Raw genomic sequence first — 45,533 nt, forward strand, 5'->3', positions numbered from 1 at the left:
GTTGCCGTACAAGCGGATCAAACATTAAGGGAAACTGATTTTTTGCTGGAATTAGGTAATGAAAACGATTTTATAAAAGGAGTTGTTGGCTGGGCAGACTTGCGAGCGGAAAATATTGATGAAGTCTTGCAAAAATACGGTCAACAAGAAAAATTAAAAGGTTTTAGGCACATCGTTCAAGGAGAGGCAGATCCTAATTTTTTATTGAGACCTGACTTTTTAAATGGAATTTCCAAATTGAAGAAACATAATTTTACATACGATATTTTGATATATCCGCATCAATTAGGAACGGTTTTAGAGTTTGTAAAGAAGTTCCCCAATCAAAAATTTGTGATTGACCATATTGCAAAACCTTATATAAAAGATGGTTTTTATGGTGGTTGGGCAGTTTTAATGACAGCGATTTCAAAACAAGAAAACGTATATTGCAAATTATCTGGAATGGTAACCGAAGCAGATTATGAGCAATGGACACCAAACCAAATCAAACCCTATATGGAGTTGGTATTAAATGCATTTGGAAGTGAGAGAATTCTGTTTGGTTCTGATTGGCCGGTGTGTTTGGTCGCTGGAAATTATCAGAAAACAAAAGCATTGGTAATAGATTTTATCTCAACTTTATCTAAAGCCGAACAAGAAGCTATCATGGGTAAAAACGCAGTACAATTTTATAATTTGTAAATAATCAAACAATATGGATTTAAACTTAAAGGATAAAATAGTCGTAATTAGCGGAGCAGCGGGTATTGAAGGTAGTATCGGTGAAACAATTTTGCAAAAACTGGCTGATGAAGGAGCCATCCCTGCGATCATTGACCGAAACGACAGAGGGTTTGTCTATGCTGAAAAATTACAAAAGCGTGGTATTGATGCCTTGTTTTGTAAAACCGATGTTACCCAGCCCGACCAGATAGTAAAATCCTTTAAAACGATTACTGAAAAATACAACAGGATTGATGTAGTTATAAATAATGTAGGTGTTAACGACGGTATTGGGTTAGATGCCTCTTATGAAGAATTTATGAATTCCTTAAAGCTGAATATGGTCAGCTATTTTTTGACGGTAAAACATGCGTTACCATATTTAAAAAAATCTAAAGGAAATATTTTAAATATAGGCTCTAAAGTTGGGTTGACGGGTCAAGGAGGAACTTCAGGTTATGCAGCTTCAAAAGGTGGTGTATTAGGCTTAACACGCGAATGGGCAGTTGATTTAATAAAATTTAATGTCCGTTCCAATGCTATAATTATTGCTGAAAGTTGGACACCCGCTTATGATACTTGGATAAAGTCCTTGGAAAATGGTGAGGAGAAATTAAAATCTATTGTTAAAAAAATACCGTTGGAAAACAGGATGACCACCCCTGAAGAAATTGCCAATACGTGTTTGTTTACCATTTCGGAAAAATCATCGCATACCACCGGCCAGTTTATTTTTGTGGATGGAGGTTACGTACATTTGGATAGGTCCTTATTAACAGAATAAGATTCAACCCATAAAAATCAACTCATGAATAAGCTCAAACAAATACCTGTAGTCTCTAAGGAATTATTGTTCCCTTTTATCATTATCACTTCGTTATTTGCGTTGTGGGGTATTGCCAATGATTTGACAAATCCGATGGTGTCTGCCTTTAAAAAGGTAATGCCTGAGTTGAGTAACGTGCAAGCCTCCTTGGTGCAATTTGCATTTTATTTCGGATATTTTTTTATGGCTTTGCCCGGGGCTCTTTTTATTAGAAAATATTCGTATAAATCAGGAATTATTTTAGGGTTAAGTTTATACGCTATTGGTGCGTTTTTATTCTACCCAGCTGCGGTCAATGAAGAGTTCAATTATTTTTTAATTTCGTTATGGGTAATTACATGCGGTTTGGCCTTCTTAGAAACGACTTCAAACCCGCTTATTTTAATGTTGGGAGATAAAAGAACAGCTACACAGCGTTTGAATTTAGCACAAGCATTTAACCCCATTGGTTCGTTAACCGGAATGATAATTGCCCAAGTTTTTGTAATTGGGGCCTTGCGTTCGGACGATTATACCAAAGAAGCCTATAATGCACTTTCTTCAGATGAATTAGCCGTTATCAGGGAAAATGATTTAGGTATTATAAGTGTGCCTTATATTGCCTTAGGGGTTTTGGTATTAATCATCATGGCTATCATTATTTTTACGAAAATGCCAGTGACCGCAGAAAATGACAAAATCTCATTGTCCGAGTCATTTCGCAAATTATTTTCTAATAAAAATTATTTACACGGCGTTTTAACTCAGGCATTCTACGTAGGTGCTCAAATAATGTGTTGGACCTATATCTTTCAGTATGTTGACAATCTAAACGAAAGCGACGGGACCGAATATACCGCTACTTACTTTAACATTGTGGCAATGATTTCGTTTTTAGTGGGAAGATGGATTGGTACGGCTTTAATGAAAAAAGTAAATCCTTCTAAGTTGTTAATGTACTTTGGTATCGGTGGTGTAATGTGTTGTGCTGGAGCAATATTATTACCTGGAATTATTGGTTTAATATCCTTGGTCGCCATTTCGGTCTTTATGTCCATTATGTTTCCAACAATTTATGGTATCGCCTTAAAAGATATGGGTGATGAAGCCAAAATCGGTTCTGCAGGATTGGTTATGGCAATTGTTGGTGGGGCACTGATGCCGGTATTACAAGGCAGTATTTTAGATTGGGGCGGTGACGGATTTGCAGATGTACAACTGTTGGGGTTTATACCCGAAGTTAAATTTTCGTTTATTTTGCCTCTTATTTGTTTAGCTATGGTCGCTTTTTATGGTTACAGGACCCAAAAATCTTCGGAATTAATAAAATAGGTATTATGAAAACTAAAAGATACTGCTTTTCTTGCGATTTACAAGATGACCCGAAATTGATCGCTGAATATAAAGAATATCACGCTGAAGGGAACGCTTGGCCCGAAATTACAAAGAGCATTAAAGATGCCGGTATTGTGGATATGCAAATTTACCTTACAGGAAATCGTATGTTTATGATTATGGAAGTGGACGAAACTTTTGACCCTGCCAAAAAAGCCAAAATGGATGCCAACAATCCAAAAGTAAAAGAATGGGAAGAGCTAATGTGGAATTTTCAACAAGCGTTGCCATGGGCAAAAGATGGAGAAAAATGGATTGAAATGGAACAGGTTTTTCAACTGGAGAAATAAACCTCAGATTTCACTTCCCAAGACTTTTCACCTATTTTTATTCTTAGCCTTATATTTATTTGGAGGTCTATAATTGTAATCACTTTCATCTTTTAATTCATAAATAATTTTACTCACTGTAAGTCCGAATTAACTGAATTGATTGGTACTATGAATAACGCAGATTCGAAAAAATTTTAAGACACTATCCTAAATACTGAAAGTAAATAAACTTAACAAGTTGTATTTATTTTCGTGAAAACAAAAGGAGTAATCAATTTAATTGATTACTCCTTTTTATACAATTTTATAAATCTCAACTTACCTACTTCTGAACGATTATTTTTTTAGTTGTACTGTTGTTTTCAATATCTATTACGTTAAGTAAATAGACACCATTGTTAAGGCTTGAAAAGTCTAGCGAATTAGAATTGAAGTTACTGAAATTTTTTAATCGTTGACCTGTTAAATTGTATATTTCTATTTTTGAAATAGCTGTAGGGCCATTAAAAAACAATTTATCATTAACAGGATTAGGATATAATGAAAAATCGGCAAGTCCGTTTCTCTCAACAGATAGCACTGTATTATTAAACACAATCGAGTTAATTTCAACTGTTCCATTATCGGCAGCTTTGCCATCAGTTGTAGATCCAATCCCTATCGTGAAAGTTTGGTCTCCAGTCCAACCAGCATCACCGGACAGATCAAATCCATACATTTTTTCAGCAGTATCACTAACCGAAATTTCTTGGGTTTTTGCACCGTCAACAGTAACCAATCGTAGCTGATTGTTCATAGCGGAATTATTTTTTAAAGTAACACGCACAATTTTACTATTATCAGCATTAATATGATGTAGTGATTGCTCTAATTTAGCAAATTTAGCTGGTGTGGGTTCGAATGTTAGGATTCCACCAGCTGGTCCTGTAATAGTACCATTTGTTGCAGTGAAGCCTTCAGTATCATCATCAGTATCAAAAGCATAGGTTTCTTTAAGTGTTGTTGGTAAAGCTGCCACAAATTCAATTTTATCAATATCTATTGAAATATTGTCAGGGTTGTTTGGTAAAATGTAATCACTATTGCCTGCGGATTTGAAGTGCAGTTTAAAATCATCTATAGTACCTACCCAATTTGTTGTATGAGTTAGATCAAACCAATAGGTTACGAATCCAGTATCTCCAGTTGTAATGTCAAGATTTACATAAAATCTGCCACTAGCAGGTTTGGGATAAGAAACTCTTAAATAATCTGGGCCAGTAGCATTATTGTTTTTAAGTGTTATACCTACAAAAGAAACGTTAGCAGTATTTACACCTGCTGTTGTAATACCTAAAGTTGGATTTTTTTTAGTACCATCACCATCAACAGTGGTTAGTGTCATAAATGTTGCACCGTTGGTAGCGGTAACGCCTCCTAATTCAGTCCAACCATCGTCAGTATTGGTAAAATCAAAAGTTTGTGCAAAGCCAAAAAATGGCGACACAAATAATAAAAGCAGTAAAGTAATTTTTTTCATAATAGTTTAATTTAAGGGAGTTGTAGTTTGTACTTAGTTTTTGACTATAATTTTTTCAGTTAAAAAGTTACCGTTCTCAAAATTTACTTTTAGTATATAAATACCTCTACTAAAATGAGATAGGTTTATAAAATTGTCCATAAATATAATATTTTTTTCCGAACCTTTACTGTCATATAATTTTAAAGAGCTAATTTTCTTTTCAGATGTTATAAAGATTTGGTTTTCGGCAGGATTTGGATAAACAATAAGTTCATTTTTTAAACCCTCTAAACTAGATATACTTAAGGTTTTGCCCAATAAAGCATTTTTAACGTCAGTTACCCAAGTTCTATCTGTAACTTTGTAAATGGTTTTGTTTGATTTATCACCAGCATCCCAAGCGGTAAACGCAAAACCCAAATCAATTGCTTTTTGAGATAAGTAACCATAATAGGCAACTCTTGATGCTTTTTCGGGACCACCATTTGTGCCATATGTTTTTTTATGATAATTATAACCACCTTCGTTATCAGCTCCAAACTCGCCGAACAAAATAGGTATATTGTTTTGGGTTGACCAAGTTTTAACCATGTTAAAGTTATTATCAATAATAGCTTTGTCTGCTTCGGTCCCCCAATTATAATCATTATTATCCGCATCAGAAGACGATGTAAAAGCCCTTGGTTTATAATAATGAAAAGTAGCAATTAAGTTATTATCATTGTCAAGTACACTTTTACCTATTTGTAATGGTGCTTCATGTGCATTTTTACTTCCACCGGTTATTATAATATTTCTGTTGGTGTTGTTTGCTCCTGAATTTCGGATGATACTGATAATGTCGTTATTCAATACGTCCATTTCGGTATTGGTCATAAAAAAATAGGGCTCATTAATAATTTCAAAAACCAGATTGTGCGAGTACGATTTAAAACGATTTGCAATTGCGGCCCAAATAGCTCTAAATTTTTCGTTATCCGCCTTTCTTTTAGCGGATGTAGGGTCGGTGTAATAAGCAGACCATTTAGATTTTGGGCTGAAAGTATATAAAAATTCATCTTTAAGAGTATTTCCATGAAAATCTAAAATAGTTATTAAATTTTCATCTAAGGACCAAGATATTACTTGTTCAATTCTATCTAAATAATCAGAACTTACTATATAATCGTTAGCACTTCCGTTATAGGAGGAAGAAGTATTTGCACTTTTAGAGTAACCTGTGGTATTACCACTTGTACGATTGCCAAAAAAATCGATTGGGATTCTAACTGTAGTAAAACCAGCGTCAGCTACATCTTTAAAATAACTTTTCTTTACAGCTGGTTGCCAGTTGCCTTCAATTGGTGCACTAAGCGTATTTCCTAAATTGATGCCTCGCCCCATTTTTTTAACCATTTCATCAGGGCTAAACTGAGCGTTGCTTTCAGGGCATATGATAATACAATAAATAATAAAAGTAATTATTTTTTTCATTGGCAAATTTATTTGTTTTTACTGTTTTTCTTTGCTTTTTTTTGTTCGTTGGTCAATACCTCTTTGTTTATTATTTTTATATATTTTCTATTGATTTGTTTTATTTGGGCCTTTCTTTTTTCCGTATCGATCACTTCATTTTTTATCTTTTCTATTTTAACGAATTGCTCTGCATAAATTACCTTTAACGTTTCTTTTTGCTTATCGGTTAGAGCAGCTTCTTTGTTAACTTTTACGATAGATTCATCGAGCGACTCTATTTTTTTAATAACCTTTTTTTGGATTTTTTTCGATTGCGAAAAACCTGTAGCCATTAGGCCGAGCAATAGTACTGTAAATATGATGATTGTCTTTTTCATTTTAATTTTAGGTATTAATTATGTTGTGGTTTATTTGTCGTTTTCTAATATGGTAAAAATCCGAAATCTATTTTAATTTTCAGTTTAATAGTTGTCAAATAAGGTTTAATAATTGTTGGTGCTTGGAAGTGCTCAGAATACGTTTAAACAGAACAAAAAATAACTAATGCCATAATAGAAATGTATGGCAGATAATGGCAATGCTAAATAGTAATGCACATTTTTTATTAGAAAAACAAGTAGATTATTTAAGAAATGAAAAAGAAAAAAAATATTAGTACACTTAATTATTACCCTCTTTTTCTTTGGCCTCTTTACGGGCTTTTTTATGAGCTTTTTTTATAGCCCTAATTTGTTCTCTTTTCTGCTTTCTAGTAAGGGGAACTTTTGTCTCTTTACGAATAACTTGGCCGTCAGATTTGTTTAAAGGGCTTTTTTTAGCGTTGTTTTCGTTGGCCTGAAGTTGTTTTTTTGCCTTCATTTTAGCCTTTTTTTGTTCGGGCGTTAAAACGGCTTCAACCTTTTTATAATATTTTTTAAAGACCACTTTACCAGATGCTTTATCCCCTCCATGATCCATAACTATTTTATATTCTCTTATTTTATCTATTTGAAGTTGATAAATTTTCTGCCGTTGCTCATTGGTCAGTGCTAAAGTAGTATCTACGGATACAATTAGATCATTCAGTTCTTTTACTTTATCATTTGCTTTTTCTTCTATTTTTTTCTGTTGAGTGAAAACTAATGTTACCATCCCAAAGAAAAGTAGAATAGTTAAATATACCTTTTTCATAATTTAGATTTTGCTTATATAATCGGTTATTACTAATGCTTAAATGGTTATAAACCATAAAATTAAGCATTTCAAAATTAAGTAAAAATTATTGTGATTGCTAAAATATGGTATCTTTTTTCTTGGATTACCTAATTTTTTGGAAAAAGTTTTTGCAAACCTCTAAAATTTTCTTGTAAAATAAGTTCTGGATCTCCGCCTTTTACATGCCCTAAAATGCCAAAAGGCCCTTTGTAGCCTAAATCCAATAATTGTTGAATCATGTCTTTTTCAAGATTTCCCTGGCCAATAGTTATTATTTTGGGACCATCTTTTTTCATACCATTAAGATTGACACACCAAAAATAGGGCAAGAGCATTTTAATGTTTTTAGAATAATCATCTAAATTTTCATGAGCGTGATGAAAATTATAAATAACGCCCAATTCTTGGTTTGGCAAACTTTTAATGATTTTAAGTTGATTTTCTGGGTTTCCGAACCAACCGCCATGATTGTAAAGAGCAATTTTACACCCTAGTTTTTTGGCTCTTTCAGAGAGGTAAGAAATCATTTCAACGGATTGTTTTAAAGATTCTTCTTCTGTTAAATTTTCAAAATAAGTAGGTTCAAAACCAACCCAAATTTGAGTTTTTAAACCTACTTCCTCTAAATTTTTAAAAACAGCTTCGCTTTCAGGTTTTAACTGATCAACCTTGTCCTTATTTAGATTTATGTACAACCAAACGGCTTTTATAGAAATTCCTTTTTCTTTTGCCAATTCCCACTCATATTTCATGGTTGGGATATGTTTAGGTCTATTGCCGTAAGCATATTGTTTATAGCCCAATCGCTCTAACATTTCCAACCGTTGTTTTGGGGTTCGTTCTTTAACATCAAAACCTACGATAGACCATGGAATGAGATTGTCTTTTTCAAAAAGCCTAGATTTTTGAGCCGTTTGTGTTTTAATACTGCCACATCCAGTTTCTAGCAGAAGTAGTAAGATAAAAGTTGAAATTAAAGTTACTTTCTTTATCATTTTTTATAATCTGGATTGGGTTTTGGTAATTCATAACCCGTTGTTTCTTTCCAACGTTCTAATCTATTTTTTAATTGGGTTATTAGTTGTGGATTTTCTGTTGAAATCTCTTTCGTCTCGTAAGGATCTTCATTCAAATTATATAGATAATATTTATCACTTTCTATAACTTCCGTCATTTTAAAACCATTCATTTGAATAACATTTACCCACTCACTGGCAAAAGTTTTTGACTTTTCATTGTATCGAGCATAGTTAGTATATTCCCAAATTAAGGCATCACGTTTGGTTTTCGAAGCATTTCCAAATAAAATTGGTGATATATCTTCACCGTCTAAAACATAATTTTTTGGCGTAGAAGTATTTGTCAACCCTAAAAGCGTTGGATAAATATCAACATGAATTATTGGTTCTTTAGAGGTTGAACCTGCTTTGATTTTATTTTTCCATTTAAAAATATACGGAACTCTAATTCCACCCTCCAAGGTCTGACCTTTCACACCCCTGTAAGGCTGATTAAAAATGTTGCTTTCAGTTTTGTAATGTCCGTTATCACTTGTAAAAACTATGATGGTGTCATCTTCTAAACCTAAATCGTTTAGAGCTTTTAGCAATTCGCCAACGCTATCATCTAAACTTTTTATCATGGCTAAAACCTTAATTTCATCCTTACCAACATCAGAATTGCCTTTTAATTTATTTTTGAAATGTGCTAGATATTCAGGTTTTGGTTCTAAAGGTTTATGCACTAAATAATAAGGAACATAAGCGAAAAAAGGTCTGTTTGACGCCTTTGCTTTTTTGATGAATTCTATGGTTTTTTCGGTAATTATATCTGCGGAATAGATGCTGTTATCTAAATCGGTTTGCTTTGGCGATGTATTAAAATTATAATGCCCGGTAATTTCAAAACCTTCATCAAAACCCTGATTTTGTATTTGTAATTCGTTTTTTCCTAGATGCCATTTTCCAAAAGCCGCTGTGGTATAATCATTATTTTTTAAGGCTTCTGCAATTGTGATTTTTTCTAAATCCAACCCAGCCCCTGAGCCTTTTACTTTATTAATTGGTGGGGGCAAAAATTTCATGGCCTCCAACGTTTTTTTATCTTTTTTATAACGGTCTGCAACTCGGTAAACCTTATGTCTTGGAACATATTGACCAGATAAAATAGATGCTCGTGAGGGTGCACAGGTGGGGTCGTTGGAATAGCCATTGGTAAAGTGCATGCCTTCGTTGTACAACCTATCAATATTTGGCGATTCCACCAGGGTATTTCCATAACAGTTCAGTGCATTGATTCCTAAATCGTCTGCTAAAATAAAAACGATGTTGGGTTGGTTTTGTGCGGTTCTAGAATTATTATTTTGTGCTTTACAATTTTGAAAAGCGAAGAATAAGATCAATAATATGGCCGTTTTTTTCATCCTAATTCTTTTTGTTTTTTAACCAAAATAGACCTTTCCAGATTTTTGGCCCTTTATTTTCCAATGGTTCGCCTTCTGTACTTCTGCCGTTTAAAATAATTTCATTTAAAGCTAAAGTTAATTCTTCTTTTTTTTCCGCGTAAGAATCATCGTAAAATAAATTCATTGTTTCTGAAGGATCATCAGCTATGTTGAATAAATAACTACTTCCTTTTTTAGGATTTAGATCCATTTTCCAACCGTCTTTTTTAATGGAAAAGCGTCCTGCAAAATTGCTGTAAACAGAAGCTTTTCTGCTGTAATTTTCCTTACCTTTTAAGAGTGACAATATACTGTAACTATCTACGCCTTGGTTATTATCGGTTTTTACTTTCAATAAATCGGCACATGTAGCATACAAATCACCTAGAGAAATGGTGGTATTGTTTTTTGAGTTGGGCTTAATTACGTTTTTCCATTGCACAATAAATGGCACCGTATGCCCACCTTGATGCAATGATGCTTTTCTTCCTTTTAAATGGGCACTCGGTTTGTGATTGTACTTCTCTTCAAATTCTTCAGGAAAAGAGGCTTTAGAGGCTCCGTTATCTGCTGTAAAAATGATAATGGTATTTTCTTCAAATCCCTTTTTCTTTAATGCGGAAACAATTTGACCGACTGTCCAGTCTAATTCCTGAATAAAATCGCCATAAATACCCGCTTTACTTTTTCCTAAAAATTCGTCTCTTGGATACACAGGAGTGTGAGGAGCAGTTAAAGGAATGTACAAAAAGAATGGTTTTTTTTCTTTGTAATTACTAATGTAATCAACTGATTTATTGGTTAAATCGAGCATTACTTGTTCAGCTCTAAACCCTGGAGCCTTGTCTCCTTTACGCTTTAATTTTTGTCCTCCAACCAAATCATTCTTCCTTCCTCCAGGAAAATCTTTATCCTTACCATCTGGCTTCATCGTTTCGGTCGGGATAGTAACCAATTTATTATTTTCAGAATACACATACGGAGGAAAATCTAGAGACGCATTTAATCCGAAGAAATAATCGAAACCATTATCTGTTGGTCCTCCTTTAAATGGTTTGCTGTAATCTACTTTTTTACTGATATCCTCATTAAATTGATACGGATTTTTAGGATTCATTTCAAGGTTTTCTTCATCTTCAATAACCCAATTCCAACCCAAATGCCACTTGCCGATCATGGCGGTTTCGTAACCATTGCGTTGCAATAATTTGGGTGCTGTATCTTTTGTTTCCTCAATCATTGTTTTGGAGTAACCATCTAAAACTCGGGATTTCAATTTTGTTCTCCAGGCATATTCACCAGTCATAATACTATATCGTGAAGGCGTACAAACGGAAGATGTTGTGTGTGCATCTGTAAAAGTTATTCCGTTATTGATTAAGTTGTCAATGTTTGGAGTGCTGACTTTTGCATCGGGATTTAACCCAGAAACATCGCCAATACCTAAATCGTCCGCTAAAATGTAAACGATGTTTGGATGTTTTTTAGCAACTTTTGACAATGTATTTTGTGCTTTGCAAGCGTTGAAGGCCAAAAGTAATAAGAGTGCTATAGTTGTCTTATTCATAAGCGTTAAATGCGGTAATCTGTATTGCTTTTGTATTTTTTAATATTTTTAAACGAACCCCATAAATAGAATTTCCGTTCAATTTAATTCGCAAACCTTCGCCAATGGTTTTACCTTGATAACAGGTTTCCCAATTGCCAGTTGCATCTTTTGTTTCAATGGTAAAATTACGTACACAATGCGAACGCATATTTTCACTTAATAAAATGGTTTTTACTTTTTTAGGTGATTTAAAGTCCAAGGTTAAACTTGGGTTTATATCATCTTTAGCAGGTTCCCACCACGATTTTAAATGAATCCCTTCACTAAAAACATTTCCCTTTGTGTTGTAAATCACTTGAGGTTTGTTTTTTGCTTTTATAAACGTAGATGCACTTACATCAAACTCCTTTTTAGAGATAGGTTCTGCTTTCCAAGTTTCAATACGCTCAAAGTTTTCAGGATTTTCAGCCAACGTTAATTCTACAATATTGTCAATATTTTTATCAAATTCGACATTATCAAAAAGAAGCATTAGTTTATCGCCTTTGACTTCGTACTTTTTAAAACCATCCGTAATTCCCTTTGCAGAAACAATTTCAGTTGGTAGTTTTGGTAATTCAATAATCGCTTCAGTATTATTTGCCCGTTTTTGTAACACGTGAATATACAATTTGTTTCCTACTTGTGTAGAAGCACCATAATCACCACCAACGTAAATTCCACGTCGTGTGTTTTTAATTGTGTTGCCGTATTTTTTAATCCAATCTCCAACTTTTTCAGCTTCTTCGACTTCTTTTTCAACGAATTCTCCTTTGCCGTTTGGCCCTAAATTCAACAATAAATTCCCACCATTTCCTGCCACTTGAATTAACATGCTCAAAACTGTTTCGTAAGGTTTAATGGGGCCTTTTGGACTATAAAGCCATTTGTCTGTCATGGTTAAACAGGCTTCCCAATAGCGATGATGATTTACAGGGCCTAAGCTCTGCTCTGGCGTATCGTAATCGCCTCTGTCTTCTAATGGCCAACCAAAGCCAACACGGGCGTTGGTTATAATTCCCGGTTGCCATTTTTTCATGTCCTTTAGCACGTGATAGCTGTCCCATTGCCAGTATTTAGTAGCTAAATGATCCCAAAATACGCCATCTATTTTCCCGTATTCTGTAAATAATTGCTTGACATGTTCTTTCATATAAGGCAAATAATTTTCGTAATGTTTTTCACGAAGATTGTCGGGGTGCGTCCAGTCAGGTTGGGAATAATACCAAAATAATTTTACATTTGCTTTATGAGCTGCATCAGATAATTGTTTGCAAATATCTTTTCCGTAAGGCGTATTCATAATATCATATTCGGTATTTTTTGCATCAAAAAAGCAAATCCGTCATGATGTTTGGCGGTAAACACGATGTATTCTGCACCCCAATCTTTTACCTGTTGCATCCATTTGTCCGCATCAAAATTTTTGGGGTTGAATTGTTTATATAAATTGTCATACACTTCTGGGTCAACACCCTTTGTTGCTGGTTTTCCCGCTCCTGGACGTTCGCCATTGCGTCCCCAACTCAATACATTTGTTTTTAATAGGGCAGGACCCCAATGTACGAAGATGCCCAATTTGGCATCTTTGAACCATTTCATTTCCGCCTGGGTAGCATACAACTCTTTTTGTTGTTCGGCAGTTACATAAAATGAGGAATCTTTAGCAGGAAATTGCCATTGGTCTTTATAATTTTTATTTTGAGCTTGTGAGCAAAAAACTAGTAGTAAGGCTACTGCTAAAAACCCTAATTTCAACTTATTTAGTTCCTTCAATATTTGATTTATAATCATTATGTAATGTGTTTTTTAATTGCAATATGGTTTCGGCATACTCTTTATGATCGACTACATTTACATTCTCGGATTTGTCAATTCTGTGGTCGTACAACATTGATGTTATAGTCGAATTATCTTCCGGTCTAATAAACTCCGTATAACTAAAATTAGGTGTTTTTAAAGTAAATCCGTTTCCTTTTTTTATTAAAATATGCTCTTTTCCATTTGCTTCAGGATTATTTAATAGGGAAACAAAACTTTTGCCATCTAGTTGGTCCTTTGGAATTTTCAATCCACACGTTTCTGCCAAAGTAGGATATACATCTATCAATTCTATCAAAGCACCACTCTCTCCCTTTGCTAAGGAAAAGGGGTTATAAACAATCATTGGAACTTGCATTGATGTATTATAATTGGTAAACTTTGCCCATTGTGTGTGCTCTTGCAAATTGTAACCGTGGTCGGAAACTAAAATTACAATCGTATTCTTAGCTAAATTCTGTGTTTTTAGTTCCACTAAAATCTTACCGACAAGTGCATCGACATAGCTGACGGTTGCATAATAACCATGAATTAAATCAATCGCTAAACTATCGGAAACTTGACCTTCTTTTGGAATGTTTGAATAGGCTCGCATTTCCGGCCAATTGCTGATGCTCATTTTTGGAGCGTCTTTGGGAATGTAGTTGTAATTTTTGGGCTGCTTGATGTTATTTCTATCGTACAAATCCCAATACTTTTTTGGAGCGTTAAAAGGTAAATGCGGTGCAATAAAACCAGCTGTTAAAAAGAAAGGTTTGTCAGAACTTTTTAGTTTTTTAATGTCTCTGACAACTTTTTCGGTCAGCAATCCATCAATGTAAATAGAATCGTTAATGTCTGCCATTTCGTAAGCAGGACCTGTATTTGTGGTTTTATATTCGGCCCTATTTTCTGGATTTTGATAATCTTTCCAAAGGGATTGCCAATAATCGGTCGGTGCCAAGCCTTGGTCGTTTTTGTCAAAGGCATAGGGTCTCCAGATTTCGTTCCAATCGGTCTCTCTATCGTCTAAATGATGGTATATTTTCCCGTTGGAAATGGTGGTATAACCATTATTTTTAAATAATTGTGGAAGCGTAATCGCATTAGGGGTTTCTTTTTCTACAAAGGTGTCATAATTTAAAAAGCGGTTTTTTGTGGGCAACATTCCCGTAAGCATACTTGCTCTAGAAGCACCACAAACAGGTACATTACAATAGGCATTTGTGAATTTTACGCCTCTATCTGCCAAAGCATCAATATTCGGCGATATAATCTGCGAAGCTCCAAAACTTGCCAATTCGGGACGTAAATCGTCCATGTAGAGCAGTAAAACATTTGGTTTTTGCGGTGTTTTGGTATCTTTTGATTCGCAGGCACACAACACTCCAAAAGCGAAAACGATACACCAAAATTTAGACACCTTTAACATTCTATTCTATTTTTTGACTTGTAATTTTACTTTCTTTAAACCCTATGCGTTGTGCTATGGTGTAAATCGTTTTACCTTTTTCTAAAGAAATGGGTTTAGCATACAACTGCCATCTGCTTTCCAAATTTAACTTTTCATCAGGTTTACCTGAGACATAATAGGCAATTGAAGCTCCTTTAGTTTCTGATTTTAATGAAACCTTTTTATCGCTTATATTGACTTTAACCGGTTCGGTAACTGGTTGTTCAAAATTAGGCCACATTTGTTCGATCATTTCCGCCTCAGGTGTTAATCCGTAATCGGCTCTATCTTTCAAATGGGATTTTAATGTTGTTCTCATTTCGGTTAAAACCGAAGCATATTTTGGGTCTTCCGCTAAATTATTGATGTTGTGCGGATCGGTTTTACAATCGTACAATTCCTCCTTAGTTTTGGTTTGAAACCAAATCTGTTGTACCTCGTTTAGTTTATTTTCTGCTTTCAATTCAAGAAAGGGTGGCATCATCGGTACATTTTTTCTGTACTCCACATCTTTGTATTTGGGTAACTCGGGGAAATCATTTCTTAAGTATAAATATTGGTTGTTTCTAACTGCCCTAATTCTGTCGGTAAACTCGTCAAACCGATCAGAACTCCCAAATATATAATCACGTTTTTCTGAGTCAAATTCGCCCAAAAATGCTTTTCCCTCTAGATATTTTGGTGGTTCAACCCCTGCTAAACTTAACATTGTGGGTGCCAAATCAACAAACGAAATCATACGGTCTGTTCTTCCTTTTTCGGCTAAACCTTTAACCATAAATGGTACTTTTAAACCAGAATCGTAAATCTCTCGTTTTTGACGGGGCAATGGCCCGCCATGGTCGCTGTAAAAGAAAATGATAGTATTATCGTACAAACCATCATCCTTTAACTGTTTTATAAAAGCACCTACTTCGGCATCCATAAGTTCAATATTGCTATAATGCCTGGCAATGGTATTTCTGGAGGCTTCGTTATCTGGAAAATATGGTGGTACTTTTACGTCCTTTGGTTTTATGGTCAAGGGCAGATCGCCTTTTTTCCAAAGTTGACTTTCGTGTGTTGTACCAATATTGAATACCGAAAAGAAAGGTTTGTTTTTTGGCCTGTTCCGCCAATGTGCTTTATTGCTGTTCTCATCCCAAGCTGTTACAGGAGCTGCGAATTGGTAATCGGTCTTTTGATTGTTGGTGCAGTAATAACCTGCCGCTCTCAAATATTCGGTATAGCACTTTACGTACTCAGGAATTACTGCAGAATATTGTATAATGGAATCTCCTTTTATATCGACTCTATCTACTTTTTCGTAAGTTCTTCTACCCAAACCCATCACATCTTGACCGGTACGCATGTGCATCGTGCCTATGCTTGTAGGATACATTCCGGTAATTATAGAGGAACGAGTTGGTGCACAAACACCAACTACAGCAAACGCATTATCGTAAATCAAGCTCTCTTTTGATAGTTGATCTAGATGAGGTGTTTTTGCCGTGCTATCGCCATAAAAGGATAGGGCAGGACTGATGTCTTCCGTAACAATCCAAACAATATTGGGTTGTGGGTTTTCAGTTTCTTTTTTATCGGAATTTTTTGATTGCGAATTACAAGAAGTTAGAATAAATACTGATAATAGATATGCTAAATGTTTCATTACAATTCAATTTTAATGATGTCTTTTTGTTTGGGGTTTAACTGAAAAGTACCCGATATAACTTTACCATTTTCTTTAAATGTATATTCATAATCACCATAAAAACCACGTCCGGAAACCAATCCTTCTTCTGAAGTTTTAACGCTTAAATTTGTTTTCCACGCATCATGAACCAAGGAGAAATAAGCCTTGCCCATGATACCGATTTTATTGTTATTATCGAAAATATCCGATTTTCCACGACCATCTTCGGTATTTCCCCAAAACATAAATTCCGATACGTTGGGGTGGCTAAAGGTTGCAATCATAAAATCGCGTGTATATTGTTCACGTAGTTGTGGATCTTGAATATCCATTGTAAATTCTGAAATACTTATTTTTTTTCCTAAAGAGGCATAGTAAGCTAAAATTTCCAATACGCGTTCAGGTGGTGTAAGGTCACTGCCCATATGACTTTGTATGCCAATGCCCTGAACCAATCCACCAGTATTTTCGTCTATTCGTTTGATAAAATTGTAGTACCATTCTTGTTTTTGCCTGTCAATTCCTCCTTTACTGATAATGCCATACTCGTTAGTAAAACGCTTCACTTGTGGCTGTTTTTTGGCAAGGGTTCTAAATCCGTTGTATAAAATTTCTTCGGAACCCGTAATTTGTTGTAAATCCCTGTTGGTATAAGCCTCGTTGACCACATCCCAACGGTTAATTTTTCCGGCTGTGGTATTTAAAATATGGTTAACGTGGTTTTCAATAATTTCGGTTACCTTTTCGGGATTATTTTTATACTGCTTCACTTCTGGCGTTAAATAATTAAATCCAGGCCAAATAAGCACATGTCCTTTCACGGAATAGCCGTCTCTTTTTAAAATGTCTAATGCCTTAATAGTGGTTGCCATTTTTTTTGGTTTAACCCAATGTTTTATTTTTAGATCGTTTCCTAAAACAACGGTATTCAATGCTTTTTTAAAGTTTTTGTAATCGTCCGCATCGTTAACAATGTCTTCTGCGGCCATTCTTGCACCAAATGGGAAAGCATGGTTCTTCAATTTAATAGTTAACGATTTATCGGCAACAGGCTTACCATCTTTTAACAACTGTATTTTAAAGTCACCTTTTCTTATAACTTCTATACGTTTATTGGCTTCTGAACGCCAGTTGGCGTCGGCTTCCATTCCTGCGTATTTAATTTCAGTTTTTGGTAAACTTTCCATTGTAGTACCTGAGGGGAACACTTCAAATTTTATATCTTTTATTAAGAACGATTGCGGTCTGTAGCCATACTGCATCACAATACCTAAATCTTGTTTTTTAATATATCTGTCCGCTTCAAAGGGAAGATGATAGGTTTGCCATTCAGAAGAGAAACTTTGAGTATAATCAATGTTCCCTTTGTAGTCTTTAGTCTGTTTAAAGATAAAAAGAACTTTGGCCTCACCGGTTTCCAGACTCGATTTTTTAGTTTTTGCTTGAAAAGACAACAGAAATACCGTTCCTTTTTTATAGCCCTTTTTAAGTATGGGAAAATTGGTAGCAGCGTTGTAAATGAATTTAGGCTCTTCTGTTGTTTCTATTAAAAATTGTAGTTCGCCATTTTTGTCTTTCAACTTTTCGATGTTCGAGAAATTGCCTTTTGTACTTAAGTATTTAATTTTCTCGTGGTCTATTAAGTCTTTGCCTTTTGGGTTATGTTGTGCACAAGCAAAAGTTGTAACAAATAATAGAAATATGTATAAACCTGTCTTCATTTTAAAAATTTGATTTCCAATCATTTAGTTCTTTTAAAAATGCTTCGGTAAACGCAATCTTTTCTTTTGAAAGATCAATAGATTCTGAAGGGTCTTTTGCAATATTGTACAGTTCCGTTCTACCTTCTTTATACCAATTAATGAGTTTATAATCCCCTTTTCTGATGGCGGATGATTTGGTATCGCCCGTATTAACAGGTCTTGCTTTTGAGGAATGCCAAAATACGGTTCTGTCATTCCACGTTTCTTTGTTTTCAAGTACGGGAAGAAAACTTTTACCATCCGTATTTAGTGATTTATTGGCCGTAATATCTAGTAGCGTTGGAAAAACATCCATCAGCATCACCAAAGATGTATCCTCAGTTTTGGGTTTAAATTTACCGTTCCACTTCACAAACAATGGGATTTTAATGCCACCATCATATAGCCAGCCCTTTCCTGCTCTAAGTGGATAATTTGAAGTTGCCAGATCACGTTGTTTTGTTCCGTCGTTTGAGAGTCCGCCATGGTCTGATGAAAAAATGACAATAGTATTATCTTCAATATCCAATTCTTTAAGCAGTTGCATTAATTTTCCCACATTTTCATCCATGGTTTCTACCATTGCAGCATATTTGGGATGGTCTTGACGCATTTTAGTACGCCCAGTACCTTCTTTGATGTATTCTGGTTGATTACCAAAATCAAAATTCTTGATTTCCTCTTTATTACGTTTAATGTCTTTTTCCTTTGCTTCCAACGGTTGGTGTACGGCATAAAATGAAAACATTGCCATAAAAGGTTTACTTTTATCTGCATTTTTAATGTATTTGGCAACATTTTCGGTCATTACATCCATCAGATAATCACCCTCTTTACTTACATTGTCAATATCTGGAATTGGCGATTTGTTAGATTTTCCCTTGCCTTTTTTCTCATTAAAAGGATACAAAAAACTAATGGGCGAACCTGCGTGACCCGCAGCAAAACTGAAATCGTAACCAAAATCTTTTAAACTGTTTTTATTGCCTAAATGCCATTTTCCGAAATAAGCCGTTTGGTAACCCGTTTCTTTGATGTTTTTCACAAAATTTTTGCTATCTGCCACACCTGTCATTTTAAATCCATCATCTGGTACATCGCCATTTTGGATTGGATAATTGCCGGTCATCATGGCATAACGGGAAGGCACACAACGTGGATAATTGGCATATGCGTTATTAAAAACCACCGATTGTTTTGACAAAGCATCAATATTTGGCGTTTGATATATTTTTGAACCGTTGATGCTTAAATCGTGAAAACCTAAATCATCCACATGAATAATGAGGATGTTCGGTTTTTCTGTGGCAATTGATGTGCTTTCAACGTTGGCCACGGTATTGACCGTTTTTGTTTTGCAGCTTAAAACGGTTGTAACTATTATTAAGAAATATATGGTTTTTGACATGTTTATTTTATAAAAAGACCTCACAGGTTTTTCGTTGTCCTCCGAAGCTTTAGCGTAGGAGGGAAACCTTTGAGGTCTAGCCCCCTTATTTAACTTAATTTTTATTCTTTTTTTTGCCTTTCTTTTTGCCCTTTTTCTTGTCCTTATTTTTTTTCATGTCCTTTCCTCGCTTTAAAACATCTAAACGTTCGGGAACCAAAACTTCCTTTTTCCAATTGTTCAACAAGGCCAGCATTTGTGCGGTTTTTTCAGGTTCTTTTGTGGAAAGGTCATTATTTTCTCCCACATCTTTCTTTAGGTTGTAAAGTTCAACCTTGTCGGTTCCCAAAAATTGAATTAATTTATAATCCCCTGAGCGAACCACGGCAGCTTTGCTATCACCGGTGCTATGTGGTCTTGCTTTTCTCGATATCCAGTAAACATTCCTATTGCCCCAAGTTTCGTTTCCTTTTAATACTCCGGCGTAGCTTTTTCCGTCAATACCCTCAACTTTTTTATCAATGGCTAAATCTAATAAGGTGGGAAAAACATCCATGCCCAATACGATAGATTGCTCGTCAACATGCGGTTTTAATTGGTTGGCCCATTTTATGAATAATGGCACTCTTATTCCACCTTCATATAAATGCCCTTTTCCCGCTTTTAAGGGCAGGTTGGTTGTTGCCAACTCGCGTTCGCCTTTGTTTCCGTCGTTGGATAGTCCACCATGATCTGAAGAAAAAACAATAATCGTATTTTTATCTATGCCCAACTCTTTTAAGGTTTGCAATAGTTTTCCCACGTTTTCATCTACGTTTTCTACCATTCCGGCATAATCTGCATTGTCTTGACGCATTTTTCGTCTTCCATCACCTTCCTTTATATATTCCGGAGTATCTCCAAAATCAATACCTTTTAACTGTTTTTCGTTTCGGATTTTATCTTGTTCTTTAGCTTCCAACGGTGTATGCACCGAATAATAGGCCAATACCGCTAAAAAAGGTTGATCTTTAGGATTGTCTTTGATAAAATTAATAGTGGCAGATGTCATCATATCTGAAATATAATCACCTTCTTTACCGTCCTCCTTTAAATTTGGAACATCATATTTTGCAGGTTTCCCATTGGCCTGTGTATTAAAAGGATAATGTCTTGAACCCACCCCACCAGCTTCTCCGGCTGCATAAATATGCGAAAATCCGAATTTATCGGGATTGCTCTGTCCTTTTCCTAAATGCCATTTGCCCACGTAGGAAGTATTGTAACCTGCATTATTGAATTGTTTTATAAAGTTTTTTTCTTCGGGAATACCTCCTAAAAAACCTTTATTTTCATTTACGGGGTACATACCCGTCATTATACCATAACGAGACGGTGTACAACGCGGATAACTACTATACGCATTGGTAAACGCAACGGATTCTTTTGATAATTGGTCAATATTCGGTGTATTGTACAATTCTGAACCCGTAATGCTTAAATCATGATAGCCTAAATCATCCGTATGGATAATCAGGATGTTGGGTTTGTCCTGTCCAAAAGTTGTGAGCGACAGACAGAAAATTAGGATTAGTGTAATTTTTTTCATTTTGTTTTTATTGTCATTCCTGAGAACGCGGAACCTATTTAATTTTTTCTTTAATTACCAACGTACTTTTTTTTCAGTACACTTCTTATTGGTTTAATTCAGAAACTGTGCCAAAAAAAAGCGACAACCCAAAGAGGTTATCGCCTTTACATTGGGTTACTTTGTTAAGTGCATTTTGAGTTTGGTCTTCAAATCATTTACCTCACTTGTGTATTTTGGGTCATCTACCCAATTTTTTGTTTCCAATGGGTCGTCTTTATAATCATAGAATTCTCTCGCTATAATGTTTTTTTCTTTATAGGTATAGTAACTTCTATACTCATTATCATGCCATTCCGTATAGCGATAACGGTCTGTCCTAATTGAATATCCCATTCTTTTATTTCTTCGGTATTGATGATAGGCATAATCCATATCAACTGTTGTTGAAGGATCGTCATCTAATAAAGACACCAAAGATTTTCCATCGGTCTGCGTACTTTGCTTCACATTTGCCAATTCAAAAACGGTAGGAAACAAATCCACCAAATTTACAGGGTGATGACTTTTTTGATGCTTAGCAACACCAGGGCCGGTAAACATAAAAGGAATACGCGTAGCTTGTTCAAAATTGGAATGCTTGCACCACTCTGTATGATCGCCCAAATGCCAGCCGTGATCTCCCCAAAGTACAATTATAGTATCTTCAATAATATTGCGTTTTTCCAGTTCATCCAATAATTTTCCAATTTGTGCATCTATATAGGAAATACAAGCCATATAGCCGTGAATCAACTCACGTTGTTTGGCTTCCGGTAGTTTGTCGCCAATATTTAGTTTGTCGTCGATATCGCTAAAAGCTCTTAATTCGCCAAAAGAATGGTATGCAAATTTTGGAGTGCCTTCTGCCAATTGTTGAAATTTTGCCAACTCTATTTTATCCCTATCGTATAAGTCCCAATATTTTTTTGGAGCTACAAAAGGTAAATGAGGTTTTTGATAGCCTACGCCTAAAAACCATGGTTTTCCTGACTTTTCTAGATCGTCCAATTGTTTTAAGGCAGTTTGCGTGTATAGACCATCTTGATAAGCTTCATCAGAAACATCTGCGTTTTCGGTTGAAGGCTTTAGTCTTTTAAAAACATAGCTACGGATTTTTCCACTTTTTGTGATACCTTTTGCTTTGGCTTCTGCTTCAAGCTCCGCCATTCGCTTTTTCGTTTCGGGATTTTGATAGTATGAAAAAGCAGCTTCACCAGCAGCAGGATCATAATTATCTGGTAATTGGTGTGGCATACTCCAACTTTTGCCATCATGACCAGGTGATGAAGATCCTTTGTGATAAATTTTACCAACCGCGGTAGTTTCGTAACCCTGAGAAATTAAATATTCTGGCATTGAAATTAAACTTGGTGCAGATTCTCGGAAATCAGTATGTAAATCCCATACTTTGGTTTTATCGGGATTAGCACCCGTCATTACACTGGCACGAGAAGGTCCACAAACGGCATATTGTACGTGAGCGTTGGTAAATGTCATTCCCATTTCGGCCAATCGGTCAAAATTTGGAGTGTGCATTTGCGACTCGCCATAATTGGACAATAATGGTTTTAAATCGTCAATAGAAAGAAAAAGAATATTCTTTTTTACATTGTTAGAAGTTGTAACTACTTCTTTTGAAGGAATTGTTGATACGGGTTTCGTTGCTTTCTGTATATTGCAACCCAAAAATACTACAACTCCTATTATAGAGACTATTGAAAGTGATTTTATCATTTGTTATTTTTTTTGAATAACGATTACTGTTGCCGTAATCGTTAAATAGTTTAAGAACAAAAATTTACTAAATGGCCACCTGCCTGCCGCAGGCAGGTTATGGGCTAATTTGTTAAAACATCTTTTACGGATGTTTCATCATCTTTTTTATCAACAATAGACCCAAAATCTTTATCGGTTATTACTCTAAATTCCGCCAAGGATTTATCGTTTTCGTATTTTTTCATTAATCCTTTTAATTCAACCTTTAAATCGGAAATTATATCTGAATATTGTGGATCATTGATAATATTGTTCATTTGTTGCGGGTCTTTTTCTAAATCGTACAATTCCCAAACATCAATATTGTAATAAAAATGTGCTAAGGTATATTTTTGAGTCCTAATGCCGTAATGTGGCTGTACATGATGCCAATATGGAAACTCATAATAGTGGTAATACATAGCTTGTTGCCAATCTTCTGGCGTATTTCCTGCTAGAAGAGGCTTAAAACTTTCACCTTGCATTTTTTGATCCGTTTTAACATTAGCCAGATCCAATAAGGTTGGAGCAAAATCTATGTTGGTAACAATATCTTCGTTAACCGTTTTTGGTTTTACTAATTTAGGATATTTTACAATAAAAGGCATTCGTAAAGATTCTTCGTAAATAAAACGTTTGTCAAAAAAACCGTGATCCCCCAAATAAAACCCTTGGTCTGAAGTTAAAACGATAATCGTATTTTCTGCTAACCCATTTTTGTCTAAATAATCTAAGACCCTTCCAATGTTATCATCAACTGATTTTACACAAGCCAAATAGTCTTTAATATAGGTTTGGTAACGCCATTTTTTTCCCTCTTCTCTGCTCATGCCATCTAGTTGCACAATTTCCCCTTTTTTAGCACCATAAAATGCCCAAGCAATTTTTTCTTTGCCTTTTAAGTTTTCAGGTTCTTTGTATTTCATGTCTCTGCGAGAAAAGTAATCCATTGTCATTTCTGTATCTCCAGCGGTTTTTTCTCTCCCTTTATAATCATCATCAAAAGTAGCGGGATAGGGCATTTCAATATCTTCCCATAATTGTTTGTACTTGGTATCTGGTTGCCAAGGCCTGTGTGGTGCTTTATATTGTAAAACCATCATAAAAGGAGCATCTTGTTTTCTGCCCTTTTCTAACCAATTCATGGCAAAATCCGTACTTAAATTGGTAGCATATCCTTTTTCTTTTACATCTTCTCCATTTTCGTTGTACATAGGATCCCAATAATGACCTTGTTGCCCAGCAGAATTATGATATTTGAATTCATCAAAACCTTGAGGTTCTGTTCCTAAATGCCATTTACCGAAAAGTGAAGTTTGATACCCGTTTTTCTGGAATTCTTGTGGAAATGTCCATTGAGTTTCATCAAATTTACCACCACTTTCGTTTTTGTAATAGCCATTTTTATTACTGTAATTTCCAGTTAAAATAGCAGCACGGCTAGGTCCACAAATTGCATTGGTACACAACGCATCTTTAAACAACATGCCTTCATCTGCAAGTCTATCAATATTAGGGGTAGGGGCAATGTCTTTGTAAATTCCCCCATACGCACTAATGGCTTGTGTGGTTAAATCATCTGCCATAATGTAGATGATATTGGGCTGAATGGTATCAGTAACTTTTGTGTCGTTTGAGGTTTGACCTTTGCTTGTTTCCTTACAAGAAGTCATCATCAATAATCCAACAACCACTAGTTTTATAGTATTTAACATATTATTTGTTTTTTTCTATTACAATGGCTTCTGCGACCATAATTTTTGTTTTCTTTAAATCTTTATCGGAAGAAGAGTTACCTGTCATGATTATAAATTCTCCAGCTTCAACCACAAAGTTGTAATCCTTGTCGTACATGGCTAAGCTTTCCACATTAATGGGAATACTTACCTTTTGTGTTTCACCCGCTTTAACTAATACCCTTTTGTAACCTTTAAGTTCCTTCACAGGTCGTGTAAATGAACTTCTATTGTCTCTAATGTATAATTGCACAACTTCTTCGCCATCTACTTTACTTGTGTTTTTTACGGTAACTTCAACATTAATTGTATCGTCAATTCCTGTAAAATCAGTTTTTGAAACTTTAGGTTCGGACAACTCAAATTTTGAATAGCTCAATCCGAATCCGAAAGGATGCAACGGCACTTTCTTTTCGGTATTATATTTATGAATATAAGCCGTTGGTTTGTGGTTGTAAACCATTTGTAATTGACCAACACTACGTGGAATTGTCAACGGTAATTTACCCGAAGGATTTACTTTTCCGAAAAGAATCTCAGCGGTTGCTTGACCAGCAAATGCACCACTTTCCCAAGTGTTTACAACAGCCGCGGCACGTTGTTCTAACCAAGGCTCCGCTATTGGGCTTCCGCTGACGTACACCACAATTACAGGTTTGCCTAAATCTAAAATTTTATTGGCTAGTTTCATTTGATTGCCCGACAAAGCCAGTGTTGCTCTGTCCACATTTTCGCCAGTAGTTTTTCTGCCCCAATCGTGCCTAAAAGAATTTTCGCCCAACACCAACACGGTAATATCCGCTTGTTTGGCTTGTTGTGCCGCTTTATCAATATTGGCATCCGTAATTTCTTTAGAACGATCACCAGAATCAAAGTAATTAACTTTATAACCATTTGCTTCTCCAATAGCCATTATACCTTCAACCATTGTAACTATATTTTCTTCTGGTTGTGGAGAAACCCAATCGCCCAACGTGGTTTGATTGTTGGCATTTGGTCCGGTAATGAATATGGTTTTGCCTTTACCGTTTTCGTCCAATGGCAAAAAGTTTTGTTTATTTTTTTGAAGTACAATGGATTTTCGAGCTTGCTCTAAAGCGTTTTGTTGATGAGTCTTAGAAAAATTTACTTCTTTAGCTTTTTCAACATCTACAAAAGGATTTTCGAACAAACCCATTTTAAATTTTGCTTCTAAAATTTTACGACAAGCATAATTTACACGAGCTTCATCCACTTTACCTTCATTGACCAATTCAATTAAGAGTTTGTCGAAAATGGGACCGTGCATGTTCATATCCATACCTGCGTTTACAGAAAACTCAATAGCTTGTTTAAAATCTTTGGCTACATGGTGCCAGATATCAATTCTAGAAACATCGTTCCAATCACTAACATAAAACCCTTCAAAACCCCATCGATCACGCATCAGATCGTTCATCATAAATTTGTCCATGTGACCGGGCATACCCGCCACTTCGTTATGGGCTGCCATTATTGAATATACATTCGCTTCTTTTACCGCCCTGCGATACGGAGGTAAGAAAATTTCAAACAACGTACGTTTTGAAACGTCGGTTGGTGAAGCATTCAATCCGTTAATAGAAGAACTTCCAGCAATTAAGTGTTTTGCACAAGCAATAACATCTTCTGTACCTGAAAAATCATCTGATTGCAACCCTGTAATAGTCGCTATACCCATATTTCCTACCAAATAAGGATCTTCACCATAGGTTTCACCTGTACGTCCCCAACGTGGATCACGCAATACATCTATATTTGGTGTAAACGACCAGTGCATGCCATTCGCTCTCATTTCAAGTGCCGTTTGACGACTTCCTTCCTTAATCAAAGCATCATCAAAAGTTGCTGCTTGACTAATAGGAGAGGGGTAAATAGTAGAACCACTTACCAATCCGTTACCATGAATAGCATCAATACCTATCAACAAAGGGATTTTTAATGGCGATTGCTGTGCCAATTTTTGTAGCTCGTTCGCTTCTTCTGGTGTTACAACATGTAAAAAAGAACCTATTTTTCCAGCAGCAGCAAGTCTGCCAACACTATCGCTTAACATTCCTGGATAAAAACCTAAAGCATCGTTTTTCTCAAGTTCTTCTGGAGAAATTTTTGCTTCTGCATGTCTCATATGTTCCAACCCTACGTATTGACACATTTGATATACCTTATCCTCCAAGGTCATCCGTGACATTAGGTCAGAAACTCTTTCATCTACTGGAGCTGATGCGTCTAAATATTTTGGATTGTTAGTATCAGATTTTTGGTTTTGTGAACACATCACAAGATTAAATGATAATAAAAAAACAAATAAAAATATTGAGACACTTTTTTTGCTTGGCCAGTTTTTAATCTTTGTCATTTATTAAATGCTATTCGTTAATTAAATTATTTCCTGATATTTCTGCCAAAGGAATGGGAAATTTAATTTCAGTTTCAATATTTTCAAAAATAAAATCTCTGTTCCCTTCTGATTTATAAAATTCAACAGCATTGTTATGATGGGCTATTTGTTCTTGAAAACGTCCCAAGCCACGTCTTCTCATATCAAACCATTCATGACCTTCGCCATTTAACTCGTACTCACGTTCTTTCATGATACGTTCTCTAAATGTATCTTTATCTGGAACATTTGTAGCATCCCAATCAGCAGGTTGTGCGTTAACACCAGTACTGGTTGTCCTTGCTCTGAGCAAGACTCGGTTAACAAAAGGGTAAGCTGTTTCTGGACCATTTATCTCATTTTCTACTTCAGCTCTTAGCAATAATATATCTGCATATCTAAGTAGTATAAAATTATTTGTTGTCGTGGTACCGTCATACGTTTGGTCCTTGTATTTTTTTAAATGTGCGTAAGCGTTGTTTCCTTTATTTTGCAAAGGAAATAACTTTACTGTATTTCCATTATTGGTTCTTTCATAAGAATTAAAAATAAAGGTTTCGTTAATTCTAGGGTCAGCAACAGCTTCGTCTAAAACAATCTCGTCAGATCCCTTTCCGGCAGAAATAAAATCAACTCCCGTATAATCTGCACCAGAATATTGAATAACATGGTCGCTAAACATTTCTTTGTTTGGTCTTATTCTACCAAAGGAAGTAGTTCCGTTAGCAATAATAGGGTGATTTGAAGGGACCACATCTCTCATTATGTCATTAGTTCTTACCGCACCGGTATGACCATATTGCAGTTCAAAAATTGACTCGGAAGTATTTCTGCTATTTTCTTTAAAAAGATCTGCAAATGTATTGGTTAAAGAATATCCGCCGTTATTAATAACATAATCCAATTCTGTTTTTGCTTCTTCCCAAAAATCTGTAATAGTAGCTGTCGTTATTTCAGATTCTGTTACCGGATTGAAACCCGGAAAATTGCTTGTTGCACTATTGCGACCAGCTAAGGTTATATACACTTTTGCTAAATAGGCATTAGCAGCATATTTTAAAGGTCTTCCGCTAATGTACTCACCTCTGTCCGGTAATAGGTTTGCAGCTTTCTTTAAATCTTCTATTATAAGATTGAATAGTTGTTCTTTAGTACTTTTTGCTATGTGGATATCATCTTTTGTTGTAGGTGCTAATCTTATGGGTACTTCTTCGAACATACGGACCAAATCAAAATAAACAACCCCTCTTAAAAAGTGAGCCTGACCCAAACTGGTAGATTCATTAGCCAATCCACTACCTTCTACATTTACAATAACCGTATTTATTTGATTGATGGTTTGCCACATACCACGCCATAATTTATCTAAATTTACATTGGTATTTGTTACATCTAAGCGGTTAGCATCATTATTTGCACCCTGTTTTGATTGGTATTTTCCAGAATGCGGCCATAATAACAAACGCATTCTTGCTCCATAATAATCGTAACCTTGTAATTGCGAGTACATACCGTTTACCGCGGTTTCTACACCATCTTCGGTAGAGAATACTTGAATTTCAGAAAATTTATTTTGGGGTATATCAATTAATTGTTCATCACAACCGGTAAAAAACACTGTTACCAATACCAGTAATCCTATTATTTTATTTCTATTTTTCATTGTATATTTTTTAAAATGTAACATTTAAACCAACCGTGAAAGATTTTTGATTAGGAAAAGAACCCCAATCGATTCCAGTACGAGTTGGATCGTAAGCAAAACTATTTACTTCTGGATCGAAGCCAGAATAATCCGTCAATAACCATAAATTTTGTCCTGATACGGATAGCTTAACACTATCAAAAAAATTGGTACCCTTTACAGGTATATCATATCCTAAAGTAACATAACTCAATCTTAAAAAACTACCATCTTCAACGGCTCTATCATTAAATTCTGTTGTATAATTGGTGCCATATCCTCCAACGCCAACATTTGGATAGTTACCATCAGGATTACTTGTAGCATTGAAAGCATCTTCATACGCTATGGCTCTAATATTTTTTTGAGTGTTGTTGGCATAGCCAGTCTCAAATATATTGCCATTGGCGATGTCATTACCATAAACTCCATTGAACATAAGGCTTAATGATAAATTTCCATAATCAAAAGACGAACCAAAACCAAAAGTAAAATCTGGGTTAGGGTTTCCGATTATTGTTTTGTCGGCATCAGTTATGTCACCATCACCATTTTGATCGACAAAGAACACATCTCCAACGCTTAAATCAGTTCCTTTATATTTTAACGGATCACCTGAAGGTGTACTTGTCAATTGCCCGTCATTTCTTATAATACCATTCGTTTCCAAACCATAAAACAATCCTGCTTCCCTACCTTTAATAAAGATGTTAGCAGGTTGTTTAAAAAATGTTCCTCCTGATACCTGAGTACCGGTAAAAGCGGTTTGTTGGCCTAACGCACCAAATTCGGCCGGTAGCACATCACCCAAGTCGCGAATATTATTTCTATTGAAAGATACGTTACCGAACACGTTCCAACGTACCTTTTCTTTGCTTATGATATCACCGTTCAAAGAAAATTCCAAACCTTTGTTTTCTATATCCCCTTGATTGGCTGTGATAAAATCAAAACCAGCTGTAGGGCCTAGTGCTACATTTAAAAGTAAATCAGAACTCGTTTTATAATATGCATCTACAGTTCCTGTTAATCTACTGTTGAAAAAGCCAAAATCGATACCACCATTGTATTGTATTGATGTTTCCCATTTTAAATCAGGATTGGCTAAATTTAATGGAACTACTGCAATTAAGTTACCACCGCTGGCATCTGCCAAAGCGGCTTCTGTTGCACCAAACGGTGTTAAATAACTGTAAGGAGGTATATTTTGATTACCAACCTCACCATATCCTAATCTTATTTTTAAATCAGAAATGGTTTTACTATCGCGTAAAAAAGATTCTTCCTTCACTTTCCATGCAAATGAGAATGCAGGAAAATACCCCCATTGGTTTCCTTTAGAAAACTTACTACTGCCATCAGCTCTAAACGTGCCTGTAAATAAATACCTGTTATATAGTGTGTAATTCATACGGGCAATAAACGATACAATTGTTGGAAATTCACTGTCAATAACCAATGGTGTGTTTATAGCTCCAAAAGAGATTCCATCAGCTCTTAATGACTTGTCTGCAAAATCTGCTGCTGAATATCTAGTTGTTTTAATACTTGTTTTGTCATATAATGCACCTATCGTAGCATTGATTCTACTGTTTTTATTAAATCTTTTTTTGAACATTAAAGTGTTGTCAATATTATAGCGGAATCTATTTAATGTACCTAAACCTGCAAGTCCGTTAGGGTTTTTACCTTTTAACAAGGCGTTTCCGTACCAAAAGCTCCTCTCTTTTTTCCTATAATCACCACCAAAACGCAACCTATAAGTAAAGGCTTTAGAAATTTTATAGTCCATATTTAAAGAACCTAATAGACGGATTTCTTGAGCGTCATCGTCGTAATCACTTGTCCAAGCTCTTGGACCATCTATACTTTCATCAACATCATCAGCATCTTGATTGTTCTCTGCAAAATTTACTATAGGTGCTGCTAGTATTACTTGACGCACCATACTATTATTTGCACCTCCATTTTCATCGGTTCCTTTTGACGAGTTAAGTTCCGTATATGTCGCCGCAATTTTAGTACTTATATTAACCCTATCGGTTAAATCTTGATTCACTTTTAAATTAAAATCAACCGATTTTGCCAAAGCATTGGGGAAAGTTCCCTGATTGCTTACCGTACCACCGGAAATATAATAATTGCCATTTTCTCCGCCACCAGAAACCGATAATCTGTTTTTTTGTATGATTGAGTTTCTATATGTATCATCTGCCCAATTAATTCCGGTAATTTCAACAGGGTCATCTCCAGTAGTAAAAATAGTACCGTTACTATTAATGTTGTAGGCTAAATCTTGCCCTAAAGCTGAACGCATATCATTTTGATAATTTGCATATCCCTCAGTATCTAGCACTTCTATATTTCTCGTTACGCTTCCAGTACTTAATGAAGTAGTAAAATTAAATTTAGCTTTACCTTTTATCCCTCTTTTAGTTGTTACGATAATAACACCGTTTGCGGCTCTAGAACCATATATGGCAGTGGCTGAAGCATCTTTTAAAATTTCAATACTTTCAATATCAGAAGGGCTAATGCCAGATATTCCTCCGCCTTGTGGTGGTGTGTAGCCTGATAACGGGTTGGTAGTATCTTCGGTTGCCGAATCCATTATAATCCCATCAACAACATATAACGGCTCAGAATTAGAAGTAAGACTGCTTAATCCCCTAATTTTAATAGATGCAGATGCACCGGGTTCAGCACCGTTGCTACTTACTTGCACACCAGCAGACCTTCCTTTTATTACATCTTCAATTCCTCTTGATTGTTCTACAGCTTCTTCAGTTGGTTTAATAGATGTTACAGCACCAGTTAAATCTTTCTTATTAACCGTGCCATATCCAATAACTACCACCTCATTTAGCTGTTGTGCATCTTCAGATAAGCTTACATTAATTGTTGTTTTATCGCCTACAGCAATTTCTTGCGAATCGTATCCGATAAAACTGAAAATAAGTGTTGATTGTTCTCCTTTTAAGGTAATGGAATAATTTCCATCAAAATCTGTAACCACACCATTTGTAGTACCTTTTTCAACAACAGATGCTCCTGGCAAAGCCATACCGTCTTTGTCGGTTACTACTCCTGTTATTGATTGTTGGGCCATTACCATGGCAGGAAATAATAAAATAACCAGTAGTTTAAATAAATTTTTTTTCATCTCTTTATATAATTTGAGTTTGGTTCAAAACTATGAACTAAATATAATTTTAAGGTTCTATTTAAATCTAATAGGGTATATTTATTGTCAAAGTACCGTAAATGTTATATTCTTTTGAATTAGATCAGGTTATTGTAAACTTTCTAAAAAACTACTCGGCGTAGTTCCATAAAACTTTTTAAAGGAAGTGCTAAAGTATTTTGGGTTTGAAAAACCTGCATGGTATGCCACTTCTTTAATATTTGCATTTCCTTTTATTAACAATTCTTTAGAATATTTAAGTCGGGTATGAATAATAAAATCTTGGGGAGACAAATCTATTAGATTCTTTAATTTCATATAAAGCGATGTTCTGCTCATACCTATAAAATCGCATAAATCGTGTACGGAAAAGTCCGTATTGCTTATTTTTTCCAGTAAGAACGTTTCCAATTTTGTAATAAACTCCTGATCTTTAATATTACGATATTTTACCGCGGCGTCTTTATCAGATTCATTTACATATTTTTCTCTTAGCTTGTATTGCCAGTTGAGCGTATTGGCAATTTTTGCCAATAGCAGGTTTATATCTACAGGTTTTTCGATGTATTCGGTTACACCACTTTCTATACTTTCCAGTTTTTGATCATAATTATTTAACACAGAAAGCATAAATATGGGAATATGATTTAGGTTTATATCATCGTTTAATATTCTGCTCATGGCCATACCGTCCATTTCTGGCATAATAAGATCGGTAAGTATAAGATCGGGGAAAAATTCTGCCGCTTTCTTTAAACCTTCCTTCCCATTTGCGGCATCAAATACTTGAAAGTAAGTGCTAAGGCTATTAACCAATAATGTTCTAAGCTCATCATTATCCTCAACAACTAAAATTTTGGCATCGCTAAACTCTTCAATATTCGTTTGTTCGTGAATAGTTAAATTTGATTGTTCTTTGGAATTTAGCACAGCGGATTTCTTATAGAATTTTTCTTGATTTTTTAAGACTACCGTAAATGTAGTACCCGCATTTTCTTTACTTTCAAATTGGATGGTGCCATCATATTTTTCGATCAGTTTTTTTACCATAATCAAACCTAGTCCAGTACCGGGTTGTTGACTGTTGATTACATTTCTGGCCCTGTAAAATCTCTTTAGGATAAATTTTTGTTGATCTTTAGGGATACCAATTCCGTTATCAATAATTTTGATTTGTAATTCCCCTTTTGAAGTTTCTAACAAATGGATAGCAATTTTTCCACACTCGGGCGTATATTTAATAGCATTGGTAATTAAGTTGTACAGTATTTTACTAAGTGCTTCCTTATCAAAATAAAATACCTCTTTATGCCATTGGTTATCTACGGTAATTTCTAATTTTTTTTCGGTTAATAAGGGTTTAAAGTTATTTACGGCCTCGGTAATATACGTTTCCATATCCAATTTGGTAATGGTTTCAAAAAGATTGTTATTTGAGGTTGCTTTGTGAAAATTCAACATTTGATCAAACAAGGTGTTCAATCTTTTTATGGTCTTTTTGGCTTGTTTGCTGGCTACGTTTTCATTGTCGTCAGACTTAGAAATATTATCTAAAGATGATAAAAGTATGGATAACGGCGTTCTAATTTCGTGCGTTAAATTGTTGAACAAATTAATTTGTTCTTCGGCGTTTCTCTTATTTACGATTACCCTCGTTAAAAGCACAATAAAAAGAATAGCCAATATGCCCAGCACCACATAACCGAAATAGGCTAGATTGGTTCGCCACCAAGGAGACATTACATGGATGGCCAATTGCCTTTCTTTACTCCAATCACCATTTCGGTTTGCCGCCTTAACCTTAAAAATATAATCACCGGGAGCCAAATTGGTATAGTTTACGTCGTTTTTCTTTGTTGGTTGGGACCAACTTTCATCAAAGCCCTCCAGTTTATAAATGTAGCGAATTTTTGAAGGGGAACTTTGCAGTACCCCTGCAAAACTAAGTGCCAATGAGTTTTCGCCATATTTTAAGTTCAGTTTGTCAATGGTATTTATATGTTCTGATAATGGGGCTTCTCCAGGCTCTAATTTTTTGTTGAACAAACTGAAATCTTCAAAAATTACTTTGGGGATTCTATTTTTATCCTTGACTTCATAAGGATTAAACAGGCTTAAGCCATCCGTACCGCCAAAAATAAATAAGCTGTCATTTAATTTTGCATAGCTGCCATAATTGTATTCGGTACTGGCCAAACCATCACTTTTGTCAAAAATACTGATAATAGTGTCTTTGGCGTTCATTTTAATATGTACCAAGCCTTTGGTTGTACTTGCCCATAGCTCATCATTATGTGCTATAACACCTTGAACAATGTCAGAGGGTAATCCTGATGCTACACTTAATAACTTGACGGTGTCCTTTTGAGCGTTGTAAAACACAATTCCACTACCATTTGTTGCTAAAATTAGACTTTTATCGGGTTTTTCAATAACCGTATTGATAGTAAAATAGTTGATATTATTGCGTGAAAAGGAGCGTTCCCCCAATACCTCAAGTTTACGATCACTTAAATTAATTCTGCTGACGCCATTTCTTCCGCCCAATAAAATAGCACCTGAAACGGATTCGGTTATTGATTTTATTTCTTTTATGGGATAGGTTTGAATGGTTCCGTTAGGTCTTATTTCGGACAGTTCACCGTCTGTACCGCCCAGCCAAATATTATTTTTGGAGTCCTTGAAAATAGCATATACTTTATTTAACCCTATTTTTTTAGGGGTGTCCGTAGCATATCTTGTAATTGAAAAATCGTTAATATTGACTTTATAAGCACCGTTATTGTAAGTGCCCACCCACATATAATCGCCATCGCTTTCCAAGGCCAATATAATTTCATCGTTTTCGCTGGAATGTTTCCAAGTGTTTTGGTCTCTATTCCAGATGCTTACGCCCCTTTTGGTACCGAACCAAATGTTATTGTTTTTATCTTTTTCTATGGCACGCGTAAAATTGTTTATGATACTGTTTTTATCATTTGGTGCATGTTTAATTTTTTGAAAAACCAATTTGTTTTCGTCTAGATAATTAATACCGCCACCGTAGGTTGCCACCCAAATAATATCTTCTTTATCGATTAAAATGTCATAAACACCGTTACTTGAAAGCGAATTGTAATTATCTTCATTATGAAAAAAATGATTGATGAGCTTAAAATCCCTATCTAAATAAAAAATGCCCGCACCGTCTGCACCAATGTAAAGCGTATTGTTTTTCCCTAAAGTGATATCACGAATAGCAAAATTTTCGTGTTGCCCATTTAATTTTATATTTTCAAAATCGGAAAATTTTAAGTCAGATTTAAGGAGACCACTGTTCATAGTACCAATTAAAAACGCATCGTTATATGCACATAAACTGATGATGTTGTCATCTTTTAAATAACCCGATTTTCTGATAGGAAATTTTGGTTTCGCATCGAATACATAAAGTCCGGTTGTTGTACCGAGCAATATTTCGTTTTTATAGAATAAAATATCTTGAATGTGCAGTTTGTTCGCAAACCGCTTAAAACCATTGTTGTTTTGATGAGTTTTGTTATAAATCCAACAACCGTTAAAAGATGCAATTAAAATATTACCTTTATTGTCTTCGGTAATGTTTTTTATTAGGGTGGGTTTTATATCAGAATCAGGATTTATATATTTGAAGCTATCTAATTCGGGGTTATAAAGGCAAATACCAACCTCGGTGCCTATCCAAACGCGGTTTTTACTATCCACAAAAACAGCTGAGATACGATTGCCAACTTCTTTTGGCAATCCGTTATATTTACTGTAAACCACAGATTGACTGGCATTATATTTAATTAAGCCTTCTTCTGTAGCCATCCAAATGTTACCAATACTATCTTGCTGAACGGCATAAGTTATGCTTTGCGAAACACCGTTTTCGCCCGTTAGTTTTTCAAATTCGTATGTGTTTTGTCCATATATTATAGAGCTACAAAACAGAATAAACAAAAAATAAAAGGGCAATATATATTGTAAAGTTCGCAAAGAATTTTAAAATTTATTTTAACAAAACTAAGTAATTTTAATGCATCAAAGTAGTCTGACAATAATTAAACGTATTTTGACGTGAAATATACTGATTTTAGCTTAAAAATTTAGTTATTCATCAGCTCATATAAAAACCGCCCTCTTAGCAAGTAATAAATAATAAACTATGAACAATCTAATCAACAGTATTTTAAAGAACACCACCTATCTGATGTTTACATTGATGTTTTTAACATCATGTAATTTCAATAAAAAATCAAAACCTTTATTAGCAAATAACGAAATGAAAACTGACAAAAACATTCAAACAGAATACGTATTGAAAAACAAATTTTTAACACTTGTTGTAAAAGCTAAAGGAGCTGAAATGACAAGTTTACGAACTGAAAACAGGGAATACGTTTGGCAGGCCGACCCTGAATTTTGGCCAAGACATGCACCTATTTTGTTTCCGATAGTTGGAAGGTTGGTGGATCATGAATACACATACAACGGTAAAACGTATGCTATGAAGCAACATGGTTTTGCAAGAGATAACGATTTTAAAATGATTGATAGGACGGAAAATAGTATCACTTTTGAGCAAGTGGCTACCGAAAAATCTAAAGAAATTTATCCGTTTGATTTTGTGCTACAAGTAAAATATACCTTATCAGAAAAATCGTTGATTACGAAATACGTTGTAAAAAACCCATTAGAGAATGAAGATTTGTACTTTTCTATTGGTGCACACCCTGCTTTTAACTGCCCGTTTGAAGAGGGACAAGCTAGAAATGAATATGAACTGATTTTTGATAAAGCACTGGCTCCTGAATCTGAAGATAAAACTAAAGGTTTGCGAATAAACAAAACCAATAAAGTCTTTGAAGAAAAGGGAAAAATCACTTTGCACGATTCTATTTTTAACAACGATGCCCTTATCTTTAATCCGAATCCGTTTTCTAAAGTAACCTTTGTGCATAAACTAACCCAGAAAAAATATTTAAGTATTTCCTTTAAAAATTATCCTTATTTGGGAATATGGTCGCCCAATGAAACCTCACCATTTGTATGTATTGAGCCTTGGCACGGAATTACGGACAGTGAAGACCACAACAAAGAGCTAAAAGAAAAAGAAGGTATTATAAAGCTTATGCCAAATAATACCTTCAATTGCGAATTTATCGTTGAGGTGCTTTAATCAATATAATTCCCCATCGGCTTTATCTCTTTTAGATTTCAAGAAATGTTTTATTTCTTTATCAGATTTACAACTTTAGAATCAACTTTTAAAAAGTACAATCCTGAAGATAAATGGTTGAACCCAATTTTATAGCTATTATTACCGTTATCCGTAATGTTATTTTTAAGTTCAATTTTTTGTCCCGTAACGGAATACATTTCAAATCCATTTACGGAATTGCTTGCTGTAATATTTATATGGTCTGAAAAAGGATTTGGATACGCCATGAATTTTGAAGTAACAACATCATCAACTGCTAAACTAGCATTGTATTCATAAGCTCCCAAATCAGGATTGCCAGCTCGGGCAAAACCAAGAAAATCTTCTGAAGGAGCAAAATTTGCATCTGCTTTATCTTTAGCGGGTGAATTAGCTTGTAGGCCAAAGTTGTAACTAGAAGCATCATGGCTTCCGGCATTAACAAATAATGGATTTTTTAACGTGTTCTTGGCATGTGCTACGTCATTGTCTAAAGTCAAGTCTCCATTGATGCCAAAAAGCAAATTATCTGAAATAACCACATTTGTTGTTGCAGCCACTGAAATAGGATAGCCTCCCTAAGCATTATCAATATAAATAATGTTATTTATAAACTTTATATCTGTACTGCCATTGCCAGAGGTACTCATGCCAATATTATTACCTTTTTGGTCATTTGCATAAGTTACGGTATTGGTGTAAGAATTCATATAAGCAGTGTTGTTTATAAAATCCATACGAAGCCCTGTATTGCTGTGTAATCCGCTAAAGCCGTTCCAATAGCACAAATTGTTCGCAATTAAAAAACGACCGTGTTGCCAGCCGGTATCATCGCTTTTATCATTGGGCGTTTCGTTATCATCAATATCATTTCTTTGCAACGATATGCCTTTGCCCTCATCAATACGCGGTGTAATTAGTGTTTTACTTGGTGACCACGAATAAATTTCATTATAATTATGGTGTACCTTATTTTTTAAAATAAAAATTTTATAACCGGTACTGGTGTCTTCCGTACCTTGAATTCCACTATCCGCATTGGTTACCACCAACCCATGTGTGCCAGAATATGATTTTCTGGAGGTGTTGTGTACTTCGTTGCCAATAATATTGATATAATCGCAATCTGAAACCCTAAATCCGTTTCCAGGGGTATGGTGTATAACGTTATTGATTAAATCTATATGATGTACTTTGCTAATATACAATCCACGTGTATCTGTATAAGATGGTCGGCTAACCTTGCCCAATTCTGGAAGACTACCTTCGGTAGAATACAACTGTTCAACTTGTGCGGTGGTAGTTCCTTTTGGAACACGGTATTCAGAATTAGTACTACCGTCTTTCCTAAATAAGAACTGTAATTCCAATGCAGTACTCAAGGGTATTTTTTCAACCTCACCATATATTTCTAAACCTTCAATACGAATATACGAACTATTTGTCGTTCTCAATATATTGGCTCCATCACCTTTTAAAACAGTATTATCATCATAAGATTTTATTGTTATATATTTGTGTTTACTACCGTTTAAATTGTTTATTCTGATAGTGTTTTCTTGATGCCAAATATGCTGATCGTTTATATTTCCTGAAAACAAATAGTTCGATTTATAACTGTTATTGGTGTAAGTGCCCATTATCAATAAAGTATCTCCAGCACTTAAAAAGCCAACGGCATGTTCTACGGTTTTAAAAGGTTTGGAAGGGCTTTCTCCGTTATTCGAATTTATTCCCGATTGTTTGTTAACGTAATAATTTTTTTGAGCAAAACCATTAAAATAGATAGCGACGGTTAGTATTAAAATAATAAGTAATTTTCTTTTCATAAGTTTTTTAATTTTAAGTAAAAATAGTTTTTGGCGATAAATTAGGGGTGCAATAATTAACTTTTAAAGGGCTAATAATTGTCAATAATCATATTTTGCACCAAAAAATCATTACTTTTAAACCTATTCTTAATAAATAAGTCTTAATACTGCACATCATAAATAATTGATTATGGATAAAAGCGTGTTATGGTCTCTTAGGCTGGGATTTTCTTCCAAGCAAGCATCAGTAATAAAAGCAAAGGGATTAGATAATTTCTTAAAAGCTTCGTTCGATTCAAAAGTAAATGAGAATATACCCTCTTTTTTGGATGATGACCCAAAAACGTTAAATGAAATTAAGGCCTACAGAAAAGAGTACAGACATGCTTCTACTCCTGATGATAAAAAAATGCTGCGAAAAAAAGTCCAAAATACCAATGACCTTAAATTGTGGTGGATTGGTAAGATGAAAAAGGATGAATATCCGTTAAGGGAAAAAATGGTTTGTTTTTGGCACAATCATTTTGTTGCTACTGGGCAAAAAGTCAAAATGAACTATTGGATATATCAACATCACATGATTTTGCAAAAAAATGCTTTTGGTAATTTTAAGGAACTCACTAAGCAGATTGTTAAAAGCAATGCAATGGTTAGATATTTGGATAATACAGAGAATAAAAAAGGTAAGATTAATGAAAATTTAAGTCGTGAATTGCTTGAATTATTTACGTTAGGTATTGGTAATTATACTGAAGAGGATATAAAAAACGGTGCAAAAGCTTTGGCTGGATTGGGGTTAGGGGATAAATCTGCCAAATATCGAAAAAATTTAGAGCCCCATGAGGTAATTACCTATTTAGGAAATTCAGGTTATCATAAAGCCGATGATTTGATCGATATTATTTTTGAACAAAAAAATATTCCATTTTTATTGACAAAAAAAATACTGCAATGGTTTATTTATGATAATCCTTCGGATGAACTGGTTCAATATTACGGTAATTATTTTAGGGAAGTAGATTTTGAAATCAAACCATTGCTTCAATATATATTTTTAGAAGAATATAAAAAAGACAAAGCTGGACATAAGATTAAAGATCCATTGATATTTGCAATGCAAATATTGCACGAACTACAATTGCACGAAATTGATTCGGAATTCATCAATTTTTTCTTAAAACAACAAGGTATGGATCTTTTTGAACAGCCCAATGTTAAAGGTTGGGTGGGAGGTGCTTCTTGGTTAACCTCACAAACCTATCTACAACGCAATAAAATTGTGGATTTGGTATGTAACGGAACGAGTCTAACAAAAAGAGGATTTAAAAAATCCGATAAAAATACAATGGATAAAATAGCAGGGATGCAACCAAAAATTAATATATCGCCTCGTGCAACAGATAATAAAAAAATTATTATTGAACTATCTGATAGATTGCTGTTTAGTGTCGGTCCGTCAATGGCAGAAGATATGGAAAAAATACTCAAATACGATTTTGACCCTAAAAGCGAAAACGCCGAAAATGCCATTTTAAGGTTGTTCAATTATATAGCAAAAACACCAGAATTTCAATTGATTTAATTAAGTGTATTATGAATAGAAGAAATTTTTTATCAATAACAGGGACGTTTACCGGAGGCACTTTATTAATGCCGAATTTTTTACATGCTTTTGGTTTGCAACAAGGTACTTCAACAGCTAATCAATGCCTTGTTTTTATTCAATTAAATGGCGGTAACGATGGTCTTAATACGTTTATTCCTTATGATGATCCTTTATATTATGAATTAAGACCTAAAATTGCATTAGCAAAAGATACTATTATAGGTAAAAGTAACGGAATGGGGCTGCACCCTGCATTAGAAGGTTTAGCAGAGATTCAACAAAAGGGTGATTTAAGCATTGTGCAAAATGTGGGGTATCCCAACCCTAATAGATCTCATTTTAGAAGTCAAGAAATTTGGCAAACGGCCTCTGCTTCAAATCAATATTTGAATGATGGATGGTTAGGTCGTTATTTAGATTTGCAATGTAAAGACCATCAGCCCACTGCAGGAATAAATATTGATACTATCGATAATTTAGCGTTGAAAGGCAAAGTGCCTAATTCAATTACCATAAAGAACCCTTACCAATTTAAAACCAGAAAAAATGACTATACAGAAAAAACGTTAACCGATAATCCACAATTGGATTTTGTGATGAAAGTTGCACAAACTGTAACGGAAGGTTCAGAAGAAATTCAAAAAGCAATGGCAAAATCTAAAGAGGATGTTAGTTACCCAAAAACTAAACTTGGCACAAAACTAAAATGGATTGCAAAATTGATAAAAGGAGATTTAAACTCTAAAACGTATTATACCACACATGGAGGTTTTGATACTCACGACAATCAATTACCTATTCATCATAGAAAATTGGACAAATTAGATCAGGCAGTCTTTAGTTTTTACAAAGACTTGAAAAATGCTAATTTATTTGAAAGCACAACAGTCGTTATTTTTTCTGAGTTTGGAAGAAGGGTAAATGATAACGGTAAAGGTACCGATCATGGTAAAGCGGCACCAATGTTTATTATAGGAGGAAACAATGGCAATGGAAAAATTACAGGTAAAAATCCAAACCTATCAAATTTAGATAAGGGCGATTTAATGTATGAGATTGATTTTAGAAGTGTATATGCCAGTTTGTTAAAAAATAAGTTAAATTTCGATCCTACTAAAATTGGAATAACCAATAAGCCGTTGGCTAACTTATTTTAGGCTTTTAATGGTCGGAGGCTATAAATCTGGTCAACACTTTTTGATTTTTTTATTTGTTATCCGATTTGTTGACGATACTATAAATGAACTTAAAGTAAATTGCTTTACTTTCTGACGGTGCAAATATAAACTTTGTTAAGTACTAAACCAACCTAATTTGTAGCAAATTTTATATTAAAATTAGGTTCTACACAAATTCAGTAATGGATAGTATTCATACAATATTTCCGAAAGATAAATTCGTAAAATACTCCCATCAAAAGACTTCGGCATAAAGCAGCCGCCGATGCCACCGCTTATTTATTCCGATTCCTTTTGAGCTGAGATTTTAGCTTCCGTTTAGGCTGTGCTCAAATATTGTTTAATCTTAAAATTTCATAATTATGGAAACAAAAACAAAGTCGAACGGAGCAGCAAAAAAACAAACTGCAACCGTTAAAAAGGAAGTACAAAAGAAACTGACCAATGAGGCTATTGGGAAAACTGTTGTTACAGAAAAGAAGGCAACGGTCGAGAAACCTAGCGTTAACTTGGACGACCGCATACAAAGGTTTGAAAAGTTGAGAGGTCTGGCCACGCAACGTGAACGGTTGACACAAACCTTGAACGAGCTGACCAAGTTCAACTACAATCAAGATGATTCGAGTTCTTTTCACCTAAGAGATTCCCGTAATCTGGAATTCAAGACGACCAACACGAATTTAATCAAGTTGGTAACATCTCACCTACAGTCTACTTTGGAACAACGTAAATTCGAGATTGAAGAGCAGATTGTTCAGTTCGAGCTTTAACGTCAATCTTCTTAAATGTGAAAGCCTGCTCAATAAGAGTAGGTTTTCTTTTTTTATTCATCTTAAAATTTTCAGTTATGTATTTAAACAATTTACAACAGGACGAGATTTTCATTCCATCGGAAATTAAATCATTGCAAAGTATTACCGGAATCCAATCCCGTAGGGGACTTGAAAATGTCATTATATCGAGCGGTAAAGTGGTCAATGTAGTATCAAACAGTTATGGCCATATTTCCAATCAGCTGTTCTTTAAAAAAGCGGAACAACTCTTGGTCGATGCCAAGCTAAATTACCACAAACGCACTATTAACCGTAACGACAGGTCTTTCGTTATCGATTTTATCATCGAGGATAAAAACCAATTTGAGTTGAAAAACAAACAGGACCGGATTTTGCCGATGCTCCGCTTTAAGAACTCTTATGACGGTAGCGAAAAGACTTCTGGTCATTTTGGTTTTTACAGACAGTTATGTTCCAATGGGTTGCACGTATCACAATCCGAGATTGCCTTTTCCATTAGGCATACCAAAAACAGCACGGATTTAATAATGCCGAATTTGAACCGGTTGTTCGATAGGTTTTTGGACAATGAGTATTATGGCATTACTCGAAAATTCAGGGAAATGGAAGCCATAGAAATCATCGACACCAAGGCTTTTGTCAAGGAAATTTTGGAACGCACCAAGTTGTTCCGATATGAATGTAGCGATAAGAATGATGACCCCATCGAAAAAATCCCGTGAGGTAATTGAGCTTATCAACGATGAACCGTTTCCAACGTATTCAAAACCGAATCTATGGGTAGGCTACAATGCCTTTAATTGGATGCTTCACAATACCTTGAAAAAAAGCTTTTCGCAACAGGAAAAGTTGGACAGTAAACTGTTCGATGAAATATATGATATGGTTTAAACTACCATAAAAAAGGTTACTCCAGTACCTTTTAAACTGGAGTTCTAAATTTAGTTTCTGCTTACCATTCCGTTCAGCACTTTACCGCTACATTCCGTTGCTCTGAATTTCGGGCAAAGAGCTTCTCTTAAAAAGTTCTTGAACATCATCCTCGGTTTTGGCTTTCCGTTCCGAAACTTCGGGACTGGAAAGGTTAGCCTGTCCTGAGCGAAGCCGAAGGGCTACATTCCCAAGCCAAAACCGTGAATCAAGTCCGCTTCTAATCGGAAAGTCAAAGCCTCGATTTTCTTAACAGAATTATGGGCAAATCCTTCTTGAGTCTTTACTCGATAATTCCTAAAAACCGAACCTTTGCCTTATACATTTTAAGGGGTTTATAACGGATGAAGCCTTTGTTGTTCTTCGGGACAGCGAAAAACAGGTATGGCATAACCAATTCTAGAACCTGTCTGCCGACAGGCAAGATAAACCCATCTGCTCTGTTCGCTTAACTGTCGGTACGCTCTCGTCACAAATGGCTTTATAAGAATTGCTAATACCATTATGGAACTTGTCAAGACTATACGAGTTTTAGTGAAAAATACGGTTTCTACTTTCTTGAAAATCCAAAGATTTTACTACGTCGCAGATACTCCCGATTTGTTCCCTAAAAGTCTTGACAAAACCCACTTCATCCACTGTGCGGAGCACGAAAGAAATCAAACAAACACCCCTTAAAATTCAATTGAGTTTAGAACATCCCGATAGCTATCGGGAGGGAAATATTAATCTTTTAAATCTTTTATTATGAGTACCATTAAAAATCACGTACAGTTAATCGGAAATGTTGGACAAGAGCCAACCATTACGAACCTTGAAAGCGGTAAGAAAGTAGCCCGATTGTCATTGGCTACCAATGAATACTACAAAAACGGCAAGGGCGAAAAGCAAACGGACACCAATTGGCATGCCGTTGTCGCTTGGGGAAAGACTGCCGAAATCATTGAAAAATATGCAGAAAAAGGTAAAGAAATCGGTGTGGTAGGGAAACTAAAGACCCGTACCTATACCGAGCCAAAAGAAGGCAACCTACGCTATGTTACCGAAGTGGTAGCCGATGAAATCCTTTTGATGGGCAGTAAGTAAAAAATAGGGAGGGCGATGCCATAGGAAGCCTTGCCCTCTTTTCATCCCGATAGCTATCGGGATTAATCTTTAAAGAAAATAACAATGAAATCGAAGATTCACGAATTCCAAAATAAATATTCAACAATGAGTAAAGACAAAGTTAACGAAATACAAATAAGCTATCGAGAAAAGATAGGAACATTAAAATCATCAGCAATGAACAATTCCGAAGATGTGGCAAAATTGCTCTATAAGAATTGGGATAAGGACACCATTGGACTAAAGGAAACCTTTAAAATCCTGTTGTTGAACAATTCCAATAAAGTTAAAGGAGTTTACCCATTATCATTAGGAGGTATTACCGGTACTATGGTCGATTTGCGAATCCTTTTTGCCATTGTACTTAAAACCCTATCCGTGGGCATTATACTAACGCATAACCACCCCTCGGGGAAACTGTTACCGAGCGAGGCTGATAAAAAGCTGACCCGAAAAATCAAAAAAGTCGCACGTCTTTTTGATATTACGGTTCTAGACCATTTGATTATTGCTCCTGACGGTGGCTATTACAGTTTTATGGACAACGGATTGCTATAACCTAAAAGCATATAATTATGGTCTATTTGAATTATAACAATCTCGATGACGAAACGCAGGAACGATTACTTTCTATATCAAAAAAAGAAGTAGAAAACAGGTTTGGGGAGCAATTTAGGAACTATGCCAGGGAACACTTTGTAAATTATCAAACCCTATTGGAAGAAGAAGCGATAAGAAATCTATACAATTATAAGTATGTTTTCAATATCTGAGCATCAAATTAAACCAAATAAGCCCTTTTATTATGAGGGCTTTTTTTTATGTCCAAACCCTTAAATTCCATACCTTTACAGGGTAAGGATAATATATTATTCTTGTGGTCATCACCATTATTTGATTTGACTTTCCTTGATGACCCTATCCATAAAATTACACTATAAAAAGCAACTGACTTTTTTGTCAGGTTGTTTAAAAAATTTTGTCCCTGCGGGACGAATTTGAAGCAAGAGGGTAGCGTGCAGAGCACCGCTACAGATTCATTTTGCTTCGCAAAGCCCTATAAAATGGGAAATTTTAAGAAAAATCAAATTTTGAATAATTTTCGAAATTGGGTCAAATCCCT

General features: G+C 35.0%; 34 protein-coding genes and 1 pseudogene. 13 read left to right on the forward strand and 22 right to left on the reverse strand.

Annotated features, from left to right (window positions below; all coding sequences use genetic code 11):
* From UMM65_RS16175 to UMM65_RS16190, 4 genes are all read left to right on the forward strand, one after another.
* Positions 1-684, forward strand: a 684-nt coding sequence (locus UMM65_RS16175) for an amidohydrolase family protein (protein WP_321978038.1), incomplete at its 5' end; no start/stop codon positions are given.
* Between the two features lie 13 nt (positions 685-697).
* Entirely contained in the window at positions 698-1,489 is a 792-nt protein-coding gene (locus tag UMM65_RS16180) for an SDR family oxidoreductase (protein ID WP_321978040.1), read from the forward strand.
* Between the two features lie 24 nt (positions 1,490-1,513).
* Positions 1,514-2,842: an L-fucose:H+ symporter permease gene (fucP, locus tag UMM65_RS16185; RefSeq protein ID WP_321978042.1), complete on the forward strand. Its 1,329-nt coding sequence runs from the start codon at positions 1,514-1,516 to the stop codon at positions 2,840-2,842.
* A gap of 5 nt (positions 2,843-2,847) precedes the next feature.
* Entirely contained in the window at positions 2,848-3,195 is a 348-nt protein-coding gene (locus tag UMM65_RS16190) for an L-rhamnose mutarotase (protein ID WP_321978044.1), read from the forward strand.
* Positions 3,196-3,499: 304 nt separating this feature from the next.
* Here UMM65_RS16190 and UMM65_RS16195 read toward each other — a convergent pair whose 3' ends face one another.
* The 20 genes and pseudogenes from UMM65_RS16195 to UMM65_RS16290 all read right to left on the reverse strand — a co-directional run bounded on the left by UMM65_RS16195 (position 3,500) and on the right by UMM65_RS16290 (position 35,780).
* Positions 3,500-4,696 (reverse strand): T9SS type A sorting domain-containing protein, encoded by a 1,197-nt coding sequence (locus UMM65_RS16195; protein ID WP_321978046.1) that lies wholly within the window; start codon positions 4,694-4,696, stop codon positions 3,500-3,502.
* Positions 4,697-4,729: 33 nt separating this feature from the next.
* On the reverse strand, positions 4,730-6,151 hold the full coding sequence (locus tag UMM65_RS16200) for a cellulase family glycosylhydrolase (protein WP_321978048.1): 1,422 nt from the start codon (positions 6,149-6,151) through the stop codon (positions 4,730-4,732).
* An 8-nt stretch (positions 6,152-6,159) separates the two neighbouring features.
* On the reverse strand, positions 6,160-6,510 hold the full coding sequence (locus tag UMM65_RS16205; protein WP_321978050.1) for a hypothetical protein: 351 nt from the start codon (positions 6,508-6,510) through the stop codon (positions 6,160-6,162).
* A gap of 283 nt (positions 6,511-6,793) precedes the next feature.
* Positions 6,794-7,303, reverse strand: coding sequence for a hypothetical protein (locus UMM65_RS16210; protein WP_321978051.1), 510 nt, complete (start codon positions 7,301-7,303; stop codon positions 6,794-6,796).
* 131 nt (positions 7,304-7,434) lie between these two features.
* Positions 7,435-8,322 (reverse strand): sugar phosphate isomerase/epimerase family protein, encoded by an 888-nt coding sequence (locus tag UMM65_RS16215; protein ID WP_321978053.1) that lies wholly within the window; start codon positions 8,320-8,322, stop codon positions 7,435-7,437.
* Complete coding sequence (locus tag UMM65_RS16220; protein WP_321978055.1) at positions 8,319-9,749, reverse strand: sulfatase; 1,431 nt, start codon at positions 9,747-9,749, stop codon at positions 8,319-8,321. The genes UMM65_RS16215 and UMM65_RS16220 overlap by 4 nt, the downstream gene beginning before the upstream one ends.
* 1 nt (position 9,750) lies before the next feature.
* Positions 9,751-11,337 carry a sulfatase family protein gene (locus UMM65_RS16225; protein ID WP_321978057.1) on the reverse strand — a complete coding sequence of 529 codons (1,587 nt, stop codon included), beginning with the start codon at positions 11,335-11,337 and terminating at the stop codon, positions 9,751-9,753.
* Positions 11,330-11,851: a galactose-binding domain-containing protein gene (locus tag UMM65_RS17675; RefSeq protein ID WP_415859571.1), complete on the reverse strand. Its 522-nt coding sequence runs from the start codon at positions 11,849-11,851 to the stop codon at positions 11,330-11,332. The genes UMM65_RS16225 and UMM65_RS17675 overlap by 8 nt, the downstream gene beginning before the upstream one ends.
* 270 nt (positions 11,852-12,121) lie before the next feature.
* A pseudogene (locus UMM65_RS17680) lies at positions 12,122-13,152 on the reverse strand (alpha-L-fucosidase); the annotation flags it as partial.
* On the reverse strand, positions 13,118-14,590 hold the full coding sequence (locus tag UMM65_RS16240; RefSeq protein WP_321978063.1) for a sulfatase: 1,473 nt from the start codon (positions 14,588-14,590) through the stop codon (positions 13,118-13,120). The gene UMM65_RS16240 and the pseudogene UMM65_RS17680, both read right to left, overlap by 35 nt.
* 1 nt (position 14,591) lies before the next feature.
* On the reverse strand, positions 14,592-16,262 hold the full coding sequence (locus UMM65_RS16245) for a sulfatase-like hydrolase/transferase (protein ID WP_321978065.1): 1,671 nt from the start codon (positions 16,260-16,262) through the stop codon (positions 14,592-14,594).
* A complete protein-coding gene (locus UMM65_RS16250) occupies positions 16,262-18,031 on the reverse strand; it encodes an endo-1,4-beta-xylanase (RefSeq protein WP_321978067.1) in 1,770 nt (589 codons plus the stop codon). The genes UMM65_RS16245 and UMM65_RS16250 overlap by 1 nt, the downstream gene beginning before the upstream one ends.
* Positions 18,009-19,436, reverse strand: a complete 1,428-nt coding sequence (locus tag UMM65_RS16255; protein WP_321978069.1) for a sulfatase — start codon at positions 19,434-19,436, stop codon at positions 18,009-18,011. The genes UMM65_RS16250 and UMM65_RS16255 overlap by 23 nt, the downstream gene beginning before the upstream one ends.
* A 94-nt stretch (positions 19,437-19,530) precedes the next feature.
* A complete protein-coding gene (locus UMM65_RS16260) occupies positions 19,531-21,003 on the reverse strand; it encodes a sulfatase (RefSeq protein WP_321978070.1) in 1,473 nt (490 codons plus the stop codon).
* A 156-nt stretch (positions 21,004-21,159) separates the two neighbouring features.
* A complete protein-coding gene (locus UMM65_RS16265; RefSeq protein ID WP_321978071.1) occupies positions 21,160-22,758 on the reverse strand; it encodes a sulfatase in 1,599 nt (532 codons plus the stop codon).
* A gap of 104 nt (positions 22,759-22,862) precedes the next feature.
* Positions 22,863-24,494 (reverse strand): sulfatase family protein, encoded by a 1,632-nt coding sequence (locus UMM65_RS16270; protein ID WP_321978072.1) that lies wholly within the window; start codon positions 24,492-24,494, stop codon positions 22,863-22,865.
* A 1-nt stretch (position 24,495) separates the two neighbouring features.
* Positions 24,496-26,811, reverse strand: a complete 2,316-nt coding sequence (locus UMM65_RS16275) for a glycoside hydrolase family 3 N-terminal domain-containing protein (RefSeq protein WP_321978073.1) — start codon at positions 26,809-26,811, stop codon at positions 24,496-24,498.
* 91 nt (positions 26,812-26,902) lie between these two features.
* Positions 26,903-28,576, reverse strand: coding sequence for a RagB/SusD family nutrient uptake outer membrane protein (locus UMM65_RS16280; RefSeq protein ID WP_321978075.1), 1,674 nt, complete (start codon positions 28,574-28,576; stop codon positions 26,903-26,905).
* A 10-nt stretch (positions 28,577-28,586) separates the two neighbouring features.
* Positions 28,587-31,760, reverse strand: a complete 3,174-nt coding sequence (locus UMM65_RS16285; protein ID WP_321978077.1) for a SusC/RagA family TonB-linked outer membrane protein — start codon at positions 31,758-31,760, stop codon at positions 28,587-28,589.
* Between the two features lie 129 nt (positions 31,761-31,889).
* Positions 31,890-35,780, reverse strand: a complete 3,891-nt coding sequence (locus UMM65_RS16290) for an ATP-binding protein (RefSeq protein WP_321978078.1) — start codon at positions 35,778-35,780, stop codon at positions 31,890-31,892.
* A 169-nt stretch (positions 35,781-35,949) separates the two neighbouring features.
* On the opposite strand from UMM65_RS16290, the gene UMM65_RS16295 reads away from it, so the two are divergent.
* Complete coding sequence (locus UMM65_RS16295; protein WP_321978079.1) at positions 35,950-36,963, forward strand: aldose 1-epimerase family protein; 1,014 nt, start codon at positions 35,950-35,952, stop codon at positions 36,961-36,963.
* 50 nt (positions 36,964-37,013) lie between these two features.
* Here UMM65_RS16295 and UMM65_RS16300 read toward each other — a convergent pair whose 3' ends face one another.
* Positions 37,014-37,544 (reverse strand): T9SS type A sorting domain-containing protein, encoded by a 531-nt coding sequence (locus UMM65_RS16300; protein WP_321978080.1) that lies wholly within the window; start codon positions 37,542-37,544, stop codon positions 37,014-37,016.
* An 18-nt stretch (positions 37,545-37,562) separates the two neighbouring features.
* Positions 37,563-38,813, reverse strand: coding sequence for a hypothetical protein (locus UMM65_RS16305; protein WP_321978083.1), 1,251 nt, complete (start codon positions 38,811-38,813; stop codon positions 37,563-37,565).
* 172 nt (positions 38,814-38,985) lie between these two features.
* On the opposite strand from UMM65_RS16305, the gene UMM65_RS16310 reads away from it, so the two are divergent.
* The 8 genes from UMM65_RS16310 (at position 38,986) to UMM65_RS16340 (ending at position 45,183) form a co-directional block, all read left to right on the forward strand.
* Positions 38,986-40,377: a DUF1800 domain-containing protein gene (locus tag UMM65_RS16310; protein ID WP_321978085.1), complete on the forward strand. Its 1,392-nt coding sequence runs from the start codon at positions 38,986-38,988 to the stop codon at positions 40,375-40,377.
* 11 nt (positions 40,378-40,388) lie between these two features.
* The gene (locus tag UMM65_RS16315; protein WP_321978086.1) at positions 40,389-41,558 is read left to right on the forward strand and encodes a DUF1501 domain-containing protein; all 1,170 of its coding nucleotides are present in this window, start codon (positions 40,389-40,391) and stop codon (positions 41,556-41,558) included.
* A 383-nt stretch (positions 41,559-41,941) separates the two neighbouring features.
* On the forward strand, positions 41,942-42,349 hold the full coding sequence (locus UMM65_RS16320; protein ID WP_321978088.1) for a hypothetical protein: 408 nt from the start codon (positions 41,942-41,944) through the stop codon (positions 42,347-42,349).
* 77 nt (positions 42,350-42,426) lie between these two features.
* Positions 42,427-43,095: a DUF932 domain-containing protein gene (locus UMM65_RS16325; protein ID WP_415859569.1), complete on the forward strand. Its 669-nt coding sequence runs from the start codon at positions 42,427-42,429 to the stop codon at positions 43,093-43,095.
* Entirely contained in the window at positions 43,049-43,264 is a 216-nt protein-coding gene (locus UMM65_RS17685; protein ID WP_415859570.1) for a hypothetical protein, read from the forward strand. Before UMM65_RS16325 ends, UMM65_RS17685 begins: the two co-directional genes overlap by 47 nt.
* Positions 43,265-44,050: 786 nt before the next feature.
* Positions 44,051-44,389 (forward strand): single-stranded DNA-binding protein, encoded by a 339-nt coding sequence (locus tag UMM65_RS16330; RefSeq protein WP_321978090.1) that lies wholly within the window; start codon positions 44,051-44,053, stop codon positions 44,387-44,389.
* A gap of 126 nt (positions 44,390-44,515) precedes the next feature.
* Positions 44,516-44,968, forward strand: coding sequence for a JAB domain-containing protein (locus tag UMM65_RS16335; protein WP_321978091.1), 453 nt, complete (start codon positions 44,516-44,518; stop codon positions 44,966-44,968).
* Positions 44,969-44,985: 17 nt separating this feature from the next.
* A complete protein-coding gene (locus UMM65_RS16340; RefSeq protein ID WP_321978093.1) occupies positions 44,986-45,183 on the forward strand; it encodes a hypothetical protein in 198 nt (65 codons plus the stop codon).
* Positions 45,184-45,533 lie beyond the last annotated feature (350 nt).

This window comes from Aureibaculum koreense (assembly GCF_034296135.1).
Taxonomy (GTDB): Bacteria; Bacteroidota; Bacteroidia; order Flavobacteriales; family Flavobacteriaceae; genus Aureibaculum.

Excerpts from the sequence above, each read along its gene's own strand:
- UMM65_RS17675 (WP_415859571.1), bottom strand. The coding sequence starts at position 11,851 with ATGCTTCTTTTTGATAATGTCGAATTTGATAAAAATATTGACAATATT.
- UMM65_RS16340 (WP_321978093.1), top strand. The coding sequence starts at position 44,986 with ATGGTCTATTTGAATTATAACAATCTCGATGACGAAACGCAGGAACGA.
- UMM65_RS16225 (WP_321978057.1), bottom strand. The coding sequence starts at position 11,337 with ATGAATAAGACAACTATAGCACTCTTATTACTTTTGGCCTTCAACGCT.
- UMM65_RS16255 (WP_321978069.1), bottom strand. The coding sequence starts at position 19,436 with ATGTCAAAAACCATATATTTCTTAATAATAGTTACAACCGTTTTAAGC.
- UMM65_RS16310 (WP_321978085.1), top strand. The coding sequence starts at position 38,986 with ATGGATAAAAGCGTGTTATGGTCTCTTAGGCTGGGATTTTCTTCCAAG.
- UMM65_RS16200 (WP_321978048.1), bottom strand. The coding sequence starts at position 6,151 with ATGAAAAAAATAATTACTTTTATTATTTATTGTATTATCATATGCCCT.
- UMM65_RS17685 (WP_415859570.1), top strand. The coding sequence starts at position 43,049 with ATGAATGTAGCGATAAGAATGATGACCCCATCGAAAAAATCCCGTGAG.
- UMM65_RS16220 (WP_321978055.1), bottom strand. The coding sequence starts at position 9,749 with ATGAAAAAAACGGCCATATTATTGATCTTATTCTTCGCTTTTCAAAAT.
- fucP (WP_321978042.1), top strand. The coding sequence starts at position 1,514 with ATGAATAAGCTCAAACAAATACCTGTAGTCTCTAAGGAATTATTGTTC.
- UMM65_RS16205 (WP_321978050.1), bottom strand. The coding sequence starts at position 6,510 with ATGAAAAAGACAATCATCATATTTACAGTACTATTGCTCGGCCTAATG.
- UMM65_RS16335 (WP_321978091.1), top strand. The coding sequence starts at position 44,516 with ATGAGTAAAGACAAAGTTAACGAAATACAAATAAGCTATCGAGAAAAG.
- UMM65_RS16295 (WP_321978079.1), top strand. The coding sequence starts at position 35,950 with ATGAACAATCTAATCAACAGTATTTTAAAGAACACCACCTATCTGATG.
- UMM65_RS16280 (WP_321978075.1), bottom strand. The coding sequence starts at position 28,576 with ATGAAAAATAGAAATAAAATAATAGGATTACTGGTATTGGTAACAGTG.
- UMM65_RS16265 (WP_321978071.1), bottom strand. The coding sequence starts at position 22,758 with ATGATAAAATCACTTTCAATAGTCTCTATAATAGGAGTTGTAGTATTT.
- UMM65_RS16190 (WP_321978044.1), top strand. The coding sequence starts at position 2,848 with ATGAAAACTAAAAGATACTGCTTTTCTTGCGATTTACAAGATGACCCG.
- UMM65_RS16240 (WP_321978063.1), bottom strand. The coding sequence starts at position 14,590 with ATGTTAAAGGTGTCTAAATTTTGGTGTATCGTTTTCGCTTTTGGAGTG.
- UMM65_RS16325 (WP_415859569.1), top strand. The coding sequence starts at position 42,427 with ATGTATTTAAACAATTTACAACAGGACGAGATTTTCATTCCATCGGAA.
- UMM65_RS16275 (WP_321978073.1), bottom strand. The coding sequence starts at position 26,811 with ATGTGTTCACAAAACCAAAAATCTGATACTAACAATCCAAAATATTTA.
- UMM65_RS16270 (WP_321978072.1), bottom strand. The coding sequence starts at position 24,494 with ATGTTAAATACTATAAAACTAGTGGTTGTTGGATTATTGATGATGACT.
- UMM65_RS16245 (WP_321978065.1), bottom strand. The coding sequence starts at position 16,262 with ATGAAACATTTAGCATATCTATTATCAGTATTTATTCTAACTTCTTGT.
- UMM65_RS16210 (WP_321978051.1), bottom strand. The coding sequence starts at position 7,303 with ATGAAAAAGGTATATTTAACTATTCTACTTTTCTTTGGGATGGTAACA.
- UMM65_RS16260 (WP_321978070.1), bottom strand. The coding sequence starts at position 21,003 with ATGAAAAAAATTACACTAATCCTAATTTTCTGTCTGTCGCTCACAACT.
- UMM65_RS16180 (WP_321978040.1), top strand. The coding sequence starts at position 698 with ATGGATTTAAACTTAAAGGATAAAATAGTCGTAATTAGCGGAGCAGCG.
- UMM65_RS16320 (WP_321978088.1), top strand. The coding sequence starts at position 41,942 with ATGGAAACAAAAACAAAGTCGAACGGAGCAGCAAAAAAACAAACTGCA.
- UMM65_RS16195 (WP_321978046.1), bottom strand. The coding sequence starts at position 4,696 with ATGAAAAAAATTACTTTACTGCTTTTATTATTTGTGTCGCCATTTTTT.
- UMM65_RS16285 (WP_321978077.1), bottom strand. The coding sequence starts at position 31,760 with ATGAAAAAAAATTTATTTAAACTACTGGTTATTTTATTATTTCCTGCC.
- UMM65_RS16215 (WP_321978053.1), bottom strand. The coding sequence starts at position 8,322 with ATGATAAAGAAAGTAACTTTAATTTCAACTTTTATCTTACTACTTCTG.
- UMM65_RS16315 (WP_321978086.1), top strand. The coding sequence starts at position 40,389 with ATGAATAGAAGAAATTTTTTATCAATAACAGGGACGTTTACCGGAGGC.
- UMM65_RS16250 (WP_321978067.1), bottom strand. The coding sequence starts at position 18,031 with ATGATTGGAAATCAAATTTTTAAAATGAAGACAGGTTTATACATATTT.
- UMM65_RS16305 (WP_321978083.1), bottom strand. The coding sequence starts at position 38,813 with ATGAAAAGAAAATTACTTATTATTTTAATACTAACCGTCGCTATCTAT.
- UMM65_RS16330 (WP_321978090.1), top strand. The coding sequence starts at position 44,051 with ATGAGTACCATTAAAAATCACGTACAGTTAATCGGAAATGTTGGACAA.